This is a genomic window from Roseivirga seohaensis, from assembly GCF_001592945.1.
Lineage (GTDB): Bacteria > Bacteroidota > Bacteroidia > Cytophagales > Cyclobacteriaceae > Roseivirga > Roseivirga seohaensis.
On the sequence record NZ_LRPB01000012.1, the window covers coordinates 173,015 to 223,187 of the forward strand.

General features: G+C 38.5%; 47 protein-coding genes and 1 tRNA gene (1 of these 48 only partly in view). 33 read left to right on the forward strand and 15 right to left on the reverse strand.

Features of this window, described 5'->3' with window-relative positions:
* The 4 genes from AWW67_RS05945 to AWW67_RS05960 form a co-directional block, all read left to right on the forward strand.
* Positions 1 to 1,224, forward strand: the 3' portion of a protein-coding gene (locus AWW67_RS05945) for a hypothetical protein (protein WP_141655388.1). Its footprint begins 999 nt before the window's first position; only the last 1,224 of its 2,223 coding nucleotides appear in the window; its start codon lies off the left edge, out of view; the stop codon is at positions 1,222 to 1,224.
* Positions 1,211 to 2,461, forward strand: coding sequence for a DUF4249 domain-containing protein (locus tag AWW67_RS05950; RefSeq protein ID WP_062300684.1), 1,251 nt, complete (start codon positions 1,211 to 1,213; stop codon positions 2,459 to 2,461). The genes AWW67_RS05945 and AWW67_RS05950 overlap by 14 nt, the downstream gene beginning before the upstream one ends.
* A 79-nt stretch (positions 2,462 to 2,540) precedes the next feature.
* The gene (locus AWW67_RS05955; protein WP_176700001.1) at positions 2,541 to 3,812 is read left to right on the forward strand and encodes a DUF4249 domain-containing protein; all 1,272 of its coding nucleotides are present in this window, start codon (positions 2,541 to 2,543) and stop codon (positions 3,810 to 3,812) included.
* 27 nt (positions 3,813 to 3,839) lie between these two features.
* Positions 3,840 to 5,081 carry a DUF4249 domain-containing protein gene (locus AWW67_RS05960; protein WP_062300686.1) on the forward strand — a complete coding sequence of 414 codons (1,242 nt, stop codon included), beginning with the start codon at positions 3,840 to 3,842 and terminating at the stop codon, positions 5,079 to 5,081.
* A gap of 17 nt (positions 5,082 to 5,098) precedes the next feature.
* Here the strand turns inward: AWW67_RS05960 and AWW67_RS05965 are convergent, their stop codons facing one another.
* Positions 5,099 to 5,599 (reverse strand): DUF4293 domain-containing protein, encoded by a 501-nt coding sequence (locus AWW67_RS05965; RefSeq protein WP_053223628.1) that lies wholly within the window; start codon positions 5,597 to 5,599, stop codon positions 5,099 to 5,101.
* Between the two features lie 190 nt (positions 5,600 to 5,789).
* Between AWW67_RS05965 and AWW67_RS05970 the strand changes: the two genes are divergently transcribed.
* Genes AWW67_RS05970 through AWW67_RS05985 form a run of 4 tightly spaced genes read left to right on the forward strand, consistent with a single transcriptional unit; the run spans position 5,790 to position 10,088 of the window.
* On the forward strand, positions 5,790 to 6,989 hold the full coding sequence (locus AWW67_RS05970; RefSeq protein WP_062300687.1) for an acetyl-CoA C-acyltransferase: 1,200 nt from the start codon (positions 5,790 to 5,792) through the stop codon (positions 6,987 to 6,989).
* 42 nt (positions 6,990 to 7,031) lie between these two features.
* The gene (truA, locus tag AWW67_RS05975; RefSeq protein ID WP_062300688.1) at positions 7,032 to 7,778 is read left to right on the forward strand and encodes a tRNA pseudouridine(38-40) synthase TruA; all 747 of its coding nucleotides are present in this window, start codon (positions 7,032 to 7,034) and stop codon (positions 7,776 to 7,778) included.
* Positions 7,779 to 7,782: 4 nt separating this feature from the next.
* Complete coding sequence (locus AWW67_RS05980) at positions 7,783 to 9,555, forward strand: ABC transporter ATP-binding protein (RefSeq protein ID WP_062300689.1); 1,773 nt, start codon at positions 7,783 to 7,785, stop codon at positions 9,553 to 9,555.
* 2 nt (positions 9,556 to 9,557) lie between these two features.
* The gene (locus AWW67_RS05985) at positions 9,558 to 10,088 is read left to right on the forward strand and encodes a hypothetical protein (protein WP_141655389.1); all 531 of its coding nucleotides are present in this window, start codon (positions 9,558 to 9,560) and stop codon (positions 10,086 to 10,088) included.
* Between the two features lie 14 nt (positions 10,089 to 10,102).
* Here the strand turns inward: AWW67_RS05985 and AWW67_RS05990 are convergent, their stop codons facing one another.
* The gene (locus AWW67_RS05990; protein ID WP_062300691.1) at positions 10,103 to 11,887 is read right to left on the reverse strand and encodes an ABC transporter ATP-binding protein; all 1,785 of its coding nucleotides are present in this window, start codon (positions 11,885 to 11,887) and stop codon (positions 10,103 to 10,105) included.
* Between the two features lie 152 nt (positions 11,888 to 12,039).
* On the opposite strand from AWW67_RS05990, the gene AWW67_RS05995 reads away from it, so the two are divergent.
* From AWW67_RS05995 to coaE, 7 genes are all read left to right on the forward strand, one after another.
* Positions 12,040 to 13,143 (forward strand): Glu/Leu/Phe/Val dehydrogenase dimerization domain-containing protein, encoded by a 1,104-nt coding sequence (locus AWW67_RS05995; protein WP_062300723.1) that lies wholly within the window; start codon positions 12,040 to 12,042, stop codon positions 13,141 to 13,143.
* Between the two features lie 67 nt (positions 13,144 to 13,210).
* A complete protein-coding gene (nusB, locus tag AWW67_RS06000; RefSeq protein ID WP_071387060.1) occupies positions 13,211 to 14,389 on the forward strand; it encodes a transcription antitermination factor NusB in 1,179 nt (392 codons plus the stop codon).
* A 6-nt stretch (positions 14,390 to 14,395) separates the two neighbouring features.
* Positions 14,396 to 14,701 carry a YtxH domain-containing protein gene (locus AWW67_RS06005; RefSeq protein WP_053223635.1) on the forward strand — a complete coding sequence of 102 codons (306 nt, stop codon included), beginning with the start codon at positions 14,396 to 14,398 and terminating at the stop codon, positions 14,699 to 14,701.
* A 10-nt stretch (positions 14,702 to 14,711) separates the two neighbouring features.
* Positions 14,712 to 15,233: a DUF1573 domain-containing protein gene (locus AWW67_RS06010; RefSeq protein WP_062300692.1), complete on the forward strand. Its 522-nt coding sequence runs from the start codon at positions 14,712 to 14,714 to the stop codon at positions 15,231 to 15,233.
* A gap of 15 nt (positions 15,234 to 15,248) precedes the next feature.
* Positions 15,249 to 15,569: a preprotein translocase subunit YajC gene (gene yajC / locus AWW67_RS06015; RefSeq protein ID WP_053223637.1), complete on the forward strand. Its 321-nt coding sequence runs from the start codon at positions 15,249 to 15,251 to the stop codon at positions 15,567 to 15,569.
* A gap of 6 nt (positions 15,570 to 15,575) precedes the next feature.
* Positions 15,576 to 16,553, forward strand: coding sequence for a YbbR-like domain-containing protein (locus AWW67_RS06020; protein ID WP_062300693.1), 978 nt, complete (start codon positions 15,576 to 15,578; stop codon positions 16,551 to 16,553).
* Positions 16,546 to 17,148, forward strand: coding sequence for a dephospho-CoA kinase (gene coaE, locus AWW67_RS06025; protein WP_062300694.1), 603 nt, complete (start codon positions 16,546 to 16,548; stop codon positions 17,146 to 17,148). Before AWW67_RS06020 ends, coaE begins: the two co-directional genes overlap by 8 nt.
* On the opposite strand, the gene AWW67_RS06030 is transcribed toward coaE, so the two are convergent.
* Both AWW67_RS06030 and AWW67_RS06035 read right to left on the reverse strand, forming a co-directional pair.
* Complete coding sequence (locus AWW67_RS06030) at positions 17,138 to 17,398, reverse strand: hypothetical protein (RefSeq protein ID WP_053223640.1); 261 nt, start codon at positions 17,396 to 17,398, stop codon at positions 17,138 to 17,140. The two genes, coaE and AWW67_RS06030, sit on opposite strands and share 11 nt — an antisense overlap.
* Before the next feature lie 36 nt (positions 17,399 to 17,434).
* On the reverse strand, positions 17,435 to 17,809 hold the full coding sequence (locus tag AWW67_RS06035; protein WP_053223641.1) for a hypothetical protein: 375 nt from the start codon (positions 17,807 to 17,809) through the stop codon (positions 17,435 to 17,437).
* Between the two features lie 443 nt (positions 17,810 to 18,252).
* Here AWW67_RS06035 and AWW67_RS06040 point away from each other — a divergent pair, with 443 nt between their 5' ends.
* The 3 genes from AWW67_RS06040 (at position 18,253) to AWW67_RS06050 (ending at position 20,908) form a co-directional block, all read left to right on the forward strand.
* Positions 18,253 to 19,029: a hypothetical protein gene (locus AWW67_RS06040; protein WP_062300695.1), complete on the forward strand. Its 777-nt coding sequence runs from the start codon at positions 18,253 to 18,255 to the stop codon at positions 19,027 to 19,029.
* Positions 19,030 to 19,287: 258 nt separating this feature from the next.
* On the forward strand, positions 19,288 to 19,479 hold the full coding sequence (locus tag AWW67_RS06045) for a hypothetical protein (RefSeq protein ID WP_062300696.1): 192 nt from the start codon (positions 19,288 to 19,290) through the stop codon (positions 19,477 to 19,479).
* Between the two features lie 100 nt (positions 19,480 to 19,579).
* On the forward strand, positions 19,580 to 20,908 hold the full coding sequence (locus AWW67_RS06050) for a tetratricopeptide repeat protein (protein ID WP_062300697.1): 1,329 nt from the start codon (positions 19,580 to 19,582) through the stop codon (positions 20,906 to 20,908).
* Here AWW67_RS06050 and AWW67_RS06055 read toward each other — a convergent pair.
* The 4 genes from AWW67_RS06055 to AWW67_RS06070 form a co-directional block, all read right to left on the reverse strand.
* Positions 20,905 to 21,231: a hypothetical protein gene (locus tag AWW67_RS06055; protein WP_053223645.1), complete on the reverse strand. Its 327-nt coding sequence runs from the start codon at positions 21,229 to 21,231 to the stop codon at positions 20,905 to 20,907. The genes AWW67_RS06050 and AWW67_RS06055 overlap by 4 nt on opposite strands.
* A gap of 109 nt (positions 21,232 to 21,340) precedes the next feature.
* The gene (locus tag AWW67_RS06060) at positions 21,341 to 21,886 is read right to left on the reverse strand and encodes a DUF8453 domain-containing protein (RefSeq protein WP_062300698.1); all 546 of its coding nucleotides are present in this window, start codon (positions 21,884 to 21,886) and stop codon (positions 21,341 to 21,343) included.
* A gap of 223 nt (positions 21,887 to 22,109) precedes the next feature.
* Positions 22,110 to 22,185 (reverse strand) — tRNA-His (locus tag AWW67_RS06065).
* A gap of 62 nt (positions 22,186 to 22,247) precedes the next feature.
* Positions 22,248 to 23,585 carry a dihydroorotase gene (locus tag AWW67_RS06070; protein ID WP_062300699.1) on the reverse strand — a complete coding sequence of 446 codons (1,338 nt, stop codon included), beginning with the start codon at positions 23,583 to 23,585 and terminating at the stop codon, positions 22,248 to 22,250.
* A gap of 70 nt (positions 23,586 to 23,655) precedes the next feature.
* Between AWW67_RS06070 and AWW67_RS06075 the strand changes: the two genes are divergently transcribed.
* Positions 23,656 to 24,981: a DEAD/DEAH box helicase gene (locus AWW67_RS06075; protein ID WP_062300700.1), complete on the forward strand. Its 1,326-nt coding sequence runs from the start codon at positions 23,656 to 23,658 to the stop codon at positions 24,979 to 24,981.
* Positions 24,982 to 25,033: 52 nt separating this feature from the next.
* A complete protein-coding gene (locus AWW67_RS06080; protein WP_062300701.1) occupies positions 25,034 to 25,909 on the forward strand; it encodes a DUF4097 family beta strand repeat-containing protein in 876 nt (291 codons plus the stop codon).
* A gap of 49 nt (positions 25,910 to 25,958) precedes the next feature.
* Here AWW67_RS06080 and AWW67_RS06085 read toward each other — a convergent pair whose 3' ends face one another.
* Together AWW67_RS06085 and AWW67_RS06090 are read right to left on the reverse strand one after the other, a co-directional pair.
* Complete coding sequence (locus AWW67_RS06085) at positions 25,959 to 26,870, reverse strand: hypothetical protein (RefSeq protein WP_062300702.1); 912 nt, start codon at positions 26,868 to 26,870, stop codon at positions 25,959 to 25,961.
* Positions 26,871 to 26,924: 54 nt separating this feature from the next.
* A complete protein-coding gene (locus tag AWW67_RS06090; protein WP_053223650.1) occupies positions 26,925 to 28,403 on the reverse strand; it encodes a M28 family peptidase in 1,479 nt (492 codons plus the stop codon).
* 188 nt (positions 28,404 to 28,591) lie between these two features.
* Here AWW67_RS06090 and gcvP point away from each other — a divergent pair, with 188 nt between their 5' ends.
* Positions 28,592 to 31,495, forward strand: coding sequence for an aminomethyl-transferring glycine dehydrogenase (gcvP, locus tag AWW67_RS06095; RefSeq protein WP_062300703.1), 2,904 nt, complete (start codon positions 28,592 to 28,594; stop codon positions 31,493 to 31,495).
* 58 nt (positions 31,496 to 31,553) lie between these two features.
* On the opposite strand, the gene AWW67_RS06100 is transcribed toward gcvP, so the two are convergent.
* On the reverse strand, positions 31,554 to 32,147 hold the full coding sequence (locus AWW67_RS06100) for a hypothetical protein (protein ID WP_062300704.1): 594 nt from the start codon (positions 32,145 to 32,147) through the stop codon (positions 31,554 to 31,556).
* Complete coding sequence (locus tag AWW67_RS06105; protein ID WP_062300705.1) at positions 32,144 to 32,485, reverse strand: PadR family transcriptional regulator; 342 nt, start codon at positions 32,483 to 32,485, stop codon at positions 32,144 to 32,146. Before AWW67_RS06105 ends, AWW67_RS06100 begins: the two co-directional genes overlap by 4 nt.
* Positions 32,486 to 32,680: 195 nt before the next feature.
* Between AWW67_RS06105 and AWW67_RS06110 the strand changes: the two genes are divergently transcribed.
* From AWW67_RS06110 to AWW67_RS06135, 6 genes are all read left to right on the forward strand, one after another.
* Positions 32,681 to 34,690, forward strand: coding sequence for a BatA domain-containing protein (locus tag AWW67_RS06110; protein WP_062300706.1), 2,010 nt, complete (start codon positions 32,681 to 32,683; stop codon positions 34,688 to 34,690).
* Position 34,691: 1 nt separating this feature from the next.
* Positions 34,692 to 35,948 (forward strand): dihydroorotase, encoded by a 1,257-nt coding sequence (locus AWW67_RS06115; RefSeq protein WP_062300707.1) that lies wholly within the window; start codon positions 34,692 to 34,694, stop codon positions 35,946 to 35,948.
* Positions 35,941 to 36,474 (forward strand): DUF4199 domain-containing protein, encoded by a 534-nt coding sequence (locus AWW67_RS06120; RefSeq protein ID WP_062300708.1) that lies wholly within the window; start codon positions 35,941 to 35,943, stop codon positions 36,472 to 36,474. The genes AWW67_RS06115 and AWW67_RS06120 overlap by 8 nt, the downstream gene beginning before the upstream one ends.
* Before the next feature lie 120 nt (positions 36,475 to 36,594).
* A complete protein-coding gene (locus tag AWW67_RS06125; protein WP_062300709.1) occupies positions 36,595 to 37,104 on the forward strand; it encodes a DUF4199 domain-containing protein in 510 nt (169 codons plus the stop codon).
* Positions 37,105 to 37,110: 6 nt separating this feature from the next.
* A complete protein-coding gene (locus tag AWW67_RS06130; RefSeq protein ID WP_062300710.1) occupies positions 37,111 to 38,076 on the forward strand; it encodes a glycosyltransferase family 2 protein in 966 nt (321 codons plus the stop codon).
* Entirely contained in the window at positions 38,073 to 39,053 is a 981-nt protein-coding gene (locus AWW67_RS06135; protein WP_062300711.1) for a glycosyltransferase family 2 protein, read from the forward strand. Before AWW67_RS06130 ends, AWW67_RS06135 begins: the two co-directional genes overlap by 4 nt.
* On the opposite strand, the gene AWW67_RS06140 is transcribed toward AWW67_RS06135, so the two are convergent.
* The gene (locus AWW67_RS06140; RefSeq protein ID WP_053223660.1) at positions 39,032 to 39,799 is read right to left on the reverse strand and encodes a class I SAM-dependent methyltransferase; all 768 of its coding nucleotides are present in this window, start codon (positions 39,797 to 39,799) and stop codon (positions 39,032 to 39,034) included. The genes AWW67_RS06135 and AWW67_RS06140 overlap by 22 nt on opposite strands.
* 325 nt (positions 39,800 to 40,124) lie before the next feature.
* On the opposite strand from AWW67_RS06140, the gene AWW67_RS06145 reads away from it, so the two are divergent.
* The 3 genes from AWW67_RS06145 to AWW67_RS06155 are packed head-to-tail and all read left to right on the forward strand — an operon-like array spanning position 40,125 to position 44,515.
* The gene (locus AWW67_RS06145) at positions 40,125 to 41,600 is read left to right on the forward strand and encodes an efflux RND transporter periplasmic adaptor subunit (RefSeq protein WP_071387061.1); all 1,476 of its coding nucleotides are present in this window, start codon (positions 40,125 to 40,127) and stop codon (positions 41,598 to 41,600) included.
* 8 nt (positions 41,601 to 41,608) lie between these two features.
* Positions 41,609 to 42,988, forward strand: a complete 1,380-nt coding sequence (locus AWW67_RS06150; RefSeq protein WP_062300712.1) for an ABC transporter permease — start codon at positions 41,609 to 41,611, stop codon at positions 42,986 to 42,988.
* A gap of 15 nt (positions 42,989 to 43,003) precedes the next feature.
* Positions 43,004 to 44,515: a TolC family protein gene (locus AWW67_RS06155; protein WP_062300713.1), complete on the forward strand. Its 1,512-nt coding sequence runs from the start codon at positions 43,004 to 43,006 to the stop codon at positions 44,513 to 44,515.
* Positions 44,516 to 44,541: 26 nt separating this feature from the next.
* On the opposite strand, the gene purB is transcribed toward AWW67_RS06155, so the two are convergent.
* Positions 44,542 to 45,885 carry an adenylosuccinate lyase gene (purB, locus tag AWW67_RS06160; protein WP_062300714.1) on the reverse strand — a complete coding sequence of 448 codons (1,344 nt, stop codon included), beginning with the start codon at positions 45,883 to 45,885 and terminating at the stop codon, positions 44,542 to 44,544.
* 204 nt (positions 45,886 to 46,089) lie between these two features.
* Here purB and AWW67_RS06165 point away from each other — a divergent pair, with 204 nt between their 5' ends.
* From AWW67_RS06165 to egtD, 3 genes are all read left to right on the forward strand, one after another.
* Positions 46,090 to 47,205 (forward strand): ferredoxin--NADP reductase, encoded by a 1,116-nt coding sequence (locus AWW67_RS06165; RefSeq protein WP_062300715.1) that lies wholly within the window; start codon positions 46,090 to 46,092, stop codon positions 47,203 to 47,205.
* Positions 47,206 to 47,322: 117 nt separating this feature from the next.
* Positions 47,323 to 48,597, forward strand: a complete 1,275-nt coding sequence (egtB, locus tag AWW67_RS06170) for an ergothioneine biosynthesis protein EgtB (protein WP_062300716.1) — start codon at positions 47,323 to 47,325, stop codon at positions 48,595 to 48,597.
* Positions 48,598 to 48,600: 3 nt separating this feature from the next.
* Positions 48,601 to 49,566, forward strand: coding sequence for an L-histidine N(alpha)-methyltransferase (egtD, locus tag AWW67_RS06175; protein WP_062300717.1), 966 nt, complete (start codon positions 48,601 to 48,603; stop codon positions 49,564 to 49,566).
* Here the strand turns inward: egtD and paaD are convergent.
* Positions 49,563 to 50,060 (reverse strand): 1,2-phenylacetyl-CoA epoxidase subunit PaaD, encoded by a 498-nt coding sequence (gene paaD / locus AWW67_RS06180; protein WP_062300718.1) that lies wholly within the window; start codon positions 50,058 to 50,060, stop codon positions 49,563 to 49,565. The two genes, egtD and paaD, sit on opposite strands and share 4 nt — an antisense overlap.
* Positions 50,061 to 50,173: the final 113 nt, after the last annotated feature.

A 50,173-nucleotide genomic window follows, 5' to 3' on the forward strand; every position in this document is an offset into this window, starting at 1 on the left:
GTAATTGAGCAGCAGCTTGCCAAAGGAAATTATAGTGTTTCTATTCGTAAATCATTTGGCAATCAAACACCGCAAATGCATGCGGCTTTCTCTAAAGAAGGTCTGAGTTTACCAGAAAATCTTGATTACACTGAACTACAAAATGCAGCAAGTTTTTATCGAATAGAGGAAAAAGAATTACCTACCAGCATTTCATTTTTACCAGAGTACCGTTATCAATTGCTTGAAGGTGTCTTGAAAGCAGAAAGTGGTTCAGCTTCTGTGGAAAATAAAAATGTTATACTTAGCCTGACCGGTGAAAAAATTCTGAATATGTCTGTAGCAAGAACAGACAGTGAGGGGCGATTTTTGCTCGAGTACCAAACAATGAATCGAGGAAAGCAAACGGATGCTCACCTTACCATGCCTGAGTTTGAAAGCGAATATTCCTTTGAGATCAGCGATAACTTTAAGAAGCAACATCAGTTGGATTTCTCTCCAGTAATTATTGATACAGCCCAACTTGCAGAAATTAGAGAGCGTAGTATCATCAGTCAGCTAGAAAACGCCTACTTCACACCGCTTATCGATTCTTCAGAAATTGAAAACAATATTTTACCAACAATGAATGCCTTTAATGCTCATTACGAATTCGATGATTATGTAAGGTTCCGTACTTTAAAAGAGCATTTAGTAGAGTACATTTCTGTGGCGGGAGTAAGAGAGAAACGTGGCGTGAAACGTTTTGTGGTTTACGATTTAGATTCAAATTTTGATTTTGAGCTGGAGTCATTGGTGTTGCTAGATGGTGTGCCTGTTCACGCCCCCGATTTACTAGAATTCAGCCCATACAGAATAAAAAGTGTAGATATAGCCAATAAACGCTATTTTTTAGGCTCTTATATCGCAGATGGAGTACTAAGTTTTAAAACTATAGAAGGCAACCTTGGAGGCTTTGAAATAAAAAACAATCACATGGCCTTCAGTTTGTTAACTCCTGAAGCAGAACCAAAAACTGCAGGAGGAAACCCCTTAGAAGACCTGAGAACTCCAGACGCTAGAATTCAATTGTTATGGGCTCCTGAATATGAGGTAGCCGAAGACGGAGTAGAACAAATTCAATTCAATACTTCAGATGTAGAAGGGGATTTTGAATTGGTGATTGAAGGTTTTACAGAAGAAGGAATACCAGTTTCAATAATTAAAAAAATCAAGGTAAAAGAGCGTACGAATGAAAAAGGTTAATTACAAGACATTAGCCAAACTATGGCTGTTAATGTTGGTGGTGTTTGCTACTACTTCTTGTATCGAAGAGATAGAAACAGCTTCTTTTACTTATGATAGACTTTTGGTGGTAGATGCCAATATATCTGACCAAGCCAAAGCTCATGAAGTCCGTTTGTCTTATACTACTCCAGTAGATGGAGATGTTGATGATGCTTTTAATGCAGTTATAGGAGCAGAAGTTTGGATAGAAGATGACCTTGGCAATCGTGTTGATTTTTATGAACAAAGTGCGGGTGCTTATTTTACTGCTGACACTTATGCTGGCGAGGCAGGCAGGAGCTATTCGCTGTTTATTACCACCAATGACGGAAAGCGATATCAATCATCATTTGAAAAACTGGTGGCAGCACCAGAGGTGAGTGAAATCTACAATCGTTTTGCAATAGAATCAACAGACCAAGAGGGAGGCGCTACACCTGGAGTTCAGTTTTTTATCGATGTTAAAGAGGCAGACCAAAGCACTCAATTTTATAGATACGAATGGACTGATGCTCATCAAGTAATGGTTCCCTTTGTTAAAAAGTGGGAAGCAACACCTTATTATGTGGGTTTAGCAATGTTCTATAGAATTACCCCTTTTAATGAAGATGTGCAGGAATGTTACAGAGAAAATCAATTCAATGAGCTGATACTGGCTACCTCAGCAACAAACATTAACGGTGAGTTAAGTGAAATACCAATTAGCTTTTCTCCAGCTACTGATTTCGATGTCACCACCATGTATTCTATTGAAATTACACAGCGAGCTATTAGCCCGCAGGCTTATAGCTACTACCGAAAAATTAAACTCTTCAACGAATCAAACGGTTCGTTGTTCGATAAGCAGCAAGGAATAATTGTAGGGAATATTCGGTCTATCGACTCTCCTGATGAGCAAGTGTTGGGCTATTTCGAAGTGGCTGGCGCAAGTAGCAAAAGGGTTTTTTTAGCTCCTTTTGAGCTAGACCCTGAAGTTTATGAATATGTAACCAAGCCTTGTGAAACATATTCAGCTATGGCATTTGATGGTTCATTAAATACTTTTTATGAAGCTACCGATCTTCCTGAAGATTTGAGAGGCTCTGTAATTCCTATACGTGAACTTTATGAGCTTTACGATTACGATCAGTATACTGGCACTAAATTTTTGGCACATCGCCTTTGTGCAGACTGTAGAAAGAAAGGTAGTATAGGAAAACCAGAATGGTGGCAATAATATGAATTGAAAGGAATGTAGTTCTTCAATGTAGAGTTATTTCAATATGACTCTTCCAGTCTTAAATGATTTAAAGAAAATGGAAAAGAGGTTCAGAATGAAGAGGATAACAGAAGGAGCATTGACTCGAGTTTACTTAATACTCTTGGTCTTGTTCGCAACTTCCTGCATTGAAGAGATAGATACGACCTCTTTTACATATGAAAAACTACTGGTGGTAGATGCCAATATTTCTGATCAGGCAAAAGCCCATGAAGTACGTTTATTTTACACCTCGCCCATCGATGGAGATGTGGATGATACATTTAATGCTGCAACAGGCGCCACAGTTTGGGTGGAAGATAATCTGGGGATTCGCACATACTTTACAGAACAAAGTTCAGGTAATTACCTTTCTTCAGCCGCCTTTGCTGGAGAAGCGGGAAAAAGTTATACGCTTTTTATTACTACTCGTGAAGGAAAAAGATATCAGTCATCTGTAGAGAAATTAGTTGCTGCGCCAGAAATCACAGGAATTTATAATCGTTTTGCTGTTGAACCTGTTGGTCAAGAAGCTATTTCCACCCCAGGGATTCAGTTTTTTATTGATGTAGAAGATGACAGTCAAAGTACTCAGTTTTATCGTTATGAATGGACTGATGCCCATCAAGTTATAGTTCCTTTTCCAAAAAAATATGAGACAACAATTATATATCCTGGTGGAATGTCAGAACCCATTTATATTCTTGATCCCTTTAATATTAATGTAAGCGAATGTTATAGGGAAAGTAGATTTGATGAAGTGGTGTTAGCCTCGTCTGCTAGTAACAGTAATAGGGAACTACGTGAAATTCCAATCTTCTTTTCAGAAGCGTCCAATTTTGATGTCACTACCAAATATTCTATTGAAGTAACCCAACGAGCTATAAGTGTTCAGGCATATGGTTACTATCGAAAAATAGAAATGTTTAATGAATCCAATGGTTCATTGTTCGATAAACAACATGGTGCAATTGTGGGGAATATTTTATCAATGGATTCACCAGACGAAAAAGTATTGGGTTATTTTGAGGTTTCTGGAGCGAGCAGCAAAAGAGTCTTTCTAGAGCCTTTTCAGTTAGATGAAAAAGTAATGGACTATGTAGTTCGCACTTGTGAAGAGTATGATGTCCTAGAATTTGAAGGAGACCTGAATTCATTTTATAAAGCCACTGGCGTTCCAGAGATATTGTGGGGAGATGAACTGGTAAAACGAGCTTTTTATGAAGTTTATGATTATGACCCACTTAATGACACGAAGTTTCTTGCCCACCGCCTTTGTATAGACTGTCGAACAAGAGGAAGTCTTGGAAAACCAGAGTGGTGGCAGTAATGATTTTTTTATTATATAAAGATTGAGATGAAAAAGGGCAAATACAGAAGATTACTAAAGCTTTGCCTAGTATGGTTGCTAGTGTTTTTCACTACCGCCTGCATTGAAGAAATAGATACAACCTCTTTTACATATGAAAAACTACTGGTGGTGGATGCCAATATTTCTGATCAGGCAAAAGCCCATGAAGTACGTTTGTTTTACACCTCCCCCATCGATGGAGATGTAGATGATACATTCAATGCTGCAACTGGCGCCACAGTTTGGGTAGAAGATAATCTGGGGATTCGTACATACTTTACAGAACAAAGTTCAGGTAATTACCTTTCTTCAGCTTCTTTTGCTGGAGAAGCGGGGAAAAGCTACACGCTTTTTATTACTACTCGTGAAGGAAAAAAATATCAGTCATCTGTTGAGAAATTGGTGCCTGCGCCAGAAATCACAGAAATTTATAATCGTTTTGCAATAGAATCAGCGGGGCAAAAGGCAACCTCAACCCCCGGGGTTCAGTTTTTTATTGATGTGGTTGATGCTCAGCAAAGCACACAGTTTTATCGTTATGAATGGACTGATGCTCATCAAGTTATGGTTCCATTTACTAAAAAGTATGATGCCGTGTTTGCGGGTTGGGCAGGTTATGTGATTTCTCCATTTAACGAAGATGTTAAAGAATGCTATAGAGAAAACAGCTTCGATAATCTAATACTGGCCAACTCAGCAAGTAGCTCTAATGGCGAGTTACGCGAAATACCAATTAGATTTTCAGCAGCGTCTGATTTTGATGTTACCACCATGTACTCTATTGAAATAACGCAGCGAGCAGTCAGTGCTGAGGCTTATAGTTATTACAGGAAAATCAAGCTTTTCAACGAATCCAACGGCTCTCTTTTTGATAAACAACAGGGTATTATTGTAGGAAATATTTCATCAATAGACACTCCTGATGAGCAAGTATTGGGGTACTTTGAAGTTTCTGGTGCCAGCAGCAAGAGAATCTATATAGGGCCTTCTGAATTGGATGAAGAAGTTCTGGAATATGTAGTCAGACCATGTGAGAAATACTCTGAAATGGGATTTGAAGGTTCATTAAACACTTTTTATGAAGCTGAAGATCTTCCCGAAGACCAAAGAGGAGCAGTGATACCTATAAGAGAATTATACGAACTATACGATATAGAGCAAGGAACCGGAATGAAATTACTTGCCCATCGCCTTTGTTCTGACTGCAGAAAAAGAGGTAGTCTTGAAAAACCAGAATGGTGGCAATAGGCTTTTGCCGTTTTCTGCTACCTAATTCTATCTACCGACTTTACCAGTTGCTCGTCTTTACGAATAAAACGGTTGGCCAACGCATTTAAAATTAAGGCTCCAGCAGGCAACATAAAGCCAAGGTGAAAACCGCCCTGCACTTGTGGCATTACTATTTCTTCAAATTGGTTTACTTTAAAAAAGCATACGCCCAAATAACTAACCATTAAAAGCGAGTTAAGTGCGCCCAATTTCATTTGGTTTAATCTGTTCTTAAACTGGAAAATAGAAAACAAAGCCACTAAAGAAGCCGCAACAGCCAATGCTGCCAAATACCAAGTACTTTCAGTTTGCGTGATTACATCGTCAGAAGAATCTTGAGGCATTTCTCCCATATCAATCACCTTCATTTCCATAGGTGAAAATAAAATTCCCGTTGAAGTTTCTGGGTTTACTTCGCTCCAAATGTAGAAGGCTAAAACCATACCCATACAAATAGAAACGCCTAATAAAAGAATGCTCTGAATTCGCTGTATCATGTCTTTTTTGAATTATGCTGCAAATATAACCAAATCACTTTGAGTTGGAAGTCATTTAATTCATCAAGAATTAGGCTAATGATCTTCATCTAAAAGAATGTAGTTGATTTGTCTATTCTGGTAAATCTTTTCCTTGCTATTTAATTTGAGTTAAATTCGTGTCTCGAAAATCACAAACCCAAATTTGTTTATGGAAACTGCTTATATCGTTGATATCGTAAGAACCCCAGTAGGAAAATTCGGAGGCACATTGGCATCAGTTCGCCCTGATGATTTAGCGGCCCATGTCATTAAAGCTTTGATGGCACGAAACCCTTCTTTCAATCCTAAATTTGTGGAAGATGTGATTTTTGGAGCAGCTAATCAAGCCGGAGAAGACAACCGTAACGTGGCTAGAATGGCGCTGCTTTTGGCTGGCTTACCTATTGAAACAGGTGGAGTTACCGTGAACCGTCTATGCGCTTCTGGGCTTCAGTCAATTATGGATGCCTCGCGTGCGTTGATGTTGGGCGAAGCGGGTGCGTATATCGCTGGCGGTGTAGAAAGTATGACGCGCGCTCCTTTCGTTTTGGGCAAATCTGAAACTGCATTTGGTAGGGCTACCGAAATGTATGATACTACAATTGGCTGGAGATTTATTAACCCCAAACTTTCAGAATTACATTATCCGTATGGAATGGGCGAAACAGCTGAGAACGTAGCTGAAAAATGGAAAGTGAGCCGTGAAGCACAAGATGAATTTGCACACCATACGCAGTTAAAATATCAATCGGCTCATGAGGCTGGAAAATTTAAAAATGAATTAGCACCAGTAGAAATTCCACAACGAAAAGGTGATGCTATCCTCTTTGATAAGGATGAGCACCCTAGACTTTCTTCTGTAGAAAAACTAGGCACTTTAGCGCCTGCTTTTAGGAAAGGAGGCTCAGTTACAGCGGGCAATTCTTCAGGAATTAATGATGGAGCTGCCGCAAGTTTAATTGTGAATGAAGCCACTTTAAAGCAATTCAATTTAAAACCAATGGCGCGAGTAGTTTCTATGGCTATTGCAGGTGTTTCTCCCGACTGCATGGGGGTAGGGCCAATTCCGGCTACACAAAAAGCATTAAAAAGAGCAGGGCTTACTGCAAACGATATTGATTTGGCCGAGGTAAATGAAGCGTTTGCGGCACAAGCCATTCCTTGTGTTCAAGAACTCGGGTTGAATCCTGACATTGTGAATGTAAACGGTGGGTCAATTGCCATCGGTCACCCACTGGGCGGAAGCGGAACTCGTATTTCGGCTACTTTGCTGCACGAAATGCAGAAACGTGAAAACGTAAAATACGGCTTAGCAACCATGTGTATTGGTGTAGGTCAAGGCGCAGCCATTATTTACGAGAAACTGTAATTTAGAACTACTTCTGACTTCGGTCTTCCGACTTCGTGCTCAATGAGATACTTCATCGATATAAGCTACAAAGGAACCAGCTACCATGGTTGGCAAATCCAAAAGAATGCTCATACGCTTCAGGCCGAGATTGAGAACGCACTTTTCAGATTATTAGGCGTCCAAACCCCCATTATGGCAAGTGGTAGAACCGATGCTGGCGTGCATGCTAAACAGCAAATTGCCCATTTCGATACCGCAGAAGCAATTGATGTTGAGCAATTGAAATTTAGGTTGAATCGTTTTTTTGCTCGCGATATTGTGATTAACAGTATTGTGGAAGTCAAACCCGATGCGCATGCAAGATTTAATGCTACAGAAAGAGCCTATGAATACTATGTAAACCAGAACAAGAACCCTTTTTTACAAGAGCTGAGTTATTATTTCCCCAAACCATTGAATATAGATTTAATGAACCAAGCGGCCTCTAAGTTATTGGGAGTTCAAGATTTTGAAAGCTTTAGCAAAGTAAAAACCGATGTGAATAACTTTATTTGTAACATAACCAGAGCGGAATGGCAAATCGAGAACGATTCTTTGGTTTTTCACGTTACTGCCAACAGGTTTCTCAGGGGTATGGTGCGGGCCTTGGTCGGTACTTTGCTCGAAGTAGGCCTCGAAAAAATAACAGTAGAAGATTTTAAAAAAATTATAGAGCAAAAAGATCGAACTGCCGCAGGTGATGCAGCTCCACCAAAAGGTCTGTTTTTGTCGAAAGTTACGTATCCTAGTTCTCTATATAGCAACTAATCCTTTGGAAAAAGAACAAGTTAAAAGCGGTAATATTGTTGATTTTAAAGTGCTCAAGCGACTTTTTCGCTTCGCTAAGCCTTATCTCAAGCAATTTTATTTACTCGTATTTCTTACCGTTTTGCTCGCTGTTTTGGTGCCCATCAGGCCATACATCGTGCAGCTTTCCATCGATACTTATGTGCCGCAAGGCGATTACGCAGGCCTAATGACCATGCTGATTATTTTGGTCATCCATCTGGTTGTTTTGGCCATTGTGCAATACGCCCATACCTATCTTTCGGGCTGGGTGGGGCAAACCATTATTAAAGACATACGCATAAAACTTTACGAGCACCTTCTAAAACTGAAGTTGAAGTTTTTCGATAAAACTCCAATCGGTAGGTTGGTAACTCGAAATGTTTCGGATATTGAAACACTTTCAAATGTATTTAGCGAGGGCATTGCAGCCTTGATTGGCGACCTGCTTCAGCTCGTTTTCATCATGGGCTTTATGTTCTACCTTGATTGGCGATTAACGCTGATCAGTTTAGCCACTTTGCCGCTGCTTATTTTCAGTACCTACATTTTCAAAGAGAAAATCAAAGTCACTTTTAACGATGTTCGGAACGCAGTTTCTAACCTAAATTCTTATGTGCAAGAGCATGTAACAGGAATGAACATTGTTCAGATATTTAATGCTGAAGAACGCGAATACGATAAATTCAAAAAGATAAATAAGGAGCATGAAAAGGCACATATTAAGTCGGTGCTATATTATGCTATCTATTTTCCTGTGGCAGAAATTATTCAAGCAGCGGCCATTGGTATGGTGGTTTGGTACGGTGCAAGGGGTATTTTGAATGACTCTGGCATTGGGCCTGGCCTTATCATTTCCTTCATTATGTACCTTCAAATGTTCTTCCGCCCAATAAGGATGATTGCCGATAGGTTTAACACCCTACAAATGGGAATTGTAAGTTCGAACCGGATTTTCACCCTTTTAGATAGCAATGAAAACATTGCCGATGAAGGCACTTATATGCCTGAAAAATTCAAAGGAGATGTAAAATTCAAGAATGTTTGGTTTGCTTATAATGACGAAGAATACGTACTAAAAGATATTTCTTTCGAAGTTAAAGAAGGAGAAACCATTGCTTTGGTGGGAGCAACGGGAGCTGGAAAATCTTCCATCATCAATCTTTTGAGCCGCTTTTATGAAATCAATAAAGGCACCATTGAAATTGACGGTCATGACTTGAAAGAATATGACCTTTCTGCTTTGCGTGAAAAAATAGGAGTGGTTTTGCAAGATGTTTTCTTATTTTCAGATACCATTCGCTATAACATTACCATGGGTAACCCTGATATTTCTGATGAGAAAATTCAAGAGGCAGCGGCACTTGTTGGGGCAAAAAAGTTTATTGAACGACTGCCAGGTGGCTACGATTATAATGTAATGGAACGTGGTGCTACGCTCTCGGTAGGGCAACGCCAATTGATTTCCTTTGTGCGCGCCATGGTGTACGATCCTCAAATTATAGTGCTCGATGAAGCCACTTCTTCTGTAGATTCAGAAACAGAGGAAATGATTCAACATGCCATTGAAAAACTGATGACAGGAAGAACAGCCATTGTGATTGCCCATAGGCTTTCTACCATTCAGAATGCCGATAAAATAATCGTGCTCGATAAAGGTGAAATCAAGGAAGTTGGTAGCCACCAAGAACTTTTAGATAAAGGTGGATTCTACGCCAACTTGTATAAAATGCAGTACAAAGAAGTGAAAACAGTATAGATATGGAAAAGTATGTCATAATCGCTTTAGCGGTGGTGGTAATGGGTTTGGGTGCATTGTATGTGTATTTAGGTGGACTCAACAGTATTGAATACACAGTTGAAAATGTGAACAATTACCACCTAGTGGGCAGAATGTTTCAAGGAAAGGCAGATGCCAAAGAGATTGAAGACTATTTCTTTGAAGCTAAAGATTTTGCCATTGGGGGCACTATTGACGGTGAATTGACCATTCTACATTACAACGATACCACTTTAGCGAAAAAGGAAATCAAACTTCTTATTGGTGTTTTACTCAATAACGCAGCCGATACACTTGACTTACCTGCTGGTTATGCCTTAGTAAAAGTGCCTGCACAAAAAGCAATTCGCGCCACTATTCTTGCGAACAATGCGGTAATTCCTGGTCCGGAAACCATTGAGGCGAGATTAATAGAAAAGGCAGAAGAAACTGGCTTGATACCTCAAACATTCACCATCGAAAAATACCTTTCTGAAACAGAAATGGTGATTGATATGCCAGTGAAGAACTAAGCTTTCCGCAGCTTTTAATCCACCTCTTCCTGCTGTAGTTGCTTATCGTAAAGCTCTTTATAAACTCCGTTTTTAGCAAGTAGGGTTTCGTTGGTGCCTTGTTCTATGATTTCACCATCATCTAACACAATGATTTTATCAGCGAGTTTGGCGGAAGAAACACGGTGAGAAATAATGACCGAAGTTCTTCCTTTCATAATGCGTTGAAGGCTATTAAGAATCGTGTTTTCGGTATTTGTATCTACAGCAGAAAGTGCATCATCCATAATCAAGATTTTAGGATTTCGCACAATAGCTCTGGCAATGGATGCCCTTTGTTTTTGTCCACCAGAAAGTGTGATTCCACGTTCGCCTAGCATGGTTTCAAAACCTTTCGGGAAATCCATTATGTTTTCATACAAATCGGCATCTTTAGCAGCCTGAATAATATCTTCTTTAGAAATACCGTCAGCACCAAAAGCAATGTTACTTCCAATAGAATCACTAAAAAGGAAAACATCTTGTGGCACATAGCCCGTTTGAGATCTTAATTTCGACAGTCGGTAATCTTTAATACTGCGGCCGTCAATAGATATTTCGCCACCTGTGGCATCGTACATTCTTCCAATCAAATTGGCGATGGTGCTTTTACCTGAACCAGTAGTGCCAATAATAGCAATCGATTCTCCGGCTTTCACCTCAAAGCTAATATTCTTCAAAGCCATGGTGCCAGAATCTGGATAGGTAAAGCTTACATTTTCAAATTTGATATTCCCGTTCAGCTCTACATCTAAGTTCTTTTCAGAAACAATGTCATTTTTCTCTTTCAAGAATTCGTTGATTCTTTTTTGCGAAGCAGCGGCCATTTGAATAATACTGGTAATCCATCCCAAGGCGGTTACGGGCCATGTGAGCATGTTTACGTAAATCACAAACTCGGCAATGTTACCGTAGCTGATCTTTCCATCGATAACCTGATTACCGCCTATGTAAATGGTAAGGATTACGCTCAGACCAATCAAAGCCATAATTAAGGGGTGGAAAAGCGAGTTTACGAAAACCAATCGGAGCGATTTGTGCTTGTAGTTTTCGCTTTCTTTCAAGAAGTTTTTAACGGAATCTTTTTCGCGTACAAAAGCCTTGATTACGCGGATTCCAGAGAATGCCTCTTGCGTAAAGGTAGACATACTCGAAAGGCTCTGCTGAATTTCCTCCGATCGCTTGTTGATCACATTATTTACGAAGTAAATACTTACAGAAAGTAAAGGAAGCGGTAGAAGCGCATAAAAAGTGAGTTCTGCATTCACTTTCAGCATTTCGTAAATTACCATTGGAAAAAGAACGAGCAGGTTGATACCGTACATAATTCCAGGTCCTAAATACATGCGCACACGGCTTACATCTTCCGAAATTCGGTTCATTAAGTCGCCAGTATTGTTCTTTCTGTAAAAGCTAAGGGGGAGGTTCTGGTATTGAACATAGACTTCATTCTTCAAGTCGTATTCAATTTTTCTAGACATTACAATAATGGTTTGCCGAACTAAAAAGAGAAAGAAGCCTCTAAGTAAGGCCATTACAAGAATTAAGATACCGAGAATAACAACCCCAACTTCAAGCTTATTGAAAAGAGTACCTCCCAAGTTGCCACCTTCAAAAACATGATAAAGCGCAAAACTCTCTGTAACATAATCAATTGCGTAGCGCACCACCTTGGCAGGCCAAATGGCGAAATAGTTAGATACGATCAAAAAGATGATTCCTAAAACAAGAAGCAGCTTATACTTGAGAAGGTATTTATTAAGGTGGCTTAGTTCTTTCACGTTTTGCTTAACAGAACAGGTTGCAATAAGGTTGCCTGTCGTCAGTTATTCTTTAGAATTCTTCACTTTTTCGCTTACTTTTGCCCACTAGTAGAAAAGGCCAAATCAGCGAAGGATGTGGCAAATATAACTTAAACTACAAATTGACAATAATGGTAGAGGTAAACGGAACAGAAAAAGTGGGGAGCATCTCAATTTTCGAACAAGCTGCCAAGCTAGGCCATGAGCAAGTGGTTTTTTGCCACGATGAACCAACTGGTTTAAAAGCAATCATCGGTATTCATAACACAGTATTGGGGCCAGCCCTAGGCGGAACCCGTATGTGGAACTACGCAACTGAAGAAGAGGCAGCCATAGATGTTTTAAGACTTTCAAGAGGAATGACCTACAAGGCGGCCATATCTGGGCTTAATCTTGGTGGAGGAAAGGCTGTAATCATTGGCGATCCTGCTAAATTAAAGAATGAAGCGTTTCTTCGCAGATTCGGTAAGTTTGTAGACAGCCTAAATGGTAAATACATTACTGCTGAAGACATGAATATGAAAACCAGCGATATGGAACATATCGGTATGGAAACAAAACATGTAACTGGTTTACCTGTTGAAATGGGCGGTAGTGGAGACCCTTCTCCGGTTACAGCTTATGGTGTTTATGTTGGTATGAAGGCCGCGGCAAAAAAAGCTTATGGCTCTGATTCGCTTGCTGGTAAGAAAATATCTGTTCAAGGTGTTGGTCAAGTAGGAATGTACTTGGTTGAGCATTTAACAAAAGAAGGGGCTCAAGTTTTTATGACCGATATCAACCAAGACAGGTTGAAAATGGTTTCTGAGAAAACAGGTGCAACCGTAGTAGGAATGGACGAAATTTACGGTTTAGATGTAGATATTTATGCGCCTTGTGCTATGGGAGCAACCATTAATGACGACACTCTTTCGAAGCTTAAATGCTCAGTAATCGCTGGAGCAGCTAACAACCAGTTGAAAGATGAGGCACGTCATGGCAACATGCTCATCGAAAAGGGTATTGTGTATGCTCCTGATTTTGTAATAAATGCGGGTGGTATTATTAATATTACTGGCGAACTTAGAGGTTCGTATAGTAAAGACTTGGCCTATATGTGGACCGAGAAGATTTACGATACATGTACAAATATTTTAGCGAAAGCTGATCAAGACGGAATTCCTTCTCAGAAAGCAGCTATGTTATTGGCTGAAAAGAGAATTGAAGACGTAGGTAGAGTTAAACTTTCATTTTAATATAATGCAAGGGGGTTGTTAAAACTCCCTTCTACTTTTTATTTTTACCGTTCTTTAAAATTTTGAAATGCTTAACAGGAGATCACTAAGAGTAAAAGCGATGCAGTCATTATTCGCTTATGGTCAATGCAAAGAAGCTAACTATAACCTAGGTTTGGCTGAAATTGATGAGGCTTTCCTACCCGATTTAAACTCGATGGAAGTTCAAGACCGTGATTTACTAAAAACACAAAGACAGCAATGTAAGCGTGTTTATGCCAATAAAATCAATGGTACGGCATTAGATCCATCTGAGGTAATAGCAGAGGTAGCCCAGAAGGAGGCAAACAATGCTTATAAAAGCTACTTGGCAAGCCAAAAAAAGGATTTCGATCATATGCTGTCTTCTATGATTCTCGATGCAGAATCTTTGGTAGATCGATTCTTAGAAGTAGTGAGCTTGCTAATTGCATGGTCTGACTACTCAAAGGTAGAAGCAGATAAAAAATCTAAACTTTCTCCTGAAAAGCTCATTGTGGGCGATTATAACTTTTCTAAAAACAAGGTGATTGAGTTTTTCAGAAACTCTTCTAAGGTTCAGGTAGCTTTGGTGAAAAGAAACATAGGGTGGGAAGACGAAGAAGAGAATGTAAAGAACTGGTACAAAGAAGTTTTGAAGAAGGATGAGGTATACAACGAATACCGTAGAACAGCCAATCCTTCATTCGAAGAGGATAAAGCAATTGTAGACCACATTGTTAAGCAGGAGGTCTTTAAAATTGACATGATTTTATCCTTCTTCGAAGAAAGAGATATTTTCTGGCAAGAGAACAAGGCAATTGCTCGTAGTTTGGTGAGTCGCTCCATACGCGACCTCGAAGAAACCAGCTCGCCAAAAGAGTTTGACCTGCCAGATTTCTCTAACAACTGGGAAGAGGACAAGTCCTTTTTCGAGAAAATATTTAGATCAGTTGTTGAGAACGATGAAGAATACAGCAAAATTATTGGTGCAAAAACAAAGAATTGGGAAGTTGACAGGCTGGCAATTACCGACCAAATCATACTGAAAATGGCAATTGCCGAAATGCTGAATTTCCAAAGTATACCTGTAAAGGTTACTATAAATGAGTATATTGAGCTTTCGAAAAACTACAGTACTCCAAAGAGTAAACAATTCATAAACGGAATACTTGATGTGATCAGTGTAGAGCTAAAAACATCAGGAATGTTGAAAAAGAGTGGTAGAGGTTTAATGGATAATAAATAAACGTTAATGAGTAAAGGATCAAGCAACGTATTAGCATTTGTAATTGGCGCAGCCACGGGTGCTATTTTGGGTATTTTGTATGCCCCAGATAAAGGATCGAACACAAGAGACAAACTTTCGTATCAGCTAGATAAGTATAAGAAACAGCTAGAGGATTTATTGGAAGACCTTATCAACGGAAAACATGAAATAGCCTCTGAAGCAAAAGCTGAAGGAGAAAAAGTGGTTTCCGAAGCACGTTTGAAAGCAGAACAATTATTAACAGATGTAGACAATCTGATTGGTCAGATTAAGTCTGGAGACAAACACTAAATATAGAATTATGAAAACTAAATTATCTCTATTGAGTTTAGTAGCATTGCTTTTTATCGCATCTTCTTGCGGTAATGCCGACATGGAAAAGCGACTTGCTACTTTGGAAAGAAGAGTCAATCAACTTGAGAATGGCGGTGTAGTAAGAAATAACGGCACGCTACCAGCTCAAACTGTAGTGAATAACCCAGAACAAAACCTTAGTGCTAATGCAGCCTTTAAGTGGGATCAAACACTTTATAACTTCGGCACAATTCAGCAAGGAGAAGTGGTGAATCATACATTTAAATTCACAAACTCTGGAACGGAGCCATTGTCTATTCAAAGCGCGTCTGCTTCATGTGGTTGTACAGTGCCTAGCTACTCTAGAGAGCCAATTGCACCAGGAGGAACAGGTGAGATTGTTGTTAGATTTGACAGCAAAGGAAAAACTGGTCAGCAAAGCCCTGTGATTACAATTGTAGCCAATACCAATCCTAAACAAACTAGATTAAGCTTAAGAGGTTTTGTTCAAACATCTACAGCTCCATAATTTTTAAATAACACAATGTTAGAAGGTATTTTATTACAAGCCAACGCACCTGCTGGTGGAGGTTGGATGCAGCAGTTGCTTCTTTTTGGAGGTATTGCTTTAGTGTTCTATTTCTTTATGATTAGGCCACAACAAAAAAAGCAAAAAGACCAGAAGAACTTTATTAACGACATTAAAAAGGGTGATCGAATTGTTACCATTGGCGGTGTTCATGGAAGAATAGCCGAAATGGATGAAGACACTATTACCTTGGATGTTGAGAAAGGGGCTAAAATCAAGTTTGAAAAAAGTGCCATTTCTTTAGAAGCAAGTAAAAAAGTGGCCGGTAAAGCTTAAGTGTGATTGAAAAGTGCTGAAGAAATAATTGAAATTCTAAAAAGGTCTTTCAATACGCCCAGTACAAAGGACGAAAAATTGAAGGTGGTAGTATTATGCATAATAATATCTACCACCTTTTGGTTTTTTAGCGCCCTAAATAAATCCGATTACGTTACCCAAATCAACTACCCGATTAAGGTGGTTTACAACGACTCTCTTTACGTAGCCTTGTCAGAAATTCCAGATAAGCTTCCCCTTGAAGTTACTGGCGGAGGTTGGGACTTAATGACTCGTTCTTTTGGTTTTAGTATGAGTCCGTTGGTTATAGAGTTAGACAATCCCGTTCGAGATAATTATCGGTTGGCCAGCAACCTGAGGCAAGACATTGCCCCTCAATTGGATCCAGTTTCGATTAATTATATTCTTAAAGACTCGCTAATATTTAACCTTGATGAGCGCGCTACTATCGATGTGGAAGTGGTATTCGACTCCACGCAGATTAAGCTAGCTCCAAACAGGAAAGTCACTTCTCCTATTTTAGTGGAGCCAAATCGTTTAATAATTAGTGGCCCCAAAAGTATGCTAGACACAATTAAACGACCTATCATAATCAGTGCTGGAGATTCAGAGTTTAGTAAAAGCGTAGATCAAAAATTCAGCATAAAAAACTTTGGCACAGACTTAATATCTACCAATATAGAGGAAATAACGGTGAAGTTTGAGGTTACTGAACTTGTCAGAAGAGAAGTGGAGCTTCCTATAAACCCAATTAATTTTAAGAACACAAACAATTCATTTGAACCCAATCGGGTGGTTGTTTCATATGATATATTGGTCAATGAAACGCGTAGCGTGGATTCACTCAATCTGGTTTTATCAGCAGATTATGCTAAGCTAAAAAAGAGCGACAATACAATACCTATTAGAATAGCAAAACAGCCCTCTTTTATAGAGAATCTTGAGTTATCTGCTATTGAAGTTAATTTGAAAGATAATGACTGATCCATTAATCGTTGGAATAACAGGGGGGATAGGCTCTGGCAAAACCACGGTTTGTAAAATTTTTCATCAGCTAGGTGTCCCCATTTATTTCGCAGATGATCGTGGAAAATACCTGTTAAGCAATGATGAATTACTTAAGAATCAGGTGATGAATTTGTTTGGTGCAGAAAGCTATTTACCTGACGGTTTGCTTAATAGGAGCTTTTTGGCAAATAAGGTTTTTTCAAATACAGAAGAGTTGAATAAGTTAAATGGCTTAGTTCATCCGGCCGTGGCAAAGGATTTTTTACAATGGGCGAATAATCAAAGTGCCAAGGTGCTGATTAAAGAAGCTGCGTTATTTATTGAAAATGGCTCATATACTGGATTGGATAAATTGATCACTGTACTTGCCCCCGAAGATGTTCGAATTAACCGTGTGCTTATGCGTGATATACAACGAAATAAGGCACAAGTGTTAGACATCATGAGCAATCAAGTTGATGATAAACGCAGAAGAGAAGTGTCGGATTATTTAATTGATAATGGAGGCAGTAAATTGCTAATTCCTCAGGTACTCAAAATTTATAAAGAGCTTCAGAATACTAAGAATTAACAAACGAAGGTAAGGAAATTTGATCCGCATAGAACTTCATTCTGCTATGCGAAAAGTCGAGTAAGTCTATTTTTTCAATCTTATCTAATTTGTGATTATAGAATACCTCTAGGTAATAATCTTGGAGCAAATAGAGGTTTACCTTATAGCCATAATAACGAATACCAACAATGAACTTACCATTTTGGTAAAGCTCTTTTACCTGCTCATGGATGTTCAGTTGTAAGAAATCGAAAAAAGTATTTGCCATAGCCTAATATAATCAATTTGCAGAAATCTAATGGGCTTAGGTATGTAAAGTATGAAACAATCGGCTGTCGTGCGGAATTATGGTCTTGTAGATAAACACATAAGACCCTTTAGAAGCGTAGTCATTGTAGGGTGATTTAATCACGTTTGGTGACTTGTTCAACTTGCGCAAGGTTTCCATGGCATCTTTAAAACTATCATTGTTCCAGTATCGCCAATGCTTGCATGTCATGTCGTGTCGAACAGTAGATTCGATATTTAGTAGGTTTTCGGCATTGGTAACTCCAATATTCCAAATTAGATGCTGTTTTGTATAGAACGTATTGCCGTCAATCCATTCCTTAATTTTTTGAGCACAGTGGAGGCTTTGAGGCGATTGAAAAACGTCCGATATAGTCAGAGCTGTATTCATAGGTTGGGCCTAATTAATAGTACTAATAAAATGAGTCTCTTTGTGTTAATAATTTGGGCAATAACACAACGGGAATTAACGAGTTAAAAAGTTAAATATCAACTATTTATGTGTTTAATTTATGGGTGGCAGATGTTTTGAAATTCATTATTGCTTAGCTTGGTTATGTTTTCTGCAAAGATTAGTTTCTGAATAGCATTTAGTTGAGGGTATGAAATTTTTAAAATAGAATATGTAGAGCTCTTCGACTTAAACTTTAGTTGTTTTTAATTTTTTCCTTTTATACCTTCATGGTCGTAAACAAAGTAATTTTCTGCGTTTACAAAAGAACAGAGACACATCTATATTGAACTTCATAGAGAAGTTGGCTTCCCTCCTTATTCTATAAGGGTGCTGTTGGTATGTACATGCCTATCCTTAATCTGTTGTTTAAATAATTTTGCATGAGAACTTTAAGCCAATCGAATTTTATTAAAATAATTGAAGGAAAAGATTATGATTTCCTCATTAATGGATTTGCTTTCAGTCTAAAAGAGCCTGTTCAGTTAGAAAAAGGCCAATTTCACTCACAACACATATATCATTTTAAGAATTGTAGGCTCCCACAGTTGATAGTATCAGAATCAGACGTATCGTCACAATGGGTTTTTGAAAACTGTCAGATTGATGAAGTAGCTATTGAATCTAGTAGAGTAGCCAATATTCAATTTGAGAATTGTGTGATTGGTGATTTAGTCTATAAATTTAATCCAGATGCAGGAGCTTTAAGAATTCATGCCTGTAAGATCGATCATTTAGAATATCTCTCAAATTCTAAATTCCATTCCCTCTATATTGGATGCAACAACCTATTGGACAAGGTGAATATTCTTAATAACGGGATTGATAATACAAGTGCATCAGAATTTTACTTATGTCCCGAAAAATTTAATGCCATTAGGATTGAAAAGCTAACAGCATCCAAAATGGAGATAGGAACCTTTGGTGAATATTCAAATTTGTACTTGAATGAAATACGTGCAGACCATTTATTGTTGAGAAACTGTCATAGTAATAACTCGAAGGTTATTTTTAAAAGGATTCGCCCAAAAAGTAAAAATGGCGGGTTGCTTCAATTAATTGACTCAACAGTTGGTGCTTCTGTTTTCGAAGATGACTTTTTTAAATCTTACTTCTCTGTAGAATATAAAAACAGTACCATCGATAGTTTCGCCCTATGAAATGGTTGATTTTCTTTGCTTCTAATAAATCCCACCAATCCGCCTTTATTAAGGAGTAAATTTCAGTCGGTAATTTTTGAAATACCACATTATTCTCCAAGATGAATAGTACACTTTAATGCAGATATAATTTAATTCAAACAAAGGGTTTTATAATATAATTTGGTTATACTAATAGTTGAAATAAAAATTGTTATACTATTGGTGTTGAGTGAAATAGAAATCATATATTCGGGTCTAAACACTAAAACCAACATTATGAAAAAGTTAACCATTTTATTCGTATTTGTATTATTTGCTATGGGCTGTGCTGATAACATGGATACTGTTCCACAACCTATAGAGCCAGATACTACCATTGATGCAAACCTTGATGCTCCAAAAAGCTCTACCCCTGAAGAAGAAGAAGATAAGCCGATACGACCAAGGTTACCCAAAACTAATGGCTAAGGTTCATAGTTAAGGTTAATTATACATTTCTGTCTTTTTGTTTTGTTTTGACTTGAAATAATACCGATATTGAGGCGGTGATTTTCAGGTTAGGTAGGTTATGCCCAAAACTCAAGGATTTATATTTGTTCTACTTTTAACATTCACTCTAGGGCTTAGAGGGCAGGTTAGTGAAATTGACAATCTTGTCAATAGTGCTTATTCGGCTTTGGATGATGATAAACCCACTATAGCAGTTGATTTTACGAAGGAAGCCTTTTCATTGGCTTTCAAAAGAGGGGATACTTATCGTATGGTAGTGGCAAAAAGCACAATGGGTTACATCGGTATGGCGGTTAGAGACTATGAATCTGCATACATCAACTATAGCGATGCTCTAAGTTATTTGCAAAAATCTGATACTGTAGATCTTTTTAATAAAATGGCTATTCTTCAGAATCTAGCTCTCATTAAATCAAAATATTCTGATTATAAGATGGCAGCTGCCTTCTATAAAGAAGCTTATGAAACGGCTAGAGTTTATGTGAGAAGATACCCTGAATTGGCAAAGCAAAATGGTGATTTGAGTTTGCTTGTAGACCTTCCGTATTTTATGGCCATGCAAATGAAGAATAGTGGAGACTATACAGGAGCGGGTGAAATTTTATTGAATCTTTGGGAGGAATCAGAATTTAAAGGAGATACCGTGTCTTTGGCTAGGGCTCTCAATCAGTTAGGGATTATTAAGCTTGCTAATAAGGATTATTTAGAGGCACAGAACTTTTTTTCCTATGTAGCATTTAATAATGGCATTGATCCAGATACTAGAGCAATAGCCCTACAAAACTTGGGTGCTAGTTATTTAAGGTTAGGGAATTTGGAAAAAGCTGAAAAGTGGTATTCTGAAGCCCTAGCATTAAAAATTGAACATTCAAGTGCACGTTCTCAATTTGTTACTCTCTTAGATTATGGTGAGCTTGAATATAAAAAAGGAAATTCAACTGCGGCAATTGAGAAGTGGGAGTTGGCTCTAAAAACCTTTGATAAAATTGAAGCGGAGCCAGATTTGTTTATGATATATGATTGGCTACAAAAGGCCTATTTACAGATTGATATTACCAAGGCCGCTCGTTATGGCGATTTGTATACCTCAAATATCCGAAACTGGATGGATATACAGCGTAACCAGAAGGATAACCCTAGCTTACAAGCTTTTAATACTAGAATAGATCAAGTATTAAGTAGTAGGAGAGAAAAGGCTGAGCAATTGGCTTTGATTAAAGAATACTGGCCATTGGGATTGGGGGTGGTGTTATTGCTTACCTTTTTATTGTATCACTTTCAGTTATTTCTTACCAAGCAAAGACGAATATTGATTGAAAAGCGTGTGCGAGAAGTTAGAGCGGCCAAAGCCCAAGAGATCTTGGATAAAATCAGAAGAGACCTTTAATTGTTTCCTTCTACATAAACAGCATAAAGCGATTTAATCCCTTCACGAAGTCTATGGTTTTCTTCCAGAATATCTAGCTCATTATCTTGTAACTCTCTTTGTATTGGACCTTGGTTTAGAATAAACCAATGCAGGTTAATTTGAGGGTAAACCCTCAAAATGGATTGAAGTGCATCATATCCCGGTTTTGTTTTTTCATCAATATACGATTTAACAGTGGGGCCTGATAGAGCCACCTTCCGAGCAAACTCTGCCGAATTTCCTTTCTCGTAATTGTCGATAATCCACTTTATCTTTTTGCCTGGGTGTTGGTCGAGATCCATCAATACGAATATAAGTTATTTATCCTGATTGATGGATTCACTTGTATATAAAATTGTTCTGAGTAAATATAACCATGGTCATAAGAGTAAATACATAGAGAGACTGCCTTTAACTTTCAAGTTTCTTGAGATCTATCTTTTCGAATTTCTCAATTGAAAATGTTAAAGGTTTTTTTTCTTTCCCGTAAAGGTCTGAGTAGTGTACAACAATGTCGAATTCATTAATTATTTTTATAAAGCGCTCTTTTTTGTAGGGATTGATGTAGTACCCATCAAACTGCGTAATGCAGAAAGGGCTGTTTACTTGAAGCCCTGACTTAGGTGAAAAAATCTTCACAATGTCTTTCTCAGTCTTACCAAAATGATGCTCTAGGAGTCGGTGAAACTCTAATTGATTATATATCTTTCCATCTACTTTGGATTTGCATTTCATTCTTTCAAGCATTGCTGGCCCCATACCTATATTTTTTATCATAAGACATAGGTCACCACCATTTAGATTTTCGGTATATATTATTAGTAGCGGCCTAATTGACAATCGATTGTGTACTCTGTTTTGATAAGCAAAATAAATACTACTCAACAACCCTATAATGGCTACTATTCCTTCCCAGTTATTTTGAAGAAAGCACCAGATATCATTTAATGTTTTCATTTTATGTGTATTGGTTCTACTAAGATAACCAGTAGATTGAGTATCGCTAATAAGACTTAGTGTAATATTTATTAGTATTGATCTTTCATCAGATTTTGTTCAATTATTTGAATTTCAGTGAGTTAAATTGGAGGTTACTTTGCAGTAGATTTTCACAAAAAATGGAAGTAATACAAAGTCTTTAAACAAAGAAAAGCCTGTAAATCAAAGATTTACAGGCTAAGGGTGGAAGATGGGACTCGAACCCACGACCCTCGGTACCACAAACCGATGCTCTAACCAACTGAGCTACAACCACCATTTAATTGGGTTTGCAAATGTAAGAGTTCGGTTTGAATTTGCAAATACTCTTAACTCATTTTTATCGATCAAATTCTAATCTATTTCCTGAACCTATATTATTTATTTCTCCATTTGAGAACACTCTTTTACCAGAAACAATTGTATTGGTAACCCTAGATTTAAATTGATGCCCTTCAAACGGAGACCATCCGCATTTTGAAAGCACATTCTCCCTGCTTACTTGCCAAGGATTATTTAAGTTTACAATAGCAATGTCTGCATAATAGCCTTCTCTTAAATAACCTCTTCTGTCAATTTGGAATAGGTCGGAAACCGCATGAGAGGTTTTTTCTACAATCTTTTCTAAGCTTATTTTACCTTGATGGTAAAGATCAAGCAATGCGACTAAAGAATGCTGTACCAATGGGCCACCTGAAGGAGCTTTGAAATAGCTGTTTTCTTTTTCCGCCAAGGTATGCGGAGCATGGTCAGTAGCGATCACATCAATCCTGTTTTCTATTACTCCCTTTAAAATAGCATCTCGGTCCGAAGCTGTTTTAACAGCTGGGTTCCATTTAATAAATGACCCTTTTTCAGCGTAATCCTGATCTGAAAACCATAGATGGTGAACGCAGGCTTCTGCCGTGATTTTTTTCTCCTTCAACGGAATGTCGTTTCTGAAGAGTTCAAGTTCCTTAGCGGTTGAAATATGTAAGATATGGAGTCTTGCGCCTTTCTTTTTGGCCAAGTCAACAGCAAAGGATGAAGAAGCGTAACAAGCCTCTGCGCTTCTAATAATTGGATGTTCACTCATTGGAACATCTTCTCCATATTTGGTCTTCGCTTTGGCGGTATTGGCCTGAATTATTTCTTCCGATTCGCAATGGGTGGCAATAAGTGTAGGGGAATTTTCAAAAATATTTTCTAACGTCTTCTGATTATCAACCAACATGTTCCCCGTAGAAGAACCCATAAATACTTTTACACCACAGACTTTTCGTGGATCAGTTTTCAGAACTTCGTCCAAGTTGTCGTTTGAAGCTCCCATAAAGAAGGAGTAATTGGCCAAGCTGTTTTTAGCTGCAATTTGATATTTATCTTCAAGTAATTTTTGGGTTAACGTGTTAGGTACTGTGTTGGGCATTTCCATAAACGAAGTAATGCCGCCTGCCACAGCTGCCCTGGATTCTGTATAAATTTCTGCTTTATGAGTAAGTCCTGGTTCTCTAAAGTGAACTTGGTCATCAATTAACCCAGGCAATACATATTGACCGCTGGCGTCAATCACTTCATCGGCATTGAGGTGCTGAAGATCCTTGTCGATTTTTTGGATGAAACCATTTTCTATAAAGATGTCGGCTTCAAAAATTTTGTTTTCATTGATCAACTTTCCGTTGAGAATCAGTATTGAAGACATGCTAGTGTTTTTTATTGTGTAATGGGTTAACGTAATTGCAAGTTATTACCAAATAACTCCTCTGCAATTTATGGCCGAAGAAAACATTTCGTTCGAAGAATTAAAATTGAGTCGCCAGTTCCTCAATGCCATAGATGATCTTAGGTATACCGAACCGACACCAATTCAAAAAAAGGCCATTCCAATCGCTCTGGCAGGGCATGACCTATTGGGTATAGCACAAACAGGAACAGGTAAAACTGCTGCCTTTGTACTGCCTATTCTTATGAAGTTAAAATATGCTCAGGGAGATCATGCGCGGGCATTAATATTAGCTCCAACACGTGAGTTAGTAATGCAAATCGAGGATAACGCCAGGGAATTGTCTCGTTATACAGATTTAAGAATCGTGAGCTTATATGGAGGTTTGGGGCCAAAACAGCAAATAGAAGCTATTGAAAAAGGCGTGGATATAATAGTGAGTACGCCACAGCGCTTTTTAGATATTTATTTAAAGGGGGTAATTCATACTAAGTTAATCAAAACTATGGTGTTGGATGAAGCCGATAAAATGATGGATATGGGCTTTATGCCTCAGATCAAGAATGTGCTTGAAGTAGTTCCTAGAAAACGCCAGAATATGCTTTTCTCTGCTACCATGCACGATAAAGTGATTTTGCTGACTGAAGACTTTCTGGAATTTCCTGAGAAAATTGAAATAGCTCCACAGGCTACCGTAATTGATACCATTGAGCAGCGACTTTATGAAGTGCCTAACTTTAAGACTAAGATTAACCTACTAGAATATTTTCTGAAGCAAGAAGAGTTTCAGCGGGTGATTGTTTTTACCAAAACAAGAACCAATGCCGATAACGTTTCTAAATTCATTGAGCGAAAGCAGCTTGGGCCTGTTCGAGTGATTCACGCCAATAAGGGGCAGAACTCTCGAATCAACGCCATGTATGAATTTAAGGAAGGAGATATCAGGGTATTGGTTTCAACCGATGTTACAGCGCGAGGAATGGACATTAGCATGGTGAGCCATGTAATCAATTTTGATGTGCCTTTAATAGATGAAGACTATGTGCACAGAATAGGAAGAACTGGTAGGGCCAATAATGCCGGAATTGCCATCACTTTTGCCAATGAATTGGAAATGTTTTCGGTAGCTAAAATCGAAGCACTAATTCAGAATACAATTACTCGTCACAATCTTCCTTCAGAAGTATTTGTAGAAAAAACACCTTTTATAGAGTCACAAGAAATTGCTCGGGCAATTGATGACCTTAAAAAGAAAGATGATCCAAATTTTAAAGGAGCATTTCATGAGAAAAAGAAGAAATTCTCAACCAAGGGAGGAAAGCCATCTTCGAGTAGAACAAAGGGTAAAGGGCAGCGTAAAGGAAAGAGAAAATAGAAATCTGGTCGAATTCTATTAAATTTACTATTAGATCAAAACTCAAATAACAATGAAAAAAATGATTATATCTGTTGGAATAGGGCTGGTTTGCCTTGTTACAGCACCAAAGGCCAATGCCCAGAGGGATGGCGAATTCCACTTAGATAAGACTTATAGCATTGGCGCTTCGGGAACGCTCTATCTAAATTCAGAAGATGCTGAAGTAAGAATTACAGGAAGTAGTAGAGCCGATGCTCATCTTAAAATTGACCGTACGCAAGAAGTAAGAGGCTTTTCTTCTGGCAGATCAGAATTCAATGTGATTGTAGAAAATCGAGGTGATGATTTACATATCACTGAGCGTGAAAGAAGTGGCGTTAGAATTCAAATGGGTTCTATTAGAACAGATTACCGTATTGATATTGAATTACCCGAGTCGGTTTCTATTCGTGTGAAAGGCGAAGACGATGATTATGTGGTTAGAAATGTAAATGGCAAAATTTATATGGAAACCGAAGATGGAGATATTGAAATTATTGATTGCAAAAGCAATGATTTAGAATTTAGATTAGAAGATGGTGACCTTAGAATTGATGGAGGACAAGGATCTTTAACTGTCGAGTCTGAAGATGGTGATGTGGAAGTGAGGGCTGGAAACTTTAGCGACATTGATATTGATATTGAAGATGGAGATGTGATGCTAGAAACCTCATTGTCAGATAATGGAAGGTATATTGTTCGGGGTGAAGACTCTTCAATTGAATTTGTAGTCACTAGCGGTGGTGGAGAATTTTCGATACTGAAGGATGACGGTAGTGTTCGCACTTCAAGTGCATTTGAAACTGTTCGGGAATCAGACCATCGTTCTGAATTCAAGTTGGCAGGAGGTAAGGCCAATGTGGAAATTAGAACCGAAGATGGTAGAGTGAGACTTAGTAGAAATTAATCTACTCACAAAAAATAGAATGACAGGCGTAGCGAGAGTTGCGCCTTTTTTAATTTAGTGGTTTTGGTTTTAATCCTTGGTCTTCTTCATTCCATTCCCATTCGCTTACCAATGCCCCTCCAAGAAAATAATTTCTATCAATCTGTGCTGAACGGTAATTCTTTTTTATCGTGATGGTTTGATTTACATTCAGTATTACGCTCAATCGATGCAGGTAATTTATGTACTGAAGATCTCCAAATCCATAGTATTCTTGCCATTGAAGTAAAGCCCCAATGAGTGTTCTTTCAGTATCTTTTCCCGATTTAATAAACTCAATGATTTTCTGCTCGATCAAGGTAAGGCCTGATTCGGTTGAGGGAAAACGCATTAAGTGTGCTTGAAGTGCTTTGGCCAAATAAGGGAATTCGTTGGAGGGAAGAAGAGTGAAATTCTCCAAATCTCTAGGGTCATTGGAGCAAAAGGCTTGATAAGCATCAGAGGCAAAATTGAAATCATTCCTACCTAAAATTCTTCTCTGCTCAAATAAGCTAGGGTACATTTCAGCGGGTAATTCTCCCAAGCCCATTAGTTTTTTATAACCATTGAAAAGCCCTACGCAAACTAGAGAAATCTTGACATCACCTCTTTCGTGTTGTTTAAACCAATGAAGTAGTGCAATTAAATTCACTTGGCAGAATAGGTCGTATTCGAACCAAAGAACCACTTCATTATAGGTTTTGAAGTTTTGGATTTTCTTAAACTCATCAATAACCTTTTCTTCATAGTCACTTGAGCTGGTTTGAGTAAAAGAAGTTATAAAAGCTTCTCTGGTTCGCCAAAATTCATCTGTTCCGAAGGAATTAAGCACAGGGCCATCGCTTAATACTTCGCGCCAAACCGCGGTGTCTCCGCTAATGCCCGATTTAGTAAGAAGGTAAAGGCTACTATCGCCATTGAGAATATGTAGAGTGCTTTGCATAAAAAAAGGGTTACCCGAAAGTAACCCTTTTCAAATTTAATTCAATCGTGATTTTTAACGATCGTAAGTCATATCATCTGTTCTATCAACAGGTACTCTTTGATCGCGGTTAGCCAAAATCCAAGCAGTATGGAATACCAACTGACCTCTTTGAGCCATTACGTCAAATTCAATTTTGTCAACAGTATCCGTTGGTCTGTGGTAATCAGCGTGAACTCCGTTGAAATAGAAAATGATTGGAATACCTTTTTTAGCAAAGTTGTAGTGATCAGATCTGTAGTAGAAACGGTTGGTATCAGCCGGATCGTCAAATCTGTAATCTAGGTTTAAACCAGTGTATGTGATGTTAGCATACTCAGAAATTACTTTTAAGTGGCTAGAAAGTTTTTCAGAGCCAATTGCATAAACGTAGTTTCTATCGTTTTCATGCTCAGGGTCAACACGGCCAATCATGTCGATGTTTAGGTTAGTAACCGTTTTTTCAAGAGGGAAAATTGGGTTGTCAGCATAATAAGCCGAACCTAAAAGCCCTTTTTCTTCACCAGTTACGTTTAAGAAAAGAATGCTTCTACGTGGTCTGTTGCCTTCTTTGGCTGCTTGAGCGAAAGCCTCAGCAAGCTCCATAACGCCTGTAGTTCCGCTACCATCATCATCAGCACCGTTGTTAATTACAGTTCCATCTTCATTCTGACCAATGTGATCATAGTGAGAAGAGATTACAATAACCTCGTCTTTAAGGTCGGTACCTTCTAAGTAAGCCATTATGTTCTCAGTAGCGATTTCAGCAAGTTTCTCTTTTACTTGGAAGCTTACAGTTTTCTCTTTTATAGAAGAAGGAGAACTAGCAGCTGCGTCTAATTTTGCAGGAGTTGATCCTAAAAGGTCAGCAGCCATTTGCTTAGTGATGTTAAATACAATACTCTCGTTGCCAGTGTTTTCTTTATCCCAACGAAGTCTCCCTTTCATTCTGAAGGCAGCCTGACGAGGTAAAGTTTGCATAAACTGCTCATCATTAGCGCTAACTACAAAAATGGCTTTTACACCTGCCTGAAGTAAGTTTCTTTGTACCTCTCTTGAGTTTCCTGTTACAATAACACCTTTGTCTTTAATGTCCATTCCAGAAATGGCAGAACCATCACCAATATAAACAGTAGGTAATTTTATTTCTTTGTCCATGTTGGCATTACCAGAGAAGATGAAATCTTTACCATTCATTTTCTTTTTACCTTTTACTTTCACGTAAACATCAGACCAGTCTGACTGATACATGCTGAATTTCTGACGGTAAGTACCATTTACAGGTCCTACCAAACCAATTTTTTTGTAGAAATCCTCTAGGAATTTAGCAGCCATTTTTTGGCCTTCAGTTCCTGTTTCTCTACCCATAAACTCATCAGAAGCCAAAACGCTAAGCTTTGCCTTCATGTCTTGTGGAGTGATTGTATTCCCGTACTTCATGGCAGTTTTATCTTGCGCCACTAAGCCTTGCGAAAACAAACAAACCACCACCGAAAGTGTTAATAATCTCCTCATTGGAATGTATTGTTTAATGTTGCAGTTTTATTAATTCACCAAAGCTAAAAAAATATTTAAAAGTACGGCTTAACTGTTACGCAAATGGTATTCTTTTTTAGCTGTGAACTAAGGGTTTTCACAGTTAGACTCTTACATTTGTGCTTCTTTTCAGAAGTGAGAATTTACACCCTATTGGAATACTGGATATGACTAAGATTGATTTAAGGAAAACCCAAAAATTTGAAGATCGACACAATGGTCCTGATCAGCAAGATGTAGCGGAAATGCTTAAGGTAATCGGATTGCCAAGCGTAGATGCATTGATTGACGAAACGGTACCTGCAGGCATTAGAATGAAGGAGCCGTTGAACCTGCCTCTCCCTAAATCGGAGTTCCAGTTTTTAAAGGATTTGAGACAGATTGCTAGCCATAACCAACTGTTCAAATCTTACATTGGAATGGGTTATTATGACACCATTGTTCCAGGTGTAATCCAAAGAAATATTCTTGAAAACCCAGGATGGTATACTGCTTATACCCCTTACCAAGCCGAAATTGCTCAAGGTAGATTAGAGGCCTTGATCAATTTCCAAACTATGGTGATGGACCTTACTGGAATGCCAATTGCAAATGCTTCTTTATTAGATGAGGCTACCGCAGCGGCTGAAGCAATGTTCATGTTTTCAGGTTTGAAAAAGAAGGAAAAGAAAAATGCGAATACTTTCTTTGTAGACGAAAATACTTTCCCCCAAACCATTGATCTTTTAAAAACACGTTCGATTCCTGTAGGGATCAATCTGGTGATTGGCAAGATTGAAGAACTTGATTTAACCAACGAAGATTTATACGGTGTGCTTTACCAATATCCAGCAGGTGACGGTAGCGTAAGAGATTTCAAATCTTTTATTGAAACAGCACAAGCCAATAATGTATTTGTAACCGCAGCTGCTGATTTAATGTCGCTAGCGTTATTAACTCCTCCGGGAGAAATGGGAGCTGATGCGGTAGTTGGTACCACGCAAAGATTTGGTGTACCAATGGGGTACGGTGGGCCACATGCTGCCTATTTTGCTACGAAAGACGAATTTAAACGTCAGATTCCGGGTAGAATTATTGGAGTTTCTATTGATAGCCAAGGCAACAAGGCCTATAGAATGGCGCTTCAGACCCGAGAGCAACATATCAGAAGAGAAAAAGCAACATCTAATATCTGTACCGCTCAGGTTTTACTTGGAGTAATGGCCGGAATGTATGGTGTTTACCATGGTTCAAAAGGTATTAAGCATATTGCTCTTAAAATTCATGGCTTCGCGAAGTTATTAGAGAAGGGCTTGACTTCATTAGAGTTCAAGCAATTAAACGAAGTGTATTTCGACACTTTAAGAATTGAAGCAGAATCTTCTGTTTCAGATAAAATCAGAACGATTGCAGAAGTAAATGAGATCAACTTCAGATACTTCGAAAACGGAGATATTGGTATTTCTGTAGATGAAACTACAAGGGTTGACGACATTCAACTGATACTTGATGTATTTGCAGAGGCAAGCGGCCAGGTAGTAAAATTTGATTTGGATGCTGAGGCAGCCGGCCTAGAAGTTGAACTTCCGAAAAACTTAGAGCGTACTTCTGATTTTATGACACACCCAGTGTTTAATCAGTACCACTCTGAGCACGAAATGCTTCGTTATATCAAAAAATTGGAGAACAAAGATTTGTCATTAGTACATTCTATGATTTCTCTGGGTTCTTGTACAATGAAATTGAACGCCACAGCCGAAATGGTGCCTGTAACTTGGCCAGAATTCGGAGGTATTCACCCTTTTGCTCCTTTAGATCAAACTAAGGGCTACCAAATGCTCTTCAACGATTTAGTGGATTGGCTTTCTGAAATTACTGGTTTTGACGATGTTTCTTTGCAACCAAACTCTGGTGCGCAAGGAGAATACGCTGGCCTTATGGTGATTAGAGCATACCACGAAAGCCGAGGCGATATGCAGCGTAATGTGGCTATTATCCCAACTTCGGCACACGGTACTAACCCAGCCTCTGCGGTAATGGCCGGTATGAAAGTGGTATTGGTAGCTTGCGATGAGCGTGGAAATATTGATGTTGAAGACCTTAAGCTTAAGGTAGAACAAAACAGCAACGAGCTTTCTTGCTTAATGGTAACTTATCCTTCAACTCATGGTGTGTTTGAAGAAAGTATCAAAGACATTTGTCAGATTATCCATGACAATGGCGGACAGGTGTATATGGATGGTGCCAACATGAATGCTCAGGTAGGTTTGACCAGTCCTGGCCTTATTGGTGCAGATGTTTGTCACTTGAATTTGCATAAAACCTTCTGTATTCCTCACGGTGGTGGTGGGCCTGGAATGGGGCCAATCGGAGTGAGATCACACCTTGCACCGTTTTTACCAGGTAGCCCAGTTGTAGAAAGTGGAGGAGAGCATGCAATTACTGCGGTTTCTGCAGCTCCTTGGGGTAGCGCTAGTATTCTAACAATTTCTTACGCTTACATTGCGATGATGGGCGCTGAAGGTTTAACAAACGCTACCAAGTTGGCCATTTTGAATGCTAATTACATTAAAGCCATTCTTGAGAAGGAGTACAAAATTCTATACGCTGGTTCTAAAGGACGTTGCGCACACGAAATGATCGTGGATTGCCGTGATTTTAAAGCCAGTAAAATTGAGGTAACAGACATTGCCAAGCGTTTAATGGATTACGGTTTCCATGCGCCAACGGTATCATTCCCAGTAGCGGGTACTTTGATGATCGAACCAACAGAGTCTGAATCGAAAGTGGAATTGGATCGTTTCTGTGAAGCCATGTTGAGTATTCGTCAGGAAATCAGAGAAGTAATGGACGGAATTGCTGATGAGAGTGATAATGTTCTTATCAATTCACCACATACTCAAGCTATGGTATTGGAAGGAAACTGGGAAAGACCTTACTCACGTGAAAAAGCAGTTTATCCTGCTGAATATGTGAAAGAAGCTAAGTTCTGGCCAACTGTAGCCCGCATCGATTCTGCCTATGGCGATAGAAACTTGATGTGTAGCTGTATTCCTGTTTCGGATTATGCTACAGAAGAAGCTGCGGTATAAGCCAAAGTTTTGACTTAAAATACAAACGCCTCGTTACGAAAAGTAGCGAGGCGTTTTTTTATGCTTGCTGAAGTGATTCTTCGCTTCGTTGATACTTGCTATAGAATTGATAAGGTAGATAAAGGCTTGCAAAAAGAATGAAAGAGATTAATAAGAAGGTTTCCGCTAGGTCAAACTTTTTAGACGACTCAATTGCGGTATTTAATCGAATCGTACTTATTCGATTACTGAATTTATCTTCACTATCCTCAGTGCGACTTTCTAGATTGCTCGAATAAAACTCAGCTTGTATTGCTTGAACCTTGAACTCTGAACCTTTTGAACCCAATAAAGACTGACTAAAAAAAAGTATAGAGAGGCACAAGCACACTACACTTGCGTAGCCTCCAATAAATGCGAGTTTTTTCATCATGGTGTTATATTTTTTGGTGGTTAAAAATTTTAAGTCGTTTTCAATCTGAATGGCGTAATCAGGCATCACTTTTTCCTTGGCATTTGAAAAAGCCGTAGCAAAGTCTATTTGTCCGTCTTCTACAAGAAATTCTACTTCGCAGGAAAGGTGGTCTACTAAATCATCGATTAGTTCGGGGTTTGTAAAGCCTTGCTGAAGCAAATAGCTTCTGATCTGCTGGGTTTGACTAGAATTAATCATGATACAGCTGGTTTTTGTTCCCCGAAAAGTAAGGATAGTGTAGACTGAAAGTCAGATAACTCTTGCATGGTGGGAGCTACTAATCCCGTTCCCTTCTTTGTGAGTGAGTAATACTTTCTGGTTCTATTGCCCACTAGTACGGATTCAGTGGTCAGAAAACCTTCCTTCGTTAATGCGTGAAGCGTAGGGTAGAGCGAACCTTCCTTAATTAGGATTCGGCCCTCCGTTTTCTCTTTTACTTTTTGCACAATCTCATAACCATACATTCTTTCTTCTTCCGAAAGCAGCTTTAGAATAATGGGTTTGAGTATGCCTTTTAATAATTCTCTTGAATACATAGAACAATAATACATCATAATACGATGTATTCAAAAAATCGTAGAGATTTTTTTGGAAGAGGGTGGCTATACTGACCAGAAGAGGCTTCAACCCTTGTATATTAGCAACCATTCGAATAAATTTTGAGCAGAACTACATATTCAAATCAATTTTTACGTAGTTATGTTTTTGAAGCTTAGAATAACAAATCCGCTTTGACGATATACACTGTTTTAACATTTGCCAATCCAGCAGTACTGTGGGGGCTTTTAGCTTTGGCTATTCCCGTCATCATTCACCTTTTCAATTTCCGAAGGGTGAAGCGTGTACAGTTTTCCAATATCGCCTTGCTGAAAAAGGTGAAGGAAGAAAGTTCTTCTAAACGCAAACTAGTGGAACTGCTCATTTTACTTTCGCGGCTCATGTTTATTGCTTTCTTGATTTTGGCCTTCGCGCAGCCTATTTTCAAGGATAACGCCAACGATCAGGAATTGTCTGATGAAGTACTGATCTATCTCGATAATTCATTGAGCATGGATATGCCAGTAAGCTCGCAACAAAGTGCATTCGATAGAGCTTACTCCCTGTCCACAGGTGTGGTAGATGCTTACCCTGAATCAGCCAAGTTTAAATTTCTCGAAAACGGTTACGGCAATTCTTTAAACACCAGTTATACGGCTTCGACTATTAAAGACAGGTTTACAGAATTAGAATTATCTGGGGTAGGAAGAAGTATGGATGAGATTCAATCGCGAATTGCGGCCAGCGGCTTTCGTGGAGATGTTTATTTGATTTCCGACTTTCAGAAAAGTAATGAAAACGAATTGGCCTCAATTGCCAGCGACTCACTGCGTAACTATTATTTAATGCCTATTGAAGGCGAAAATAATAACAACCTATATTTTGATACGGCTTATTTAGAGAATAGCTTTCTGCTTGGGGCAATGAAAAACAACCTCAAGGTGGTGCTAAGGAATGAAGGTACAGAGGATTTTGAAGATGTGAATGTTCGATTGTTTTTTGACGACCAACTGTCAAGCACTGCTGTGGTAAATGTGTCTGCCAATGGAATAACCGAGCATATTTTTGAAATTGATCAGTCGGCAAAAGGGCTGAGTAACGCCAAAGTAATCCTTGACGACTCAAAAGTCTTATTCGATAACGAATACTTTTTAACCCTTAATAATATTGAAAGGGTAATTGTTCACGAGGTGAAAGGTCCTAATTCTAATGGCTTTATAGAACAGCTTTATGCAGACAATGAGTTGTTCAATTATCAGGCTTTCAGCGCCAACAATATTGATAATAATGAATTGCTGCAAAGTGATATCATTATTCTGAACCAGCTTTCTGATTTTTCAAATCAACTGATTTCGGCACTAAAAACCTTTTTGGAGAGGAATGGTACGGTGTTGATCATTCCATCTGCCGAAAGCAACTTCCAGACTTTTTCTCAACTTGGACTTACCATAAGGTTCGATTCTGATGAACGTTTAGGCTTGGGGCAGCCTAATTTTCAGAACCCATTTTTTGATGGTGTTTTTGAAAATACAAATGAGGCCATTGCCATGCCAGAAGCTTCCATCACTTACCGATTGATCAATAGCGAATTGGGTATGCTGAATTTTAAGAATGGCAGAGAATTTCTTTCTAAGGCCGAATTACCTTTAGGAAACGCCTATGTTTTTTCGAGTGATTTCGGTGCAGAAGCTACAAGCTTCCCGAGTCATTCCCTTTTTGTACCTGTTATGTATAAGCTGGCTTTGGGCAGTAAAGTCAATCTTTCCAAACTCTATTATCTCACAGATGAGCAAACTATGGTATATCCATTGGAAGAAAATTTAACTGCCAACGATATTATAACGCTTTCAGATGGAGAGAGTGTTATCACCCCCGACCAACGTATTTCGGGTAAAAACTTGATCATGGAAATCCCTAAAGATGAATTGACTGCTGGGCATTACACCATTATGAAGGGGGAAATAGAATTAGGTACCATTGCTTTTAATCAGTCAAAAGCCGAATCGTCTGTGGAACGTCATAGTATTGACGAATTAGAAACCTTAGCGCAGGCCAAAAATATCAATGTAATTCAGGCAGAAGATGGTATAGAAGTGAACCGCGAACTAACGGCAGGAATTAAAGGAATCAATCTTTGGAAATATGCTTTAATGCTTGGGCTTCTTTTTCTTTTTGCGGAAGTAATTTTAATCCGATATTTGTGATATGGAAATTTTAATCCGTGCTGCCAAGGTAATCGATCCTTCCTCTCCGCATCATAATTCGACCAAAGACATCCTTCTTCAAGATGGTGTTATTAAAAAAATTGAAAACCAGATTAGTTTTGAAGGAACTGTAATTGAACATGAAAACCTGATGGTTTCACCAGGTTGGTTCGATATGCGGGCTCATTTTACTGATCCAGGAAAAGAACACAAAGAAGATTTAGAGTCGGGTTCTGCGGCTGCCGCTGCTGGCGGTTTTACCGATGTATTACTACTGCCCAACACCGATCCGGTCACTTCTAATAAGAACAGTATTAGTTATTACTTAAAGTGGAACAAAGGTGCGGACGTGAATTTACACCCCGCTGCTGCAGTAACTTTGGGTTGCCAAGGCAAAGAGCTTACCGAAATGATCGACTTGCATACTGCTGGTGCAGTCGCTTTTACAGATGGTATTGAGCCGATTTGGCATACAGACATTCTTTTAAAGAGCTTACAATACCTTCAAACTTTTGATGGAGTATTGATCAACCGACCTGAAGATAGAATGCTAACCGCTTTTGGCACCATGCATGAAGGACAGGTGAGTACAATCTTGGGAATGAAGGGCATGCCTGAATTGGCAGAAGAAGTAATGATCGACAGGGATTTGGAACTGCTGAAATATGCAGGAGGAAAAATCCACTTCAGTTTGATTTCTTCGGCTGGAGCTGTAGAAAGAATTAGAAGGGCTAAGGCCGAAGGGCTAAAAGTAACAGCAGATGTTGGTATTCATCATTTACTTTTTACCGATGAAAACTTAATGGATTACGATACCAGTTTTAAAGTCAACCCTCCTTTCAGAAGCGAAAAAGATAGACTTGCCCTTATCGAAGGTTTGAAAGACGGAACGATTGATGTGATAGTGAGCGATCATCAACCGCACGACCAAGAAAGTAAGCAGTTAGAATTTGATTTGGCTGATTTTGGAATTATTGGGCTTCAAACTTTTTACCCCGCTTTGCTCAGCGCAATGGGAGATAAAACTGAAGCTTGCATCGAAAGAGTTACAGCAGCTCCCAGAAATATTTTGGGAATTGAAAAAGCATCCGTTACAGAAGGTGGAGGTTCTTTAACTATTTTCTCACCGACAGTGAAATGGACTTACAATGGAAAAACGAACAAGTCTAAATCAGCAGCTTCTCCATTCTTCAACCAAGAAATGACAGGGAAAGTGGTTGGCATCGTAAACAACGGAAAGTTTATTTCTAATGATTAAAGTCAATCCAAAGCTTACCCGTATATCGATTAAATATGGTGCGGTCACGGCCCTATTTACTATTATAGCTTTTTTGGTATTCTACTTTATGGGGCTTCAACCATGGCGAAATCTGCTTTCTTTCCTGTTAGATATTATGGTAATCGTAATTTTCCTTTTTCTGGCATTAAAGGACTATAAAGATAATGTTGGTGGTGGGGAGTTTAGATTTTATCATGGAATGACCATCGGGTTTATTGTTTACGTGACTACTGCGGCCATTTTTGCCCTTTTCTATTTGATTTTTATTTACTGGGGAAATCCTGACTTTTTGAGTGAATACATTAAAACAGCACAAGAAGATTTGGTGAATAGAAAGGATATGATTGTAGCCGCATTAAGCGAAGAAAGTTATTTAGAGCAATACAAAATGATCGCAAATACCACAAGAAGTACGTTGGTATTCGATGTTTTTATTAAGAAGTTATTGATTGGTTTAGTGGTTACGCCAGTGTTTAGTATCATTTTAAGGTCTAGTCGAGCTTAAAATAGTTCGCTAATCCTCAAAATGATTCGCTTAAGTAAATTGAATCTTAACATTCATTATTTCTCTATTACTTCCTGAAAATTATTAATTTCAATTCATCAACCTTAAAAATTAGAAATTATGGAAGAACAAGTAACAGGTCGCCAGATAGGGATTAAGTTCGGAGTTGTCTTTGGCCTTGTAAGTACGTTATACACCTTAGCTATGGCGATGGCACGAATACAGTTGCCATTTGTAGGAATGTTTATTCAATGGGGTATTGTAATTGGAGTGTTTGTTTTTGCTTGTAAGGAATTCAAAGCAAACAACGGCAACATTATGTCATTCGGAAAGGGTTTTGGAATTCTGATGATGGTGTCTCTTATAGGTGGGTTAATTCGCTCTGTAGCCAGTTATGTTTACTTTATTGTAGATCCTGCGTATTTAGACTTCATTAAAGACGCACAACAAAACAGCCCATTCGGTCCTCCGCCAGACCAAGGAAATGCCGCGGATGTTGAAGGAATGATGGCATTCTTTACAAGCCCAGAGTTTATGGCCATCATGTCTTTTATTATGGCTATTTTCGCAGGATTGATCTTTGGTTTGATTGTTTCTGCCATAATGAAAAACGAAGAAGACGAATTTTAGAAAACATTGGTACAAGTTTCAGTAGTAATACCGCTTTATAACGAAGAAGAGTCGTTGCCTGAACTAGTAAATTGGATAAGCCGTGTCATGATTGAACACGGCTTATCTTATGAACTGGTAATGATAGACGATGGCAGTAACGATAGTTCTTGGGAGCAAATCCAAAAGCTGTCTTCGAATTTCCCCATCAAAGGATTGAAATTCAATCGTAATTATGGAAAATCGGCTGCCTTGAATGTGGGCTTTAAGCATGCGGAAGGCGATGTGGTAATTACTATGGATGCTGATTTGCAAGATAGTCCTGATGAAATTCCAGGCCTATATGCCATGATCAAAGAAGGGTATCATTTGGTGTCTGGCTGGAAGAAAAAGCGCCACGACCCAATTTCTAAAACCATTCCTTCTAAATTTTTTAATCGAATTACCCGAATTTTATCGGGCATTAAACTGCATGATTTCAATTGTGGTTTAAAAGCTTACGACCATAAACTTGTTAAAACGCTCGAGGTATATGGCGAAATGCATCGCTACATTCCTGTAATCGCTAAGCGTAATGGCTTTACTAAAATTGGAGAAAAAATAGTAGAGCACAGGGCAAGAAAATACGGTACTACCAAGTTTGGCTTGGAACGCTTTATCAACGGTTTTCTTGATTTGATTTCCATTTCCTTTGTGTCGCGTTACAAGAAAAGACCAATGCATTTTTTCGGTACTTTGGGCACACTTTCATTCCTCATCGGGTTTGTTTTTGTGGGGTGGATTTCATGGCAAAAAATTCATGCGATTTATATTCAAAAGAGCAATGTGTATAGAGATGTAGTGGATCAACCCCTTTTCTTTTTGGCCATTGCAGCCATTATTATAGGTGTCCAGTTGTTTTTAGCAGGTTTTTTGGGCGAAATGATGACCATGAATTCGCAAAACAAAAACGACTATATTCTTGAAGACCAAATTGGTTTAGATAAGAAATGAGGTTCTATTCGGTAATCATTCCTGTTTACAATCGTCCCGATGAAGTAGATGAACTTCTGAAGTCTTTAACACTTCAAACCTACACTCAGTTTGAAGTAATTATTGTGGAGGACGGTTCGACTGAGAAATGTGACCAAGTAGTTGAGTCTTACCAAAACCAACTTTCCATTCAATATTTCTTTAAAGAGAATTCAGGCCAAGGCTTTTCAAGAAATTACGGTTTCGAAAAGGCTAAAGGAGATTACTTTGTGGTTTTTGATTCAGATTGCATTATTCCTGAAGACTATTTCGAAAAAGTAAATCAGTTTTTAGATTATACTCCATTAGATGCTTTTGGTGGCCCTGATAAAGCGCACCCTTCATTTTCTCCATTGCAGAAAGCTATTAGTTATTCTATGACTTCGCCTTTTACTACGGGTGGAATTAGAGGGAATAAGAAGCATGCAGGCACTTTTCACCCGAGAAGCTTTAATATGGGTATTTCTAAAGAAGTGTTTGAAGCTACAAAAGGCTACAAAATCACCCGAATGGGTGAGGATATCGAGTTTAGTATTCGAGTAATTGAAGCTGGTTTTAAAACAGGTTTAATTCCCGAAGCCTTTGTTTATCATAAAAGAAGAACCAGTTTCTCTCACTTTTATAAACAGCTACACTTTTTTGGCAGGGCACGTATTAACGTAAACCGTTTCTTTCCAGGAGAACTAAAAGCGATTCATGCTTTGCCCGCTGTTTTTGTGCTTGGGTTGTTGGTTTGGCTTACTACTATTTTCTATTCCACAGTTCTATTTACCTTAGGAGGAGCACTGCTTACCTTATTTATATTATGCATTTTCATTCATTCTTCTATACTGAATAAAAGTATGGATGTAGGTTTGTTAAGTGTAACGGCAGCTTTTACTCAGCTTACAGGTTACGGAATGGGGATGATTTCAGAAATATTAAAACCTAGAGGCGATCAACCTTTTTCGCAAAAGTAAATGATTTCATTGGCTGGAAGCGCATATTTTTTCACAGTTTCAGCTGGCAATTCCATCACAAATCGATCTTCTGTTACTTTAAAGCCAGCTTTCTCTAATCGCTTGCCATAATCTAAACCAAACAACCGAACATGATCATTCTGCCAATAAACGCGCTCTCGTTCTTTAGGGTCGGTAATTGTGGGGTCTTCTAGTGTTTCTTTTCTACTATAGTCTTGCGGAGATTGAATAATAGCCCAGCCTCCTGGCTTTAATACCCTATGAATTTCGCTCATGGCTTTGATGTCATCATCCACGTGCTCCATTACATGATTGCAGAAAACCACATCAAAAGTATTATCCTCGAAAGGAATGTCATGAACGTCCATTTTTACATCGGCCAAAGGCGATTCTAAATCCGCAGTGGTATAATCAATATTAGGCATTGCTTTAAACTTGTCGATAAAGCATAGTTCTGGCGCAATGTGCAGAAGTTTATTAGGGGCGGTAAAGAAACTCGTTCTTTCTTTTAAGTAGAGCCACATTAAACGATGCCTTTCTAATGACAGGGAGTCGGGGCAGAGGGCATTTTCTCTAGGGTTCAGCCTTCCGTAAGGCAGAAACTTACGGTAGCTAATTTCACAAATTGGGCAGGTAACATTGTTGCCACGCATAAAAATGCTCACCACCTTTAGCAAGTGATGACTAAATAGTTGAAGGTATTTTCTAGGCACCTTTCTAATAACAAAACTGATGAACCTTTTCATTCGAGCGATTTGCGCAAAGATAGAAGATAAGATTAAAAGCATGGCTTGCCACTGAAAGGAACATGCTGTTGTCTGCACTGAATATTTACCGTTTTTATAATTGAACCATAGTTCGGTTAAACTAAACCTGTGTTAAAATCATCTAAGATCGATAGAAGGGGTTCGAGAAAATCACTGGTGTAAAAGCACGTAATTCAGTGATTTTTAAACATATCGAGCCTTTTTGGCTTTTACTTTAGTGGCTGCATATTTCTGTATATGGAATTGCGGACAGATTTAATAGCCCTAGTTTTGCACATATTTTAAAACAATTATAAAAAGAGTCATGAGAAAAAAACTCATTATTATCGGTTTGGTTGTCGTTACAGCTATCGTTGTTACCCTCACCGTATTTAAAACGGATACAACTGAGGATGCAGTGTCATTATTTGCTACCGCTGAAAAAGGTGAATTTACTGTAGAGGTAACCACCACTGGTGAACTTTCTGCTGAAAGGTCTACTAAAATCATGGGGCCAACAGCGGCAAGAGATTTCAATATTAGAACAATGACCATCACCAAGTTGGTTGAGGAAGGAACGCAAGTGAAACAAGGTGATTATGTTGCCGACTTAGATAAGAGTGAGCTTTTCGAAAAAATTCAATCTGAAAAGGAACAGCTAGATGCTCAAGTAGCAGAATATGAGTATGCTAAAATTGATACTGCTCTTACCCTGAGCGGAGAAAGAGATAAACTATTGAATCTTGATTATTCAATAGAAGAGAAGCAATTACAAATCGAACAATCACAGTACGAACCACCAGCAACTAAAAAGAAATACCAAAATGAGCTGGATAAGCTTTTAAGAGATAAAGAGCGTGCTATTGACAACTATAAGTTAAAGGTAGAACAAGCTAAATCAAAAATGATTGATGAAACTGTTGATCTTAACAGAAGAAAAACGAGATATAATAATGGCTTAAAATTATTAGAAGACTTTACAATTTATGCGCCACAAGATGGTATGGTAATTTATACCAAAGGCTTTGGTGGAGAACGCATTGTTGAAGGATCTCAGCTTCAGGGTTGGAGCCCTGAAGTGGCAGAGCTTCCAGATTTGTCGAGCATGATTTCAACTACTTTTGTTAATGAGGTGGATATTAGAAAAGTAAAGCTAGGCCAACCTGTTGAAATTGGTTTGGATGCATTTCCCGATAAAAGACTTACAGGAAAAGTAACTAGAGTGGCTCGTGTAGGTCAGCAAAACCCAAATTCAGACGCAAAAGTGTTTGAAGTGATAGTAAGGGTAAACGAAAGTGATAAAGAGTTGAGGCCATCGATGACAACTAGTAATGTGATTGTTACTCAGAAGCTTACAGATGTTATTCATGTTCCTTTAGAATGTCTTCATGTTTATAACGATTCTATCAACTACGTAATTAAGAAAAACGGTACTCTTCAGGAGGTTAAGGTTGGTTTAACCAATAGCAACGAAGCGGTTATTGAAAAAGGAGTTGAAGAAGGTGATGTTTTATACCTAAGCAAACCTGATGGTATTGATGGAAAGGAACCAAATTTGATTCCTGAATTGAATGGCACCAGAATGCAAAAATACGAACTAAACCCTTCTGAAAATAAACTAGAAGATGACAGTAAATGGGTAATGCCTGATGGTACACCTATGAGTCCTGAGGTGATTCAGAGATTGAAAGACCGTGGTATTACAGACCCTTCTCAAATGATGAGAGGTGGCTCAGGAGGACAGCGGCCATCAGGGACTGGCGCTTCTAGAGGCGGACGTTCAAGTCAACCAAATCAGTAAATTCAATTATGAATAAGCAAAGTTTATTATCCAATTTCTATATCGCGCTCGAAGCGGTGCTTGCCAACCAGTTGCGCTCTTTGCTCACTGCCTTGGGTATCATTTTCGGAGTTGCTGCGGTAATCGCTATGCTAGCCATCGGTAACGGTGCCCAGAAAGAGATTTTGGAGCAAATTGAATTGGTAGGGGTGAATAATATTATTGTTCAACCCGTAGTAGAGCAAACCGAGCAGCGCATAGGTGAATCCGATGAGAATGATAAAAAGAAGTTCTCGCCAGGGCTAAAATTGCTTGACGTAGAGAGTATTCGCAATAACATTCCTGGAGTGGAAAGGTTGAGCCCTGAAATTCTGCTAGAAACTTATATCATTAAAAATGGTATAAGAAGATCTTCAAAATTAGTAGGTGTAGAGCCTAGTTATTTTGAGGTAGCCAATTTTGAGTTGGATGGAGGAGAGGTTTTTAATGAAAACCAATTAAGAGTTGGTGCGCCTGTTTGTATTATTGGTAAAGGTATTCAAAGTAAGTTCTTCCCTCAAGAAAACCCTATTGGACAGAAAATCAAAGTAGGCACTCAGTGGTTAGAAGTAATTGGTGTATTGAAAGAAAGGTTTATCTCTGAGAAAGCCATTTCTAACCTTGGTATCCGTGACTATAACATGGATGTTTACACCCCAATTCAAACGGTTTTGGTAAGATACATTAACCGTGATTTGGTGACTGGTTCTGGACTTAAAAAGAGTTTTGGAGGTATGAGCATGATGAGTTTTGGAAGAGGGATGAGCATTTCTATTTCGGGAGCTTCTTCTGACTCTGAAGATTCAGCGCCTAAAAACTACCATCAAATTGACCGTTTGGTAGTTCAAGTGAGCGAATCTGCTAAATTAAGTTCTACTGCAGAAGTTCTGTCAAGAATGTTGGAAAGAAGGCATTTTGGAGTTATTGATTATGAAATCACTATTCCTGAGTTGCTTCTAAAACAACAACAACGAACACAGAATATTTTTAACATCGTGTTAGCCGCAATTGCCGCCATTTCACTGCTGGTAGGAGGTATTGGAATTATGAATATTATGTTGGCGTCTGTAATGGAAAGAATCAAAGAAATTGGTTTGAGACTTTCAATTGGTGCAAAATCTACTGATATTGTTTCACAATTTTTATTTGAAGCTGTGTTAATTTCAGTAACGGGCGGTATTATAGGTGTGATTTTGGGTATTGCATTAGCCTTTGCAGTATCATCTTTAGCAGACTTCCCAACCGAAATTAGCTTTGCGTCAATTGCAATATCATTTGGAGTGGCGGCTACTGTAGGGCTTATTTTTGGAATTACTCCTGCTAGAAGAGCTGCAAGTCAAGATCCTATTACATCATTAAGACACGAATAAGATTCTAAAAACATTATGAAAAAGGTCATATTATTATCATTACTATTTATAGGTCTGGCTCAAGTATCCTTTTCCCAACAAAAAAGAGTGTTAACTCTGGAAGAGGTGATTCAGTTGGCAAGAGAAAACTCTAGAAGTGCTAAGAGAGCAGAAACACAGAGAACTTTAGGCTATTGGAGTTACAATGTTTATAAATCCCAATTAAAACCTCAATTGAGACTACAAGGGACATTACCAAATTACACTAATAGATCTATACCAGTTACACAGAATGATGGTTCTGTAGTATTTCGTAAGGTAAATCAGAATAATTCGGATTTAAGTCTTGGCTTAGAGCAAGTGTTGCCTTGGACCAACACTACAGTCTCATTTGAAACTAACTTAGCAAGGTTTGATGATTTTGATGGTGACAATAAATACTATCAAGGTGATCCCGTTGGTATTTCAATTACTCAGCCTTTGTTTAATGTAAACCCTTTTAAGTGGGATAGTAAGATCCAACCGTTGGAGTATGAACAATCAAAAAGGTCGTATGTCCAGTCTATGGAGCAAGCATCTCAAACCGCAGCGAACCTGTTTTTTAGATTGCTTGTTGAGCAGAAGAATTTACAGATCGCTTTACAGAATGCTCAGGCCAATGATACTGTTTTTAAAGTGGAACAAGGTCGTTATAACATTGGAACCTCGACTGAAGATCAATTATTACAAACAGAGCTTGATTTGTTAAACTCAGAAAGTGATGCTCAGCAGGCACAGTTAGAAGTTCAATCACTTTCACTGGAGTTAAGAAACTTTATTGGTCTTACGGAAAATGTTGATTTGGAGCTAATAGCACCCATGGAAGTCCCAGTTTTTGATATTGACTATGAAACGGCTTTGCAGTATGCTAAGGATAATAGAGCGGAGTATTTAGACTTTCAATTGGATAGACTACAGGCTGAACGTAATGTCGCGTCTGCACGGGCAACTCGCTTTAACGTGTCAATATCTGCTTCATATGGCTATAATAGTGCGCAAAGAGATGAGCTAAATGAAGTTTACCAATCAAGTAATGTAGCTGCTGGTTCACAATTCAGGTTGAGTTTTAATTTGCCTATCCTTGATGGTGGTAGAAATAAAGCTAGAATGAATCAGGCATATGAGCAGCAGAAGCTGACTGAGTTTACGATAGATCAAAATATGATTACTTTCGATCAGGAAATTGCAAATGCGGTAAGAAACTTCCAGCAAATTATTGAGCAAATAGAGTTGGCTAAAAAGAGTGAGGAAATAGCCTTGAAGCGTTTTGAGATTACTAATGGAAGGTATTTGGCGGGTAAAGTTGATATTCTTACCCTAACAAATGCTAGAACTAGTAAGGATAGTGCGATACGAAACTATGTTCTTGCTTTACAACAATACTGGGACGCTTATTATGAGTTAAGAACATTGACCTTGTACGATTTTAAAGATGGAGTACTTCTTTACAATGAACTATTGGAATACGATCCAAAAACAGATTCAGTAATTGAAAAAGCTAAGAAATAAAAAAAGCCCCGTAAGGGGCTTTTTACTTATAGGCCAGTATAATTAAATGGACTGATTTGCATCAGTTCATTTTTTATTTCTGCTGATATTTCTAAAGTTTGAATAAACTCTTTCATTACTTCAGCAGTGATTTTTTGATTGGTTCTGGTCAATCCTTTTAAGGCTTCATAAGGTTTTGGATAACCTTCTCTTCTAAGTATGGTTTGAATAGCCTCGGCAACAACCGCCCAGTTATCTTCCAAGTCTGCGTCAATAGCAGCTTGGTTTAACTCCAGCTTCTTAATTCCTTTTTCAAGCGATTTTAAAGCGATAAGCGTATGACCTAATGGCACTCCAATGTTACGTAATACCGTAGAATCCGTTAAGTCACGCTGTAGCCTAGAGATAGGTAGTTTAGCAGAGAGATGTTCGAAGATAGCATTGGCAATTCCCAAGTTTCCTTCGGCATTTTCAAAGTCAATTGGGTTTACTTTGTGCGGCATGGCCGAAGAACCTACTTCACCTGCTTTAATCTTTTGTTTGAAGTAATTCATGGATACGTATTGCCAAACATCACGAGAGAAATCTATCAAAATAGTGTTAATCCTTTTCATATTATCGAAAAGGGCTGCAATATGATCGTAATGCTCAATTTGTGTGGTAGGGTGGCTGCGCTGTAAGCCAAGCGATTCTTTCACAAACTCATTACCAAAGTCAATCCAGTCGATGGCTGGGTAGGCCACGTGATGTGCATTAAAATTACCCGTAGCTCCACCAAATTTAGCCGCAAACGGAATGTCCCCCAACAGAATCATTTGTTCTTCAATACGATTGCTAAATACATGCATTTCTTTACCTAGCCTAGTTGGAGAAGCGGGTTGGCCATGTGTTTTGGCCAGCATAGAAATGTTTTTCCATGTTTCAGCCATTTCGTTAATCATGTTTTTCACCTCTAAAAAAGAAGGCTCGATCACTTCATGCATCGCCCTTTTTAATGACAAAGGAATGGCAGTGTTATTAATATCCTGCGATGTTAACCCGAAATGAATGAATTCTATATGTTTTGTAAGGCCAAGTGCTTCAAACTTGTCTTTCAGAAAGTACTCAACCGCCTTTACATCATGATTCGTGGTTTTCTCGATTTCTTTGATACTCAAGGCATCTGCCTCGGTGAAATTTGTGTAGATAGCCCTAAGCGCATCAAAAACTTTAGAGTCTACATCTGATAATTGCGGAAGAGGAATTTCGCATAGAGCGATGAAATATTCTACTTCAACTTCAACGCGGTATTTAATTAGCGCAAACTCAGAAAAATATTCTGTTAGCGCATTGGTAACCCTTCTATAGCGACCGTCAATTGGCGAAATTGCCGTGAGTGTATTCAAATCCATTTTTTCGGTTTAAAAAGAAAGGGCAAAGATACTAAAATGTACTGGCTTGAACCTCCATTTCTGTAACTCTTCCACTGTTTCTGTATCTAAATTGGCAGAACAATTCATAGTTCAGCAGATGATGATTACTTTTGCATTCTTTTAAACTACTTTCTACGCATTGGTGTTGTTACACTGATAATTTTTATAAACAGAATTTAAAGCATGGCATTCGGATTATTCAAAAAAAAGCAAACAGAGAAAAGTGAAATTCCTTCGGTGAAAGCCGGACACTTAAACTTAACAGTAAAAGAAGTAGTAAACGAAACTACTGATGCCATTAGCATTTACTTTGAACAACCAGCTTCTGGAAATATTAAGTACAAATCAGGTCAGTTTTTCACGCTTATTGCCAACATTAACGGAAAGCAAGAACGAAGAGCATATTCACTTTGTACTTCACCATTTGTAGATGATTACCCAGCTGTAACGGTAAAGCGTGTTGAAGGTGGTTTGATGTCAAATCATTTGGGTGATAACTTGAAAGCAGGTGATGTAATGGAGGTATTAGAACCTATAGGAAACTTCACTACTACTTTCGATTCCAATAACGAAAGACATATTGTTCTTTTTGGTGGCGGAAGTGGAATTACACCTTTAATGTCAATTGCTAAATCTGCGTTGAATCAAGAGCCTAAATCAAAGGTTTCTCTTATTTATGCCAACAGAGATTCTGATTCAATTATTTTCAAATCTGCTTTGACACAAATGGAAAATGATAATCCAGAGCGATTCAAGGTAGTACATGTGCTAGGCGAAGCACCGCCTGAATGGAAAGGTTACAAAGGCTTGCTCACTCAAGATATTATTAAAGAAGCACTGGATATGTTGCCTAAAATGGAAGAAGGGCAAACAGAATTCTTTATGTGTGGCCCAGGCCCAATGATGGATATTGTAGAGTCATCATTGTCTAACCTAAATATTCCGAAGACTCAAGTTCATAAAGAAAGTTTTACTTCGGATGCGGCTAAGAAGAAGGAGAGTGAGCCCGTGAGCAATGAGATTATTGCGCGCGAAGTAACCGTTATCTATGACGGTGAAGAGTTCAAATACACTGTTGAACCTGGCGAGACTATCCTTGAAAAAGGTTTGGATGAAGATATTGATTTGCCTTTCTCTTGCCAAAGCGGACTATGTACAGCTTGCCGTGGTAAATGTGTTTCTGGAAAAGTGAAAATGGATGAAGATGAGGGACTTTCTGAAGCGGAACTGAACGAAGGTTATGTGCTTCCTTGCGTTAGTCATCCACTTACCGATGATGTTGTTATTGAAATTGGTTAAGTCTTTCTGAAAATTTTCAGAACTTTTAGCAAGGGTTATTGGTCTTATATTAGTGCGGATTGAAAAACTAAGTTCGTACTATTAAAATGATTAATTAAGAAACGCCCTTGCTTCACTATGAGTTCTTCAACAGATCAGGTTTTACTTCTTAATACTCTTTTAAACGATTATCTCAAGGTAAGAGCGCTAACCAACGAACTTTGCGAGCCTTTACAACCAGAGGACTTTGTAGTGCAGCCTGTGGTAGATGTTAGTCCTCCTAAATGGCATTTGGCGCATACCACTTGGTTTTTTGAAAACTTCGTGCTCAAGCCAAATATGGCTGATTACAAAGTCTTCGACAAAGATTATCATTTCCTGTTCAACAGCTATTATGAAACTGAAGGCGAGCGCTGGATTCGTTCCGAACGAGGAGCTTTATCTCGCCCTTGGGTAAACGAAATTATGGCTTATCGTTCGTATGTAGATGAGCACATGAAACATTTTCTTTCAACAGACGAGGAGGTTGATGATGAGGTTATCGAAGTATTGAAAATTGGTCTCCATCACGAACAGCAGCACCAAGAGTTACTAGTTTACGACCTCAAACATATTTTGGGAATCAATCCATTGTTCCCCGTTTATAAATCTTTTCAGGAGGAAAAACATCAGCCGAATCTCGCAGAGAATTTTCTTGAAGTAGAGGAAGGTGTTTATACCGTTGGTTATCAAGGGAATGATTTCCATTTCGATAATGAGAAAGGTGTGCATAAGGTTTTTCTTCACCGCTATCGAATTCAAGATCGGTTGATCACCAATGGTGAGTTCATGGAATTTATTGAAGCTGGTGGTTACCAAGATTTCAATCATTGGTTAATGGAAGGTTTTGAATGGGTGAAGAAGGAAAATATACGAGCACCTTTCTATTGGCTCAAGCAAGATGGGGTTTGGAAGCATTATACCTTAGCAGGCTTAGAAAATATTAACCCAGATGAACCTGTAAGCCATGTGAGCTTTTATGAGGCAGATGCTTTTGCCAAATGGAAGGGCAAACGTTTGCCTACAGAGTTTGAATGGGAAGTAGCTTGCAAATTGCACGAACCTGAAATTCCAGAATCAGCCAACTTTGTGGACGATCGAAATTTTAGACCTATGCCTCGTCAGGGTAAAAACACTCAATTTTACGGAGATGTCTGGGAGTGGACAAATAGCGCTTATTTAGCTTATCCGTTTTACGAAAAGCCAGAAGGAGCGCTAGGAGAGTATAATGGTAAGTTTATGATCAATACCATGGTACTCCGAGGTGGTTCATATGCCACGAGTCGTAACCATATCAGGCCTACATACCGAAACTTTTTTCATCCACACCTACGTTGGCAGTTCACAGGAATCCGACTAGCAGAAAACTTTTAACTTATGAGCGATACTACCGCTACACTTTCCACCTTTGCAAGGGATATTCATTCAGGACTTACTTCAAACCCTAAATGCCTTTCCTCAAAATACTTTTATGACGAAAAGGGCGATCAGCTTTTTCAATCTATTATGGATTTGGAAGAGTATTACCTTACCCGTTGCGAATTCGAAATATTTGATCAGCAGAAGGAAGAAATTCTAAAAAGTTTCTTGGCTAATGACACGAGTTTTAAACTAGTAGAGTTAGGCGCTGGAGATGGTACAAAGACGAAAATATTACTAAAGCATTTTACAAACGAAGGGGTAGATTTTTCCTATTCACCAATTGATATCTCGCAACATGTGCTGGATATTCTCTCAGATGACTTGGAGAAATCAATCCCGAAACTACATGTAAATGCTATTCAAGGAGATTATTTCGATGCCTTAGCTAAACTTAATGAAAACCATTTTCAGAAAGAAGTGGTATTATTTCTAGGCTCAAATATTGGGAATTTCTCCAACGGGTCAGCTCCAAAATTTCTGAAAAGGTTGGGTGATAACTTAAGCTCTGGAGACCTTCTTTTTATTGGTTTCGATTTAATGAAAGACCCTAACGTTATTTTGAGTGCCTATAATGATAAGTTAGGGGTGACTAAAGCGTTCAACTTAAACTTGCTTGTAAGAATCAACAACGAGCTTGGTGCTAATTTCGATTTAGAAGGTTTCGAACATTTCCCAACCTATGACCCTATAACAGGGGAAACTAAGAGTCATCTAATCAGCAATAAAGCACAGCAGGTTTTTATTGAAGCTACAGGCGAAACTTATTCGTTCGATGCTTGGGAAGCAATTCACACGGAAGTGTCTCAGAAGTATAGTTTGAAAAGTATTCGTCAGTTTGCAGAGCAGGCAGGTTTTAAGGTAGTGAAGAATTTTACAGACAAAAATAATTACTACGTAGACTCGCTTTGGGAGAAAATCTAAAGGGGTTTAAACTGTTCGAATGCCTGATTGCAATTGTGGCAAAAATGTAAGGAACGACAAAGCGCTGGGCCAAAAGGTGTTTTCATTTCTGTATTCGTACTATCGCAATATGGGCATTTAGAGTGCTCTAATAAATCAATATCGACAATCAAATTGTGCTTTGGAGGAGGAGCAAGACCGAACTTCTTTAGTGCAGCTCGGCCTTTTTCAGAAATCATGTTAGAATTCCACTGCGTTTCAAAAGAAAGGTGGACATCAAAATCGTCAATCCCATTTTTTTGGAGTGTTTCTTCAACGTCACGTTTCATGTAGTCCATGGCAGGGCAACCTGAGAAAGTTGGCGTCATATTTACTTTGACTTTCCCAGATGCCTGAATTTCAATTCCGGTAATAACCCCCAAATCGTTGAGCGAAAGCACAGGGATTTCAGGATCCATAACTTCATCTAGCCATGTCCTAATTTCTTCCACTGATATGTCCTTCGTATTGCTCATTGTGCTTTTACAACATTATGTCCGATCAAAAGTTTCTCCAAATGACAAATGACAAATGACAAATGACAAATGACAAATGACAAATGCTGTCTCTTATACACATCTCCGAGCCC

Coding starts and splice junctions, on each gene's coding strand:
- AWW67_RS05950 (WP_062300684.1), top strand. CDS start 1,211: ATGAAAAAGGTTAATTACAAGACATTAGCCAAACTATGGCTGTTAATG.
- AWW67_RS05955 (WP_176700001.1), top strand. CDS start 2,541: ATGGAAAAGAGGTTCAGAATGAAGAGGATAACAGAAGGAGCATTGACT.
- AWW67_RS05960 (WP_062300686.1), top strand. CDS start 3,840: ATGAAAAAGGGCAAATACAGAAGATTACTAAAGCTTTGCCTAGTATGG.
- AWW67_RS05965 (WP_053223628.1), bottom strand. CDS start 5,599: ATGATACAGCGAATTCAGAGCATTCTTTTATTAGGCGTTTCTATTTGT.
- AWW67_RS05970 (WP_062300687.1), top strand. CDS start 5,790: ATGGAAACTGCTTATATCGTTGATATCGTAAGAACCCCAGTAGGAAAA.
- truA (WP_062300688.1), top strand. CDS start 7,032: ATGAGATACTTCATCGATATAAGCTACAAAGGAACCAGCTACCATGGT.
- AWW67_RS05985 (WP_141655389.1), top strand. CDS start 9,558: ATGGAAAAGTATGTCATAATCGCTTTAGCGGTGGTGGTAATGGGTTTG.
- AWW67_RS05995 (WP_062300723.1), top strand. CDS start 12,040: ATGGTAGAGGTAAACGGAACAGAAAAAGTGGGGAGCATCTCAATTTTC.
- nusB (WP_071387060.1), top strand. CDS start 13,211: ATGCTTAACAGGAGATCACTAAGAGTAAAAGCGATGCAGTCATTATTC.
- AWW67_RS06005 (WP_053223635.1), top strand. CDS start 14,396: ATGAGTAAAGGATCAAGCAACGTATTAGCATTTGTAATTGGCGCAGCC.
- AWW67_RS06010 (WP_062300692.1), top strand. CDS start 14,712: ATGAAAACTAAATTATCTCTATTGAGTTTAGTAGCATTGCTTTTTATC.
- yajC (WP_053223637.1), top strand. CDS start 15,249: ATGTTAGAAGGTATTTTATTACAAGCCAACGCACCTGCTGGTGGAGGT.
- coaE (WP_062300694.1), top strand. CDS start 16,546: ATGACTGATCCATTAATCGTTGGAATAACAGGGGGGATAGGCTCTGGC.
- AWW67_RS06030 (WP_053223640.1), bottom strand. CDS start 17,398: ATGGCAAATACTTTTTTCGATTTCTTACAACTGAACATCCATGAGCAG.
- AWW67_RS06035 (WP_053223641.1), bottom strand. CDS start 17,809: ATGAATACAGCTCTGACTATATCGGACGTTTTTCAATCGCCTCAAAGC.
- AWW67_RS06040 (WP_062300695.1), top strand. CDS start 18,253: ATGAGAACTTTAAGCCAATCGAATTTTATTAAAATAATTGAAGGAAAA.
- AWW67_RS06045 (WP_062300696.1), top strand. CDS start 19,288: ATGAAAAAGTTAACCATTTTATTCGTATTTGTATTATTTGCTATGGGC.
- AWW67_RS06050 (WP_062300697.1), top strand. CDS start 19,580: ATGCCCAAAACTCAAGGATTTATATTTGTTCTACTTTTAACATTCACT.
- AWW67_RS06055 (WP_053223645.1), bottom strand. CDS start 21,231: ATGGATCTCGACCAACACCCAGGCAAAAAGATAAAGTGGATTATCGAC.
- AWW67_RS06060 (WP_062300698.1), bottom strand. CDS start 21,886: ATGAAAACATTAAATGATATCTGGTGCTTTCTTCAAAATAACTGGGAA.
- AWW67_RS06070 (WP_062300699.1), bottom strand. CDS start 23,585: ATGTCTTCAATACTGATTCTCAACGGAAAGTTGATCAATGAAAACAAA.
- AWW67_RS06075 (WP_062300700.1), top strand. CDS start 23,656: ATGGCCGAAGAAAACATTTCGTTCGAAGAATTAAAATTGAGTCGCCAG.
- AWW67_RS06080 (WP_062300701.1), top strand. CDS start 25,034: ATGAAAAAAATGATTATATCTGTTGGAATAGGGCTGGTTTGCCTTGTT.
- AWW67_RS06085 (WP_062300702.1), bottom strand. CDS start 26,870: ATGCAAAGCACTCTACATATTCTCAATGGCGATAGTAGCCTTTACCTT.
- AWW67_RS06090 (WP_053223650.1), bottom strand. CDS start 28,403: ATGAGGAGATTATTAACACTTTCGGTGGTGGTTTGTTTGTTTTCGCAA.
- gcvP (WP_062300703.1), top strand. CDS start 28,592: ATGACTAAGATTGATTTAAGGAAAACCCAAAAATTTGAAGATCGACAC.
- AWW67_RS06100 (WP_062300704.1), bottom strand. CDS start 32,147: ATGATTAATTCTAGTCAAACCCAGCAGATCAGAAGCTATTTGCTTCAG.
- AWW67_RS06105 (WP_062300705.1), bottom strand. CDS start 32,485: ATGTATTCAAGAGAATTATTAAAAGGCATACTCAAACCCATTATTCTA.
- AWW67_RS06115 (WP_062300707.1), top strand. CDS start 34,692: ATGGAAATTTTAATCCGTGCTGCCAAGGTAATCGATCCTTCCTCTCCG.
- AWW67_RS06120 (WP_062300708.1), top strand. CDS start 35,941: ATGATTAAAGTCAATCCAAAGCTTACCCGTATATCGATTAAATATGGT.
- AWW67_RS06125 (WP_062300709.1), top strand. CDS start 36,595: ATGGAAGAACAAGTAACAGGTCGCCAGATAGGGATTAAGTTCGGAGTT.
- AWW67_RS06135 (WP_062300711.1), top strand. CDS start 38,073: ATGAGGTTCTATTCGGTAATCATTCCTGTTTACAATCGTCCCGATGAA.
- AWW67_RS06140 (WP_053223660.1), bottom strand. CDS start 39,799: ATGAAAAGGTTCATCAGTTTTGTTATTAGAAAGGTGCCTAGAAAATAC.
- AWW67_RS06145 (WP_071387061.1), top strand. CDS start 40,125: ATGAGAAAAAAACTCATTATTATCGGTTTGGTTGTCGTTACAGCTATC.
- AWW67_RS06150 (WP_062300712.1), top strand. CDS start 41,609: ATGAATAAGCAAAGTTTATTATCCAATTTCTATATCGCGCTCGAAGCG.
- AWW67_RS06155 (WP_062300713.1), top strand. CDS start 43,004: ATGAAAAAGGTCATATTATTATCATTACTATTTATAGGTCTGGCTCAA.
- purB (WP_062300714.1), bottom strand. CDS start 45,885: ATGGATTTGAATACACTCACGGCAATTTCGCCAATTGACGGTCGCTAT.
- AWW67_RS06165 (WP_062300715.1), top strand. CDS start 46,090: ATGGCATTCGGATTATTCAAAAAAAAGCAAACAGAGAAAAGTGAAATT.
- egtB (WP_062300716.1), top strand. CDS start 47,323: ATGAGTTCTTCAACAGATCAGGTTTTACTTCTTAATACTCTTTTAAAC.
- egtD (WP_062300717.1), top strand. CDS start 48,601: ATGAGCGATACTACCGCTACACTTTCCACCTTTGCAAGGGATATTCAT.
- paaD (WP_062300718.1), bottom strand. CDS start 50,060: ATGAGCAATACGAAGGACATATCAGTGGAAGAAATTAGGACATGGCTA.